This window comes from Pseudomonas sp. CBS (genome assembly GCF_024734645.1).
Lineage (GTDB): Bacteria > Pseudomonadota > Gammaproteobacteria > Pseudomonadales > Pseudomonadaceae > Aquipseudomonas.
In genome coordinates, this window is the sequence record NZ_CP102929.1 from 3,722,698 (window position 1) to 3,780,368 (window position 57,671).

Annotated in this window: 51 protein-coding genes and 1 tRNA gene (2 of these 52 only partly in view); 33 read left to right on the forward strand and 19 right to left on the reverse strand. The window is 60.6% G+C overall.

Annotated elements, in window-relative coordinates; genetic code table 11:
• From NVB75_RS17065 to NVB75_RS17110, 10 genes are all read left to right on the forward strand, one after another.
• Window positions 1-1,151 carry the 3' portion of a peptidylprolyl isomerase gene (locus NVB75_RS17065; protein WP_258342459.1) on the forward strand. The gene continues 187 nt to the left of window position 1, outside the view, so 1,151 of the gene's 1,338 nt are visible here — the last part of the coding sequence; the start codon falls outside the window, past its left edge; it ends in the stop codon at window positions 1,149-1,151.
• Complete coding sequence (gene pdxA / locus NVB75_RS17070) at window positions 1,148-2,137, forward strand: 4-hydroxythreonine-4-phosphate dehydrogenase PdxA (RefSeq protein WP_093204434.1); 990 nt, start codon at window positions 1,148-1,150, stop codon at window positions 2,135-2,137. The genes NVB75_RS17065 and pdxA overlap by 4 nt, the downstream gene beginning before the upstream one ends.
• A complete protein-coding gene (rsmA, locus tag NVB75_RS17075; protein WP_076017896.1) occupies window positions 2,134-2,946 on the forward strand; it encodes a 16S rRNA (adenine(1518)-N(6)/adenine(1519)-N(6))-dimethyltransferase RsmA in 813 nt (270 codons plus the stop codon). The genes pdxA and rsmA overlap by 4 nt, the downstream gene beginning before the upstream one ends.
• Before the next feature lie 107 nt (window positions 2,947-3,053).
• Entirely contained in the window at window positions 3,054-3,434 is a 381-nt protein-coding gene (gene apaG / locus NVB75_RS17080) for a Co2+/Mg2+ efflux protein ApaG (protein ID WP_003210996.1), read from the forward strand.
• Window positions 3,434-4,285 carry a symmetrical bis(5'-nucleosyl)-tetraphosphatase gene (locus NVB75_RS17085; protein WP_258342461.1) on the forward strand — a complete coding sequence of 284 codons (852 nt, stop codon included), beginning with the start codon at window positions 3,434-3,436 and terminating at the stop codon, window positions 4,283-4,285. Before apaG ends, NVB75_RS17085 begins: the two co-directional genes overlap by 1 nt.
• Window positions 4,286-4,318: 33 nt before the next feature.
• The gene (glpE, locus tag NVB75_RS17090) at window positions 4,319-4,648 is read left to right on the forward strand and encodes a thiosulfate sulfurtransferase GlpE (protein ID WP_008434417.1); all 330 of its coding nucleotides are present in this window, start codon (window positions 4,319-4,321) and stop codon (window positions 4,646-4,648) included.
• A gap of 285 nt (window positions 4,649-4,933) precedes the next feature.
• Window positions 4,934-6,856, forward strand: a complete 1,923-nt coding sequence (locus tag NVB75_RS17095) for a PrkA family serine protein kinase (protein WP_003210999.1) — start codon at window positions 4,934-4,936, stop codon at window positions 6,854-6,856.
• 126 nt (window positions 6,857-6,982) lie between these two features.
• The gene (locus NVB75_RS17100; RefSeq protein ID WP_003211000.1) at window positions 6,983-8,254 is read left to right on the forward strand and encodes a YeaH/YhbH family protein; all 1,272 of its coding nucleotides are present in this window, start codon (window positions 6,983-6,985) and stop codon (window positions 8,252-8,254) included.
• On the forward strand, window positions 8,251-9,813 hold the full coding sequence (locus NVB75_RS17105; RefSeq protein WP_258342462.1) for a SpoVR family protein: 1,563 nt from the start codon (window positions 8,251-8,253) through the stop codon (window positions 9,811-9,813). The genes NVB75_RS17100 and NVB75_RS17105 overlap by 4 nt, the downstream gene beginning before the upstream one ends.
• Before the next feature lie 63 nt (window positions 9,814-9,876).
• Window positions 9,877-11,112, forward strand: coding sequence for a multifunctional CCA addition/repair protein (locus tag NVB75_RS17110; RefSeq protein ID WP_258342463.1), 1,236 nt, complete (start codon window positions 9,877-9,879; stop codon window positions 11,110-11,112).
• Here the strand turns inward: NVB75_RS17110 and folK are convergent.
• Window positions 11,082-11,600, reverse strand: a complete 519-nt coding sequence (gene folK, locus NVB75_RS17115; RefSeq protein ID WP_258342464.1) for a 2-amino-4-hydroxy-6-hydroxymethyldihydropteridine diphosphokinase — start codon at window positions 11,598-11,600, stop codon at window positions 11,082-11,084. The genes NVB75_RS17110 and folK overlap by 31 nt on opposite strands.
• Window positions 11,591-11,944, reverse strand: a complete 354-nt coding sequence (gene folB, locus NVB75_RS17120) for a dihydroneopterin aldolase (protein WP_003211007.1) — start codon at window positions 11,942-11,944, stop codon at window positions 11,591-11,593. The genes folK and folB overlap by 10 nt, the downstream gene beginning before the upstream one ends.
• Window positions 11,945-12,018: 74 nt before the next feature.
• Between folB and plsY the strand changes: the two genes are divergently transcribed.
• Entirely contained in the window at window positions 12,019-12,588 is a 570-nt protein-coding gene (plsY, locus tag NVB75_RS17125; RefSeq protein ID WP_088423353.1) for a glycerol-3-phosphate 1-O-acyltransferase PlsY, read from the forward strand.
• Between the two features lie 33 nt (window positions 12,589-12,621).
• Here the strand turns inward: plsY and tsaD are convergent, their stop codons facing one another.
• A complete protein-coding gene (gene tsaD / locus NVB75_RS17130) occupies window positions 12,622-13,647 on the reverse strand; it encodes a tRNA (adenosine(37)-N6)-threonylcarbamoyltransferase complex transferase subunit TsaD (protein WP_258342466.1) in 1,026 nt (341 codons plus the stop codon).
• Window positions 13,648-13,850: 203 nt separating this feature from the next.
• Here tsaD and rpsU point away from each other — a divergent pair, with 203 nt between their 5' ends.
• The 6 genes from rpsU to NVB75_RS17160 all read left to right on the forward strand — a co-directional run bounded on the left by rpsU (window position 13,851) and on the right by NVB75_RS17160 (window position 22,996).
• Window positions 13,851-14,066, forward strand: a complete 216-nt coding sequence (rpsU, locus tag NVB75_RS17135; protein ID WP_002551877.1) for a 30S ribosomal protein S21 — start codon at window positions 13,851-13,853, stop codon at window positions 14,064-14,066.
• 445 nt (window positions 14,067-14,511) lie between these two features.
• Window positions 14,512-16,473: a DNA primase gene (dnaG, locus tag NVB75_RS17140; protein ID WP_003211012.1), complete on the forward strand. Its 1,962-nt coding sequence runs from the start codon at window positions 14,512-14,514 to the stop codon at window positions 16,471-16,473.
• 67 nt (window positions 16,474-16,540) lie between these two features.
• Window positions 16,541-18,391 carry an RNA polymerase sigma factor RpoD gene (gene rpoD / locus NVB75_RS17145; protein ID WP_258342468.1) on the forward strand — a complete coding sequence of 617 codons (1,851 nt, stop codon included), beginning with the start codon at window positions 16,541-16,543 and terminating at the stop codon, window positions 18,389-18,391.
• Between the two features lie 120 nt (window positions 18,392-18,511).
• Window positions 18,512-22,255, forward strand: coding sequence for a bifunctional diguanylate cyclase/phosphodiesterase (locus NVB75_RS17150; protein WP_258342469.1), 3,744 nt, complete (start codon window positions 18,512-18,514; stop codon window positions 22,253-22,255).
• Window positions 22,256-22,270: 15 nt separating this feature from the next.
• Window positions 22,271-22,347, forward strand: a tRNA-Ile gene (locus NVB75_RS17155).
• 136 nt (window positions 22,348-22,483) lie between these two features.
• The gene (locus NVB75_RS17160) at window positions 22,484-22,996 is read left to right on the forward strand and encodes a hypothetical protein (protein ID WP_258342470.1); all 513 of its coding nucleotides are present in this window, start codon (window positions 22,484-22,486) and stop codon (window positions 22,994-22,996) included.
• A gap of 48 nt (window positions 22,997-23,044) precedes the next feature.
• On the opposite strand, the gene NVB75_RS17165 is transcribed toward NVB75_RS17160, so the two are convergent.
• Entirely contained in the window at window positions 23,045-23,470 is a 426-nt protein-coding gene (locus tag NVB75_RS17165; protein WP_010167388.1) for a VOC family protein, read from the reverse strand.
• 113 nt (window positions 23,471-23,583) lie between these two features.
• On the opposite strand from NVB75_RS17165, the gene NVB75_RS17170 reads away from it, so the two are divergent.
• Window positions 23,584-24,450: a LysR substrate-binding domain-containing protein gene (locus NVB75_RS17170; protein WP_258342471.1), complete on the forward strand. Its 867-nt coding sequence runs from the start codon at window positions 23,584-23,586 to the stop codon at window positions 24,448-24,450.
• Between the two features lie 42 nt (window positions 24,451-24,492).
• Here the strand turns inward: NVB75_RS17170 and NVB75_RS17175 are convergent, their stop codons facing one another.
• Complete coding sequence (locus NVB75_RS17175) at window positions 24,493-26,853, reverse strand: glucose/quinate/shikimate family membrane-bound PQQ-dependent dehydrogenase (RefSeq protein WP_258342472.1); 2,361 nt, start codon at window positions 26,851-26,853, stop codon at window positions 24,493-24,495.
• A 193-nt stretch (window positions 26,854-27,046) separates the two neighbouring features.
• Between NVB75_RS17175 and NVB75_RS17180 the strand changes: the two genes are divergently transcribed.
• The 10 genes from NVB75_RS17180 (at window position 27,047) to pqqE (ending at window position 36,962) form a co-directional block, all read left to right on the forward strand.
• A complete protein-coding gene (locus tag NVB75_RS17180; protein WP_258342473.1) occupies window positions 27,047-27,958 on the forward strand; it encodes a sugar ABC transporter substrate-binding protein in 912 nt (303 codons plus the stop codon).
• Window positions 27,959-28,014: 56 nt separating this feature from the next.
• The gene (locus tag NVB75_RS17185; RefSeq protein ID WP_063026735.1) at window positions 28,015-28,497 is read left to right on the forward strand and encodes an Lrp/AsnC family transcriptional regulator; all 483 of its coding nucleotides are present in this window, start codon (window positions 28,015-28,017) and stop codon (window positions 28,495-28,497) included.
• Window positions 28,498-28,664: 167 nt separating this feature from the next.
• Window positions 28,665-30,347, forward strand: a complete 1,683-nt coding sequence (locus tag NVB75_RS17190; protein WP_087694768.1) for an NAD(P)/FAD-dependent oxidoreductase — start codon at window positions 28,665-28,667, stop codon at window positions 30,345-30,347.
• Between the two features lie 10 nt (window positions 30,348-30,357).
• A complete protein-coding gene (locus tag NVB75_RS17195; RefSeq protein WP_258342476.1) occupies window positions 30,358-31,152 on the forward strand; it encodes a carbon-nitrogen hydrolase family protein in 795 nt (264 codons plus the stop codon).
• 50 nt (window positions 31,153-31,202) lie between these two features.
• Window positions 31,203-33,575 (forward strand): pyrroloquinoline quinone biosynthesis protein PqqF, encoded by a 2,373-nt coding sequence (pqqF, locus tag NVB75_RS17200; protein WP_258342478.1) that lies wholly within the window; start codon window positions 31,203-31,205, stop codon window positions 33,573-33,575.
• Between the two features lie 155 nt (window positions 33,576-33,730).
• Window positions 33,731-33,805 carry a pyrroloquinoline quinone precursor peptide PqqA gene (gene pqqA / locus NVB75_RS17205; RefSeq protein WP_003194766.1) on the forward strand — a complete coding sequence of 25 codons (75 nt, stop codon included), beginning with the start codon at window positions 33,731-33,733 and terminating at the stop codon, window positions 33,803-33,805.
• 77 nt (window positions 33,806-33,882) lie between these two features.
• Window positions 33,883-34,794, forward strand: a complete 912-nt coding sequence (gene pqqB, locus NVB75_RS17210; RefSeq protein ID WP_258342479.1) for a pyrroloquinoline quinone biosynthesis protein PqqB — start codon at window positions 33,883-33,885, stop codon at window positions 34,792-34,794.
• A gap of 11 nt (window positions 34,795-34,805) precedes the next feature.
• Complete coding sequence (gene pqqC / locus NVB75_RS17215; protein ID WP_093204382.1) at window positions 34,806-35,558, forward strand: pyrroloquinoline-quinone synthase PqqC; 753 nt, start codon at window positions 34,806-34,808, stop codon at window positions 35,556-35,558.
• Window positions 35,555-35,830, forward strand: a complete 276-nt coding sequence (pqqD, locus tag NVB75_RS17220) for a pyrroloquinoline quinone biosynthesis peptide chaperone PqqD (protein WP_003211043.1) — start codon at window positions 35,555-35,557, stop codon at window positions 35,828-35,830. The genes pqqC and pqqD overlap by 4 nt, the downstream gene beginning before the upstream one ends.
• Window positions 35,823-36,962, forward strand: a complete 1,140-nt coding sequence (gene pqqE, locus NVB75_RS17225; protein WP_008434380.1) for a pyrroloquinoline quinone biosynthesis protein PqqE — start codon at window positions 35,823-35,825, stop codon at window positions 36,960-36,962. The genes pqqD and pqqE overlap by 8 nt, the downstream gene beginning before the upstream one ends.
• Before the next feature lie 6 nt (window positions 36,963-36,968).
• On the opposite strand, the gene NVB75_RS17230 is transcribed toward pqqE, so the two are convergent.
• The 4 genes from NVB75_RS17230 to NVB75_RS17245 form a co-directional block, all read right to left on the reverse strand.
• Window positions 36,969-37,127 (reverse strand): YqaE/Pmp3 family membrane protein, encoded by a 159-nt coding sequence (locus tag NVB75_RS17230; RefSeq protein ID WP_003211049.1) that lies wholly within the window; start codon window positions 37,125-37,127, stop codon window positions 36,969-36,971.
• Between the two features lie 96 nt (window positions 37,128-37,223).
• Entirely contained in the window at window positions 37,224-37,544 is a 321-nt protein-coding gene (locus tag NVB75_RS17235) for a DNA-binding transcriptional regulator (protein WP_063026725.1), read from the reverse strand.
• Window positions 37,528-37,893 (reverse strand): type II toxin-antitoxin system RelE/ParE family toxin, encoded by a 366-nt coding sequence (locus tag NVB75_RS17240; protein WP_258342482.1) that lies wholly within the window; start codon window positions 37,891-37,893, stop codon window positions 37,528-37,530. The genes NVB75_RS17235 and NVB75_RS17240 overlap by 17 nt, the downstream gene beginning before the upstream one ends.
• 233 nt (window positions 37,894-38,126) lie before the next feature.
• The gene (locus NVB75_RS17245; protein WP_258342483.1) at window positions 38,127-39,407 is read right to left on the reverse strand and encodes an aspartate aminotransferase family protein; all 1,281 of its coding nucleotides are present in this window, start codon (window positions 39,405-39,407) and stop codon (window positions 38,127-38,129) included.
• A 209-nt stretch (window positions 39,408-39,616) separates the two neighbouring features.
• On the opposite strand from NVB75_RS17245, the gene NVB75_RS17250 reads away from it, so the two are divergent.
• The gene (locus NVB75_RS17250; RefSeq protein ID WP_258342484.1) at window positions 39,617-40,507 is read left to right on the forward strand and encodes a LysR family transcriptional regulator; all 891 of its coding nucleotides are present in this window, start codon (window positions 39,617-39,619) and stop codon (window positions 40,505-40,507) included.
• 228 nt (window positions 40,508-40,735) lie between these two features.
• On the opposite strand, the gene NVB75_RS17255 is transcribed toward NVB75_RS17250, so the two are convergent.
• The 10 genes from NVB75_RS17255 to bioB all read right to left on the reverse strand — a co-directional run bounded on the left by NVB75_RS17255 (window position 40,736) and on the right by bioB (window position 53,187).
• Window positions 40,736-42,514: an acyl-CoA dehydrogenase C-terminal domain-containing protein gene (locus NVB75_RS17255; RefSeq protein WP_258342486.1), complete on the reverse strand. Its 1,779-nt coding sequence runs from the start codon at window positions 42,512-42,514 to the stop codon at window positions 40,736-40,738.
• A gap of 122 nt (window positions 42,515-42,636) precedes the next feature.
• Entirely contained in the window at window positions 42,637-44,421 is a 1,785-nt protein-coding gene (locus NVB75_RS17260) for an acyl-CoA dehydrogenase C-terminal domain-containing protein (RefSeq protein ID WP_258342488.1), read from the reverse strand.
• A gap of 90 nt (window positions 44,422-44,511) precedes the next feature.
• Entirely contained in the window at window positions 44,512-45,801 is a 1,290-nt protein-coding gene (locus tag NVB75_RS17265; protein WP_258342489.1) for a diguanylate cyclase, read from the reverse strand.
• Between the two features lie 264 nt (window positions 45,802-46,065).
• Window positions 46,066-47,871, reverse strand: coding sequence for a phenylacyl-CoA dehydrogenase (locus NVB75_RS17270; RefSeq protein WP_008434376.1), 1,806 nt, complete (start codon window positions 47,869-47,871; stop codon window positions 46,066-46,068).
• A gap of 336 nt (window positions 47,872-48,207) precedes the next feature.
• Entirely contained in the window at window positions 48,208-48,489 is a 282-nt protein-coding gene (locus tag NVB75_RS17275) for a hypothetical protein (RefSeq protein WP_017476386.1), read from the reverse strand.
• A 107-nt stretch (window positions 48,490-48,596) separates the two neighbouring features.
• Window positions 48,597-49,277, reverse strand: a complete 681-nt coding sequence (bioD, locus tag NVB75_RS17280) for a dethiobiotin synthase (protein WP_258342492.1) — start codon at window positions 49,275-49,277, stop codon at window positions 48,597-48,599.
• Window positions 49,274-50,083, reverse strand: coding sequence for a malonyl-ACP O-methyltransferase BioC (gene bioC, locus NVB75_RS17285; protein WP_258342494.1), 810 nt, complete (start codon window positions 50,081-50,083; stop codon window positions 49,274-49,276). The genes bioD and bioC overlap by 4 nt, the downstream gene beginning before the upstream one ends.
• Window positions 50,076-50,807 carry an alpha/beta fold hydrolase gene (locus NVB75_RS17290; protein ID WP_258342496.1) on the reverse strand — a complete coding sequence of 244 codons (732 nt, stop codon included), beginning with the start codon at window positions 50,805-50,807 and terminating at the stop codon, window positions 50,076-50,078. Before NVB75_RS17290 ends, bioC begins: the two co-directional genes overlap by 8 nt.
• Complete coding sequence (gene bioF / locus NVB75_RS17295) at window positions 50,800-51,978, reverse strand: 8-amino-7-oxononanoate synthase (RefSeq protein WP_258342497.1); 1,179 nt, start codon at window positions 51,976-51,978, stop codon at window positions 50,800-50,802. Before bioF ends, NVB75_RS17290 begins: the two co-directional genes overlap by 8 nt.
• A 153-nt stretch (window positions 51,979-52,131) precedes the next feature.
• The gene (gene bioB, locus NVB75_RS17300) at window positions 52,132-53,187 is read right to left on the reverse strand and encodes a biotin synthase BioB (protein ID WP_003211072.1); all 1,056 of its coding nucleotides are present in this window, start codon (window positions 53,185-53,187) and stop codon (window positions 52,132-52,134) included.
• A gap of 90 nt (window positions 53,188-53,277) precedes the next feature.
• Here bioB and NVB75_RS17305 point away from each other — a divergent pair, with 90 nt between their 5' ends.
• The 4 genes from NVB75_RS17305 to NVB75_RS17320 all read left to right on the forward strand — a co-directional run.
• Window positions 53,278-54,015 carry a ComF family protein gene (locus tag NVB75_RS17305; protein WP_258342500.1) on the forward strand — a complete coding sequence of 246 codons (738 nt, stop codon included), beginning with the start codon at window positions 53,278-53,280 and terminating at the stop codon, window positions 54,013-54,015.
• A gap of 57 nt (window positions 54,016-54,072) precedes the next feature.
• Window positions 54,073-54,837: a TOBE domain-containing protein gene (locus NVB75_RS17310; RefSeq protein ID WP_258342502.1), complete on the forward strand. Its 765-nt coding sequence runs from the start codon at window positions 54,073-54,075 to the stop codon at window positions 54,835-54,837.
• A gap of 71 nt (window positions 54,838-54,908) precedes the next feature.
• Window positions 54,909-56,807, forward strand: coding sequence for a PhoX family phosphatase (locus tag NVB75_RS17315; protein ID WP_258342504.1), 1,899 nt, complete (start codon window positions 54,909-54,911; stop codon window positions 56,805-56,807).
• Window positions 56,808-57,000: 193 nt separating this feature from the next.
• Window positions 57,001-57,671, forward strand: the 5' portion of a protein-coding gene (locus tag NVB75_RS17320; RefSeq protein ID WP_017476395.1) for a serine/threonine protein kinase. Its footprint extends 304 nt past the window's final position; 671 of the gene's 975 nt are visible here — the first part of the coding sequence; it begins with the start codon at window positions 57,001-57,003; the stop codon falls past the right edge of the window.

Genomic DNA, 57,671 nt, shown 5'->3' on the forward strand with positions numbered 1-57,671 from the left:
GTGGCGGCGTACCGCCGACCAGCGTGCTGGACCAGCAGGTGCTTGAGCGCCTGATCGTTGAAAACCTGCAATTGCAGATCGGCGATCGCTCCGGCATCCGTATCAGCGACGAAGAATTGAACCAGGCTGTCGGCACCATCGCTCAGCGCAACAACATGAGCATTGATCAGTTCCGCGCCGCCCTGGCTCACGACGGTCTGTCCTATGAGGACGCCCGTGACCAGATTCGCCGTGAAATGATCATCAGCCGTGTGCGTCAGCGCCGTGTGGCCGAGCGGGTTCAGGTGTCCGAGCAGGAGGTGAAGAACTTCCTGGCCTCTGACCTTGGCAAGATGCAGCTTTCCGAAGAACTGCACCTGGCCAACATCCTGGTTCCTACCCCAGACAGCGCCAACGCTGAACAGCTCAACGCTGCCGCGGCGAAAACCCAAGCGATTTATGACCGGCTCAAGCAAGGCGCTGACTTTGCTCAGATGGCCATTGCCCAGTCCGGCAGCGACAACGCCCTCGAAGGCGGTGACATGGGCTGGCGTAAAGCTGCTCAACTGCCACCACCGTTCGACCGCGAGCTGAGCACCATGGAAGTGGGTGGCATCACCCAGCCTGCGCGCACGCCAGGCGGTTTCATCATCCTCAAGTTGCTCGACAAGCGCGGCGGCGAAGAAGCTCAGATGAAGGACGAAGTTCATGTTCGTCACATCCTGGTCAAGCCAAGCGAAATCCGTACCGAAGCCCAAACCAAGGAACTGGCCCAGAAGATCTATGACCGCATCGAAAGCGGCGAAGACTTTGCCACCCTGGCCAAAAGCTTCTCGGAAGACCCAGGCTCAGCCCTCAACGGCGGCGATCTGAACTGGATCGATCCGAAAGCACTGGTTCCCGAGTTCCAGGACGTCATGGCCAAGACTCCGCAAGGCGTACTGTCCAAACCGTTCAAGACCCAATACGGCTGGCATGTGCTGGAAGTCCTTGGCCGTCGCGCCACTGACAACACCGCCCAGGCCCGCGAGCAACAAGCCCTGACCGTACTGCGTAATCGCAAATACGACGAAGAGCTGCAAACCTGGTTGCGTCAGATCCGTGACGAAGCCTACGTAGAGAACAAGCTTCCTGGCGCCGACCAAACAGGCACCGACCAGGCAGCCCAGTGAAACCCAAGCGTTTCGCATTGACACCCGGCGAGCCGGCCGGCATTGGTCCTGACCTGTGCCTGCTGCTCGCCTCGCACACCCAGCCACACCCCCTGATTGCCATTACCAGCCGCGACTTGCTCCTTGAGCGGGCCGCGCAGCTGGGCGTGGCCGTCGATCTGCTCTCGGTAGGCCCAGGTAACTGGCCTGACCTTCCGGCACCGGCCAACAGCCTGTACGTGTGGGATACCCCCCTGGCGGCCAAGGTCGTCGCCGGGCAACTGGACAAGGCCAACGCTGCCTTCGTCCTCGAAACTCTGACCCGGGCCGGCCAAGGCTGCATCGACGGGGATTTCGCCGGGATGATCACCGCGCCCGTGCACAAGGGCGTGATCAATGAATCGGGGATCGCCTTTTCCGGCCATACCGAATTCCTCGCTGAACTGACCCACACCGAACAAGTGGTGATGATGCTGGCAACGGGCGACCTGCGGGTGGCCCTGGTGACCACTCACCTTCCCCTGCGGGAGATTGCCGACGCCATTACCCCCGAGCGCCTGGAGCGTGTCACACGCATCCTGCACGCCGACCTGCAACAGAAATTCGGCATCGCCCAACCACGCATCCTGGTCTGCGGGCTCAACCCCCACGCCGGTGAAGGTGGCCACCTGGGCCATGAAGAAATCGACATCATCGAACCAACCCTGGAGCGTCTGCGCCTTGAGGGCATGGACCTGCGCGGCCCATTGCCTGCCGACACTCTCTTTACCCCCAAATATCTGGAGCACTGCGACGCAGTGCTGGCGATGTACCATGACCAGGGGCTGCCCGTGCTGAAGTACAAAGGCTTCGGCGCCGCCGTCAACGTGACACTGGGCCTGCCGATCATCCGCACCTCCGTCGACCATGGCACCGCCCTGGACCTCGCCGGCAGCGGCAAGATCGATACCGGCAGCCTGCACGTGGCCCTGGAAACCGCCTATCAGATGGCCGAGACCCGTATATGACCGAGCATTACCAACACCGGGCGCGCAAGCGCTTCGGGCAAAACTTCCTGCACGACGCTGGCGTGATTGACCGAATCCTGCGCTCCATCCATGCCAAGCCCGAAGACCGCCTGCTGGAAATCGGCCCGGGCCAGGGCGCCCTGACCCAAGGCCTGCTGAAAAGTGGCGGCCAGCTGGACGTGGTTGAGTTGGACAAGGACCTGATCCCAATCCTCAACCAGCAGTTCGCCGGCATGCCCAACTTCAACCTGCATCAGGGCGATGCGCTGAAGTTCGACTTCACCAGCCTCAATGCAGCGCCCAACAGCCTGCGGGTGGTCGGCAACCTGCCATACAACATCTCCACCCCGCTGATTTTTCACCTGCTGAACAACGCCGGCATCATCCGCGACATGCACTTCATGCTGCAAAAGGAAGTGGTCGAGCGTCTGGCGGCGGGCCCTGGCGGTGGTGATTGGGGTCGCCTGTCGATCATGGTTCAGTACCATTGCCGCGTAGAGCACCTGTTCAACGTCGGCCCGGGCGCGTTCAACCCGCCGCCGAAGGTCGACTCCGCCATCGTGCGCCTGGTGCCTCACGCGGTGCTGCCGCACCCGGCTAAAGACCACAAATTGCTGGAGCGCGTGGTACGCGAAGCGTTTAACCAACGCCGCAAGACCTTGCGCAATACGCTGAAGGCTTTGCTCAGCAACGCTGAAATCGAAGCCGCCGGCGTCGACGGCAGCCTGCGCCCCGAGCAGTTGGACCTGGCCGCCTTCGTGCGACTGGCTGACCAGCTCGCCATTCAGCCTGCGCCAGCGGCTGAATAAAGTAGCGTCGGGCACGGCCAGACAGCATGTCTGGCCTAGTGCCCACCACTTGGCCTAGACTGATCGGCATCCGCTGTTCCCCCGCTTTTGCTTTTAAGGCCTCTTGCATGTCCGATCCTCGTTATCAGATCGACGTCAGCGTCGTCACCCGCTTTCTGGCGGAACAATCGCAACCCGAGCAGAACCGTTTTGCGTTCGCCTACACCATTACCGTGCAAAACAACGGCGAGCTGCCTGCCAAACTGCTGTCGCGCCACTGGGTCATCACCGACGGTGACGGCCAGGTCGAGGAAGTCCGCGGCGCCGGCGTGGTCGGCCAACAACCGCTGATCGCCCCCGGCAAGAGCCACACCTATAGCAGCGGCACCGTCATGACCTCCCGCGTCGGCAACATGCAAGGCAGCTACCAGATGCTCGCCGACGACGGTAAACACTTCGACGCCATCATCGCCCCATTCCGCCTCGCGGTACCTGGAGCCCTGCACTGATGGCGACGTATGCAGTCGGTGACCTGCAAGGCTGCCTGGAACCGCTCAAGTGCCTGCTCGACCGTGTGGCCTTCGATCCAGCCAAGGATCGCCTGTGGCTGGTAGGCGACTTGGTCAACCGTGGCCCGCAATCCCTGGAAACCCTGCGCTTCCTTTATGGCATGCGCGACTCCCTGGTGTGTGTGCTGGGCAACCATGACCTGCACCTGCTGGCCGCAGGCAATAACATCGAGCGCCTGAAAAAAGGCGACACCCTGCGGGAAATCCTCGAAGCGCCAGACCGCGCCCAGTTGCTTGACTGGCTGCGCCGGCAAAAGATCATGCACTACGACGAGAGTCGTGACATGGCCTTGGTGCATGCGGGCATTCCACCGCAGTGGACGCTGAAGAAAGCCCTCAAGTGTGCAGGCGAAGTCGAAGCCGCCCTGGCCGACGACAACCTGTACACGGCTTACCTGGATGGCATGTACGGCAACGATCCCGTGAAGTGGGACAACGATCTGACCGGCGTCGCCCGCCTGCGGGTGATCACCAACTACTTCACCCGCATGCGTTTCTGCACCGCCGAAGGCAAGCTGGACCTCAAGAGCAAGGAAGGCGCCGACACCGCCCTCCCCGGCTACAAGCCCTGGTTCGCCCACAAGGAGCGCAAGACCCGTGAAACGAAGATCATCTTCGGCCACTGGGCAGCCCTGGAAGGCAAATGCGGTGAACCCGGTGTATTCGCCCTCGACACCGGCTGCGTGTGGGGCGGCGCCATGACCCTGATGAATGTCGACACCGGCGAGCGCTCGAGCTGCCAGTGCGACTCGCCCATTCCCGAACAACTGCAGGCCACGGCAAAGCGCTGAGCCGCGCTTTCACACAGGCCAAAGGAGCCCGCCATGACTGAATTCAAACGTATCCCTCCCGAGCAAGCCCAGGCCCTGCGCGAGCAAGGCGCGGTGGTTGTCGACATCCGCGACCAGCCGACCTACAACGCCGCCCACATCAGTGGTGCCCAGCACCTGGACAACCACAACATTGCCGACTTCATTCGCGCCGCCGACCTCGACGCGCCGGTAATTGTGGCGTGCTACCACGGCAACTCCAGCCAAAGCGCGGCCGCCTACCTCGTGAGCCAGGGTTTCTCCGACGTCTATAGCCTCGACGGTGGCTTTGAGCTATGGCGTGCGACCTATCCTGCAGAAATTGCTGCAGGCGACGCGCAATAATTTTTTTCAAACCCCGCTACCCCGCGTGACGCTTGGCCTCGCGCCGTTTCTGACGAACGGCGCGGCCAAACTAATTTCGTATCGCGCCTTGACCTCCCTGATTCCGAACTATCCTTAAGCGCAGGCCATCCAAAACAGGGGAGAGCCGGTACACCGGCGTGCGGGTCATCGGTAGCGTTTCAGGGTGTTCTGGGGGGAAAACGGCCATTGGTGTCCACCAATGACTGCCAGCATCGACTGATTGATCCGGCGTCGGCTCCACGTATCGAGCGAGGTGACGACGTCATGAGTATTTTTAGCCACTTCCAACAACGCTTCGAGTCCACCCGCCAGGAAGAGCTCTCGCTTCAGGAGTATCTCGAACTGTGCAAAAAGGACCGCAGCGCCTACGCGTCTGCCGCTGAACGCCTGCTACTGGCGATCGGCGAGCCGGAGCTGGTGGACACCGCAGCCAATTCGCGACTGTCGCGAATTTTCTCGAACAAGGTGATCCGTCGCTATCCGGCCTTTGAAGACTTCCATGGCATGGAAGAATGCATTGACCAGATCGTCTCGTATTTCCGCCATGCCGCCCAAGGCCTGGAAGAGAAGAAACAGATCCTCTACCTGCTCGGCCCCGTCGGCGGCGGTAAGTCGTCCCTGGCCGAGAAGCTCAAACAACTGATCGAGAAGGTGCCGTTCTACGCCATCAAGGGCTCGCCGGTGTTCGAGTCGCCCCTGGGGCTGTTCAACGCCACGGAAGATGGCGCGATCCTCGAAGAAGACTTCGGTATTCCAAGGCGCTACCTCAATACCATCATGTCGCCGTGGGCGACCAAGCGCCTGGCCGAATTCGGCGGCGACATCAGCCAGTTCCGAGTGGTGAAGCTCTATCCATCGATCCTCAACCAGATCGCCGTGGCCAAGACCGAACCCGGTGACGAGAACAACCAGGACATCTCGGCGCTGGTGGGTAAGGTCGATATCCGCAAACTCGAAGAATTCCCGCAGAACGACGCCGATGCCTACAGCTACTCGGGCGCACTGTGCCGGGCCAACCAGGGTCTGATGGAGTTCGTGGAGATGTTCAAGGCACCGATCAAGGTGCTGCACCCACTGCTCACCGCGACACAGGAAGGTAACTACAACAGTACCGAAGGCCTGGGGGCGATTCCGTTTACCGGGATCCTGCTGGCCCACTCCAACGAATCGGAATGGCACACCTTCCGCAACAACAAGAACAACGAGGCCTTCATCGACCGGATCTACATCGTCAAGGTGCCGTACTGCCTGCGGGTCAGCGATGAAATCAAGATTTACGACAAGCTGCTGTTCAACAGCTCCCTGGCCAAGGCCCATTGCGCGCCTGACACCCTCAAGATGCTGGCCCAGTTCACCGTGCTGTCGCGCCTCAAGGAGCCGGAAAACTCCAACATCTACTCGAAGATGCGGGTGTATGACGGCGAAAACCTCAAGGACACCGATCCGAAGGCCAAGTCGATCCAGGAGTACCGCGACACCGCAGGTGTGGACGAGGGCATGAACGGCCTGTCGACACGCTTTGCATTCAAGATCCTGTCCAAGGTCTTCAACTTCGACCCGCACGAAATCGCCGCCAACCCGGTGCACCTGCTCTACGTGCTGGAACAGCAGATCGAACAGGAACAGTTCCAGGCCGAAACCCGCGAGCGCTACCTGCGCTTCCTCAAGGAATACCTGGCACCGCGCTACATCGAGTTCATCGGCAAGGAAATCCAGACCGCGTACCTGGAGTCCTACAGCGAATACGGCCAGAACATCTTCGACCGCTACGTGCTGTACGCAGACTTCTGGATCCAGGACCAGGAATACCGTGACCCGGAAACCGGCGAGATTCTCAACCGCGTAGCCCTTAACGAGGAACTGGAAAAGATCGAAAAACCCGCCGGCATCAGCAATCCGAAGGATTTCCGCAACGAAATCGTCAACTTCGTGCTGCGCGCCCGGGCCAACAACAACGGCAAGAACCCTACCTGGCTCAGCTACGAGAAGCTGCGGGTGGTCATCGAGAAGAAAATGTTCTCCAACACCGAGGATCTGCTGCCGGTCATCAGCTTCAACGCCAAGGCCAGCAAGGAGGATCAGCAAAAACACAACGACTTCGTCACTCGAATGGTCGAGCGTGGCTACACCGACAAACAGGTACGACTGCTCTCCGAGTGGTACTTGCGGGTCCGCAAATCGCAGTAAGGCAGCGACAAGCGTGCAATGCCAGGCTCCCGGTACGCCGGACAGCCTGGCAATCGACCGCTTGTCTTTAAGCTTCCAGCTTGCCGCTTGAAGCTTGTAACTTGAAGCTGCCCGGAGGGCTCCTACATGAGCTATGTGATCGACCGACGTCTCAATGGCAAGAACAAGAGCACGGTAAACCGCCAGCGGTTCCTGCGGCGTTACCGTGACCACATCAAAAAGGCCGTCGAAGAGGCCGTCAGCCGCCGCTCCATCACCGACATGGAGCATGGCGAACAGATCAGCATCCCCGGACGCGACATCGATGAACCGGTGCTGCACCACGGCCGGGGCGGCAAACAGACTGTCGTGCATCCCGGCAACAAGGAATTCACCAGCGGCGAACATATCCAGCGGCCTCAAGGCGGTGCGGGCGGCAAAGGGCCGGGCAAGGCCGGCAACTCCGGCGAAGGCATGGATGAGTTCGTGTTCCAGATCACCCAGGAAGAATTCCTGGAATTCATGTTCGAAGACCTGGAACTGCCCAACCTGGTCAAACGCAACCTGACCGGTACCGACACTTTCAAGACCGTGCGCGCCGGGATCAGCAACGAAGGCAATCCGTCTCGGATCAACATCATCCGCACCCTGCGTTCAGCCCATGCGCGGCGTATCGCCTTGTCTGGCAGCAGCCGCGCGAAGCTGCGGGATGCCAAGGCGGAACTGGAGCGCCTGAAACGCGAAGAGCCGGACAACTTCGGCGATATCCAGGAAATCGAAGCCGAAATCGCCAAACTCAGTGCGCGAATTCACCGCGTTCCGTTTCTCGACACCTTCGACTTGAAGTACAACCTGCTGGTCAAGCAACCCAATCCCAGTTCCAAGGCGGTGATGTTCTGCCTGATGGACGTATCCGGCTCCATGACCCAGGCGACCAAGGACATCGCCAAGCGCTTCTTCATCCTGCTGTACCTGTTCCTCAAGCGTAACTACGACAAGATCGATGTGGTGTTCATCCGCCATCACACCAGCGCCCGGGAAGTCGACGAAGAAGAGTTCTTCTACTCGCGGGAAACCGGCGGCACCATTGTTTCCAGCGCCTTGAAGCTGATGCAGGAAATCATGGCTGAACGCTATCCAGCCAACGAGTGGAACATCTACGCCGCCCAGGCCTCCGACGGCGACAACTGGAACGACGACTCGCCGATCTGCCGCGATATCCTGATCAACCAGATCATGCCGTTCGTGCAGTACTACACCTACGTCGAAATCACCCCGCGCGAGCATCAGGCGCTGTGGTTCGAATACGAGCGCATCAGCGAAGCCTTCGCTGACACCTTCGCCCAGCAACAATTGGTCTCGGCCGGTGATATCTATCCGGTCTTCCGTGAACTCTTCCAGCGCAGGTTAGTGACATGACCGCCAAAGAGCATAAGCGCCAACCCATATCCACGGGGTCCGAATGGACCTTCGAGCTGATCCAGGCCTATGACAAGGAAATCAGCCGCATCGCGGCGGGTTATGCCCTGGACACCTACCCCAACCAGATCGAAGTGATCACCGCCGAACAGATGATGGACGCCTACGCGTCCGTGGGCATGCCCCTGGGTTATCACCACTGGTCCTACGGCAAACACTTCCTCAGCACCGAAAAGTCCTACACCCGCGGCCAGATGGGCCTGGCCTACGAAATCGTCATCAACTCCGACCCGTGCATCGCCTACCTGATGGAAGAAAACACCATCTGCATGCAGGCACTGGTGGTAGCTCATGCGTGCTACGGGCATAACAGCTTTTTCAAGGGCAACTACCTGTTCCGCACCTGGACCGATGCCAGCTCGATCATTGATTACCTGGTGTTCGCCAAGCAGTACATCATGCAGTGCGAGGAGCGCCACGGCATCGATGCAGTGGAAGACTTGCTCGATTCTTGCCATGCGCTGATGAACTACGGTGTCGATCGTTACAAACGCCCGTACCCGATCTCCGCCGAAGAAGAACGGCTGCGCCAGAAGGACCGTGAAGAGCATCTGCAAAAGCAGATCAACGACCTGTGGCGCACCATTCCCAAACGCGCCGGCAAGAACAGCGACAAGGACAATGCACGCTTCCCCGCCGAACCTCAGGAAAACATCCTGTACTTCATCGAAAAGCACGCGCCGTTGCTGGAGCCCTGGCAGCGGGAAATTGTGCGCATCGTGCGCAAAATTGCCCAGTACTTCTACCCACAACGCCAGACCCAGGTGATGAACGAGGGCTGGGCCACGTTCTGGCACTACACCCTGATGAACGACCTGTACGACGAAGGCCTGGTGACCGACGGCTTCATGATGGAGTTCCTGACGTCCCATACCAGCGTGGTCTATCAACCGGGCTTCGACAGTCCCTACTACAGCGGCATCAACCCGTATGCATTGGGCTTTGCCATGTACCGCGACATCCGGCGCATGTGCGAACACCCCACCGAAGAAGACCGCCGCTGGTTCCCGGAGATTGCCGGCAGCGATTGGCTGTCCACCATCAAGTTCGCCATGAGCAGCTTCAAGGATGAAAGCTTCATCCTGCAGTACCTGTCACCTCAGGTGATTCGTGACCTCAAGCTGTTCAGCATCATGGATGACGACCTCAAGGACGACCTGCTGGTGCCCGCCATTCATGACGAGCCGGGTTATCGCACCATCCGCGAAACCCTGGCAGCACAGTACAACCTGGGCAACCGTGAACCCAACGTGCAGATCTACAGCATCGACGTACGCGGCGATCGCTCGTTGACCCTGCGCCATCAGCAGCACGACCGTAAACCGCTGGGAGAATCCACTGAGGAGGTCCTCAAGCACCTGCACCGGCTGTGGGGATTCGATATCCATCTGGAAACGCTGCAAGGCGACCAAGTGATGAAAACCCACCATGTTCCGCCCCGCAACGAACACGGCGATAACGATTACGGCCGCTTGGACCTGGCCGTCGTACACCTGTGAAACGGCAAAGCCTCCATTGGCGGGTCGCAGGCGTTATCCTGTGCCGCTAATGGAGGCTTTTTCATGCAAATCTACAAAGTCGGCGGTGCGGTGCGTGATCGCCTGCTGGGCATCCCGGTTACCGATGTCGACCGTGTCGTAGTCGGCGCAACCACTGAAGAAATGCTCGCCCTGGGCTACAAGCCCGTGGGCTCGGATTTCCCCGTCTTTCTTGACCCGAAAAACGGCGACGAGTACGCCCTCGCCCGCACGGAGCGCAAGAGCGGCCGGGGTTATGGCGGGTTTGTGTTTCACGCGAGCCCCGAAGTTACCCTGGAAGAAGACCTGATCCGCCGCGACCTGACCATCAATGCAATGGCAGAAGATGACGACGGCAACCTGACTGATCCGTACCACGGTCAGCGTGATCTGAAAGAGCGCATTCTTCGCCACGTTTCCCCCGCATTCGCCGAAGATCCTCTCCGAGTGCTACGCGTTGCCCGCTTTGCCGCTCGCTATGCCGGCCTCGGCTTTACTGTAGCGCCCGAAACCCTGGAACTGATGCGCGAACTCAGCGAGTCGGGCGAACTGGAAGCCTTGACGCCCGAACGCAGTTGGAAGGAGATTTCCCGCGCACTGATGGAAAACCAGCCACAGGTGTTCATCCAGGTGCTGCGCGATTGCGGCGCCCTGAAAACCCTGATGCCTGAAATCGACGCGCTGTTCGGCGTGCCACAACCCGAAGCCCATCACCCCGAGATCGATACCGGCATCCACACGCTGAGCGTGCTGGAGCAGGCGGCCATCCACGCCCAACCACTGACCGTGCGCTGGGCCTGCCTGCTGCATGACCTGGGCAAGGGCCTCACGCCTGTGGATAAGTTGCCGCAGCACATTGCTCATGAGCATCGCGGCCTGGAGTTGATCAAGGCGGTGAACGAGCGCTTCAAGGTACCAAGGGATTGCCAGGAACTGGCACTGCTGGTGGGCGAATATCACACCCACGGCCATCGCGCGCTGGAGCTGAGGCCTTCAACTTTGCTGGAGTTGCTGCAAAGCTTTGACGTTTACCGTCGCCCGCAGCGCTTTGAGGAATTTGTGGTGGCGTGCGAGATGGACGCCCGCGGCCGCAAAGGCCTTGAGCAGAGAAGTTATCCACAAGCGGATTATTTGCGCGGCGCGGCGCTCGCCGCACGGGGTGTCGCGGTCGCACCGCTACTGGAGCAAGGATTCAAGGGCCCCGAGCTGGGTGAAGCGCTGAAACGCGAACGGCTCAAGGCGCTGAAAGCCTACAAGAGCGCATCCGGCGTTAACGGCTGATTCCGCCACTCGAAAGCGACCGGCGCCAGTACCTGATCGATCTGCGCATCCTGCCAAAGCGCGGCAAATGTCTTGCCCGCCTCAGGGTGCACACGCTCCGGCGCCATCAGCGACAGCGGCCACAGCACAAACGCGTTCTTCAGGATTTCGGCCCGGGGAAGAATCAGGCCATCGAAATTACCGACCAGCTCGCCGTACAGCAGCACGTCGATATCCAGCGGCAAGCCCTTGCGATCCGGGGCATAGCGGCCATTGTCGGCCTCGATAAACTTCAATCGACGGTCCAATTCCATCAGCGGCAGGTCGGTATACGCCGACACCACCAGATTGAAGAACGGCCCGCTCTTGATGCCCACCGGCTGGCTTTCAAACACCGCCGAACAGCGCAGATCCGTCAGGAAACCCGCCAGCGCATCGAGGCCAGCGCGTAAATGGGCCTCACGCTCGATATTGCTGCCAAGACCAAGGTAAACCTGAGTTAGCGACATCCGCGCTCGATCTCCACGCCCACGCCCTTGGCTGCCGGAACGGCGCCGGGCTTGGTCAGTTTGAGGTGCAGCCAGGGAATCTGGAATTCACTCATCAAGACTTCGGCCAGGCGCTCGGCAAAGGTTTCCACCAGTTGGAACTGCGCCTGCTCGGCAAAGGCCTGGATCCGTGCGGACACGCTGGCATAGTCCAGTGCCAGGGTCAGGTCATCACCGGCAGCGGCCGGGCGGTTATCCCAGGCGAAGCTCAGGTCCAGACGCAGGCATTGCCGGATACCGCGCTCCCAGTCGTAGGCCCCGATCACGGTGTCAACTTCCAGGCCTTCGATAAACACTCTGTCCAAGCACTCTTCTCCGCTGCACGACAAGGGCGCGATGCCCCGTTAGAATCAGGGCGTCCTCGCCCGGAATAGTTAGCATGTTTTGGTTACTGGCGACTCTCGCCTACCTGCTCGGCTCGCTGTCCTTCGCCATTTTGCTCAGCCGCCTGACGGGAAATCCCGACCCGCGAATGAGTGGCTCAGGCAATGCCGGCGCCACCAATATGTTGCGCCTGGCCGGCAAGAAACTCGCCGTATTGACGCTGTTCGGCGACGTCTGCAAGGGCCTGTTGCCCGTGTTGATCGCCGATCTCGCCGGGCTGTCGCTGCAACAGCAAGCCTGGATCGGCGTCTGCGCGGTGCTCGGCCACCTGTTCCCGCTGTACTTCCGCTTTCGCGGCGGCAAGGGCGTCGCTACGGCGGCCGGCATGCTGCTGGGCATCTACCCACCGGCGGCGCTGCTGGCCATCCTGGCCTGGCTGCTGACGTTCTACCTGACCCGTACCAGCTCGCTGGCCGCACTGATCGCCACACCGCTGACGCTGCCGTTGCTGGCTTGGCAGGAACCGGCGGCGTTGGTGCCGATGAGCGTGCTCACGCTGCTGATCGTCTGGCGCCACCGGGGCAATTTACGCGACCTGTTTGCCGGGCGCGAACGGCATTTTTAAATACGCCCGGTGAACCCGGTTCACGTTCGCCGGTTACAGCGGCGGCAGTTGCTCCATCGGCCAGCGTGCCTGCACGCTGATTGCCAGGCTTTCATGCTGACCGGCCTGCAAACGCTGGCAACCGGCATAAGCGATCATCGCGCCGTTATCGGTACAGAATTCGGGGCGAGCGTAAAACACGTCGCCCTTCATGTCGCCGAGCATTTTCTCCAGGGAGCTGCGCAACGCCTTGTTCGCGCTGACGCCGCCCGCGATCACCAGGCGCTTCATGCCCGCCTGCTTCAGGGCCCGCTTGCACTTGATGGTCAAAGTCTCCACCACGGCCTGCTGGAACGCCAGCGAGATGTCGCAACGGGCTTGTTCACTGTCGTCTCCGGCGCTGACGCTCTGTTGCCAGGTGTTCAGGGCAGAGGTTTTCAAGCCGCTGAAGCTGAACATCAGGCCGGGGCGATCGCACATCGGACGCGGGAAGGTGTAGCGCCCTGCCACGCCTTTTTCCGCCAGCCGCGCAATTTCCGGACCGCCGGGATAATTGAGGCCCATCATCTTCGCGGTCTTGTCGAACGCTTCACCGGCAGCGTCGTCCAGGCTTTCCCCCAGAAGCGTGTATTGACCGATTGCGTCGACCTGAACCAGCTGCGTATGGCCACCTGAAACCAACAAAGCGACGAACGGGAACTCTGGCGGGTTTTCTTCCAGCATCGGTGCCAGTAAATGGCCTTCCATGTGGTGCACACCGAGGGCCGGAATGCCCCAGGCAAATGCCAGCGCCTGGGCGCAAGAGGCCCCAACCAGCAGGGCTCCGACCAATCCCGGGCCTGCGGTATAGGCAATGGCGTCGATCTCGGTCGGCACGCAGCCGGCCTCGTCCAATACCTGGCGAATCAATGGCAGCATGCGTTTCACATGATCACGGCTGGCCAGCTCCGGCACCACGCCACCATAGGCGCGATGCAGGTCGATCTGACTGAACAGTGCGTCGGCCAAAAGCCCGCGTTCACTGTCGTAAAGTGCGACACCGGTTTCGTCGCACGAGGTTTCTAATCCCAGAACTAGCATGGGTTTGCGCCTTGTAGAGGCTGAATTCGAAGGCGCGCATAATAGTCGCCGCTCCCCCTCCCGACTAGCGGTTTTCGATCAGAGGCTTTGCATTCCGGGCAATGAGGGGTTAACATCCGCAACCCTTAAAAACCGACGACCTCAGCCGCGAATTTTTTGCGACGAGAACGTTGATTCCCGGTAATGAAAGAAGGTAGCTCTGGATGCCAGCCGTCAAAGTAAAAGAGAACGAACCCTTCGACGTAGCTCTGCGTCGTTTCAAGCGCTCCTGCGAAAAAGCCGGTGTTCTGGCTGAAGTTCGTAGCCGCGAATTTTACGAGAAGCCAACTTCTGAGCGTAAGCGTAAAGCAGCAGCCGCTGTTAAGCGTCACGCCAAGAAAGTTCAGCGCGAGCAGCGCCGCGCCGTTCGTCTGTACTAATACACAGACGTTCGTAGCAAGCTTCTGCCAAGCCCGGCCCTCAGCCGGGCTGTTGGCATTTGCGGATATCGCTTGATGCTTCAACGTTGACGCCGCACACGCGACTGAAACGAACTGCTTCACACGTCAGGACTGGCTCTTTTGCCAGCGGTGCACGTCTCTTCTGACGAGCCTAACAAGGCTACTGACGAGCACACTTATTTTTTAACAGGCGATCAACAGGTCGGCTGCGCCCACCGATGAGCTTCCGAGGCCCGCACATGGCCAAGACCGGACTCCCGGGCAACATTTCTACGCCGGGCACTGATCGGAACTAACGTCAGTGAATGTTCGGCAGATACACTTCCTGACAGACCAAGCAGACGACAGTTGATCGAGCCGCACAATACGCGCGCCTTGAGCACTTTGCGGACCCTCTTTTACACGCAGTGATGACGAGAACGCCATGGCCGGGCTAATTCCCCAGAGCTTTATTGACGACCTTCTGAACCGCACCGACATCGTCGATGTTGTCAGCTCGCGCCTGCAAATGAAAAAGGCCGGCAAGAACTACACCGCCTGCTGCCCGTTCCACAAAGAAAAGACTCCGTCGTTCAGCGTCAGCCCCGACAAGCAGTTCTACTACTGCTTCGGCTGCGGCGCTGGCGGCAACGCCCTCGGCTTCATCATGGACCACGACAACCTGGACTTCCCCCAGGCCGTCGAGGAACTGGCGAAAGCCGCCGGCATGGAAATCCCCCGCGAAGAAAGTGGCCGCCCGCACAAACCGCGGCAACCCACCGATTCGCCGCTGTACCCGCTGCTCACCGCTGCTGCCGACTTTTACCGCCAGGCACTGAAAAGCCACCCGCAGCGCAAAGCCGCCGTCGATTACCTCAAAGGCCGCGGCCTGACCGGTGAAATCGCCCGCGACTTCGGCCTCGGCTTCGCCCCGCCCGGCTGGGACAACCTGTACAAGCACCTGAGCAGCGACACCCTGCAGCAAAAAGCCATGATCGACGCCGGCCTGTTGGTGGAAAACGCCGAGACCGGCAAGCGCTATGACCGTTTCCGCGATCGCGTGATGTTCCCGATCCGCGACAGTCGCGGCCGCATCATTGCGTTCGGCGGCCGGGTGCTGGGGGACGACAAGCCCAAATACCTTAACTCACCGGAAACCCCGGTGTTTCACAAAGGCCAGGAACTCTACGGCCTGTTTGAAGCGCGCAAGAACAATCGCAACCTCGATGAAATCATCGTGGTTGAAGGCTATATGGACGTAATCGCCCTCGCCCAGCAAGGCTTGCGCAATGCCGTGGCCACCTTGGGCACCGCGACCAGCGAAGAGCACTTGAAGCGACTGTTTCGCGTAGTGCCCAACGTACTGTTCTGCTTTGACGGCGACCAGGCCGGCCGCAATGCCGCGTGGCGCGCCCTTGAATCAACCCTGTCGAGCCTGCAGGACGGACGCCGCGCACGCTTCCTGTTCCTGCCCGAAGGCGAAGACCCGGACACCCTGGTCCGCTCCGAAGGCACCGACGCGTTCCGTGCGCGCATCAACCAGCACGCACAACCGCTGGCCGATTATTTTTTCCAGCAACTGACCGAAGAGTCCGACCCGCGCTCCCTCGAAGGCAAGGCCCATATGGTCACCCTCGCGGCACCGCTGATCGACAAGGTTCCGGGCGCCAACCTGCGGACCCTGATGCGCCAGCGACTGCTGGAAATTACCGGATTGAGTGGCGAGGCCGTTAGCCAGCTGGCGCGCAGCGCGCCGCAAGAGGCGCCGCCCGCCTACGACCCGGGCATGGATTACGACGCCATGCCGGACTACTCCGACTTCCACCAACCGCAGGAGGCCTACACGCCCCAGCAGGAGTGGACACCGAAGAAACCCGGTGCCGGCGGCAAGAAATGGGACAAGAAACCCTGGGACAAAAACGGCAAACGTGGCGGTGACCGTGACGAACCGCGCGGCCCGCGCGTCCCAGCAGCAGTAGAGCCGCCCACCATGGCAGCCCTGCGCACGCTTTTGCATCACCCGCAACTGGCACAAAAAGTCGAAGACGCGGGGCACTTTGCGGCCGAAGACCACACCAATACACAACTGTTGGTGGCCCTGCTCGAGGCCGTACAGAAGAATCCTAAGCTAAACTCATTCCAGCTGATTGCACGCTGGCACGGCACTGAACAGGGCCGCTTGCTGAAGGCATTGGCAGAAAAGGAATGGCTGATTGATGGCGATAACCTTGAACAACAGTTTTTCGACACCATTACTAGCTTGGTAGCTCGTCAACGCGAGCGAAACCTGGAACAACTTCTTCGAAAAGCGCGTCAGAGTGAATTGACCGCCGAAGAGAAAAATCAACTGCGCGACCTTTTAAGTCGCAATGTTTCCGCATCAAACCCGACCTCAGCTGGCGTGTGAGGTCATAGCTCGGGTATAATCCTCGGCTTGTTTTTTGCCCGCCAAGACCTTCAGTGGATAGGGTGTTATGTCCGGAAAAGCGCAACAGCAGTCTCGTATCAAAGAGTTGATCACCCTTGGTCGTGAGCAGAAGTATCTGACTTACGCAGAGGTCAACGACCACCTGCCTGAGGATATTTCAGATCCAGAGCAGGTGGAAGACATCATCCGCATGATTAATGACATGGGGATCCCCGTACACGAGAGTGCTCCGGATGCGGACGCCCTTATGTTGGCCGACGCCGATACCGACGAGGCAGCCGCTGAAGAAGCAGCCGCCGCGTTGGCAGCGGTCGAGACCGACATCGGTCGCACGACTGACCCAGTGCGCATGTATATGCGCGAAATGGGTACGGTAGAGCTGCTGACACGTGAAGGCGAAATCGAAATCGCCAAGCGTATCGAAGAGGGCATCCGTGAAGTGATGGGCGCAATCGCGCACTTCCCAGGCACGGTTGACCACATTCTCTCCGAGTACACTCGCGTCACCACCGAAGGTGGCCGCCTGTCCGACGTCCTGAGCGGTTATATCGACCCGGACGACGGCATTGCGCCACCTGCGGCTGAAGTTCCTCCGCCGATCGATGCCAAGGCTGCCAAAGCAGACGACGACACCGACGATGAAGAAGCTGAAGCCGCCACCGATGACGAAGAAGAAGTCGAAAGCGGTCCGGATCCGATCATCGCAGCCCAGCGCTTTGGCGCGGTCTCCGATCAGATGGAACTGGCTCGCAAGGCCCTGAAGAAGCACGGTCGCGGCAGCAAGCAGGCAACTGCTGAATTGCTGGCCCTGGCTGAACTCTTCATGCCGATCAAACTGGTACCGAAGCAATTCGAAGGCCTTGTTGAGCGGGTTCGTAGCGCCCTTGAGCGTCTGCGTGCACAAGAGCGTGCGATCATGCAGCTCTGTGTCCGTGATGCGCGCATGCCGCGTGCAGACTTCCTGCGCCAGTTCCCGGGCAACGAAGTTGACGAAAGCTGGACCGACGCACTGGCCAAAGGCAAAAGCAAATACGCTGAAGCCATTGGTCGCTTCCAGGCCGACATCGTTCGTTGCCAGCAGAAGCTGACTGCATTGCAGACCGAAACCGGTCTGACGATTGCCGAGATCAAGGACATCAACCGTCGCATGTCGATCGGTGAGGCCAAGGCCCGCCGCGCGAAGAAAGAGATGGTTGAAGCGAACTTGCGTCTGGTGATCTCCATCGCCAAGAAGTACACCAACCGTGGCCTGCAATTCCTCGATCTGATCCAGGAAGGCAACATCGGCTTGATGAAGGCTGTGGACAAGTTCGAATACCGTCGCGGCTACAAGTTCTCGACTTATGCCACCTGGTGGATCCGTCAGGCGATCACTCGCTCGATCGCCGACCAGGCCCGCACCATCCGTATTCCGGTGCACATGATCGAGACGATCAACAAGCTCAACCGTATTTCCCGGCAGATGTTGCAGGAAATGGGTCGCGAACCGACCCCGGAAGAGCTGGGCGAACGCATGGAAATGCCTGAGGATAAAATCCGCAAGGTATTGAAGATCGCTAAAGAGCCGATCTCCATGGAAACCCCGATCGGTGATGACGAAGACTCCCACCTGGGTGACTTCATCGAAGACTCGACCATGCAGTCGCCAATCGATGTTGCCACCGTTGAGAGCCTGAAAGAAGCGACTCGCGACGTACTGTCCGGCCTCACTGCCCGTGAAGCCAAGGTACTGCGCATGCGCTTCGGCATCGACATGAATACCGACCACACCCTTGAGGAAGTCGGTAAGCAGTTCGACGTTACCCGTGAGCGGATTCGTCAGATCGAAGCCAAGGCGCTGCGCAAGCTGCGCCACCCGACGAGAAGCGAGCATTTGCGCTCCTTCCTCGACGAGTGATCACAAAAACCCCGGCCCAGGCCGGGGTTTTTGCTTCTACAGATTAAATCTTCGCTGCCTCCCCTCCCCCGCAATGCCCGTCTACACTCGAAACATTCCCCGTGCCATAACGAGACCGTTATGCCCAGATTGCCGACCGTGTTACTGCTGTCGCTGCTGACCTGGACCGCAACGGCTGGCGCGTTGACTCTCACCGATGAAGAGCGTGGCTGGCTGGCGGACCACCAAGAGTTGCGCCTGGGCGTCGATGCCTCTTGGCCCCCCTTTGAATACCGCGATGAAGACGGTCGCTACCAGGGCCTGGCCGCCGATTACGTGCGGCTGATGCAGGATCGCCTTGGGGTCCGGATAAAGCTGATCGAGCCGGTAAACTGGAATGCGGTGCTGGAGCAGGCTCGCAACAACCAACTCGACCTGCTGCCGGGCATCATGTCGACCCCGGAACGCCAAGGCTTCCTGTCGTTCACCCGACCGTATCTCGACTTCCCCATCGTCATCCTCGCCCATGAAGGCGGTCCGCAACCGCGCAATCTCAAGGACCTCTATGGGCTAAAGATCGCCGTGGTGGAGAACTATGCCCCTCATGAACTGCTACGCACTCACCATCCCGACCTCAACCTGGTGGCCATGCCCAACGTCAGCTCGGCGTTGCAGGCCCTGGCCACCGACAAGGTTGATGCCGTGGTCGGCGATCTGGCGTCCAGCGTGTGGAGCCTGCGCCAACTGAAACTGGAAGGCCTGTACGTCAGTGGCGAAACGCCCTATCGCTATCAATTGGCCATGGCCGTACCCAGCGACGACAAGATGCTGGTGGGCATCCTCGACAAGGTCCTGGCGGATATCAGTCCGGCTGAAACCGAGGCCATCCAGCAACGCTGGGTCGGCAATGTCATCGACCACCGCACCCTCTGGACGGATGTACTGCTCTACGGGCTACCGGCCGTATTGTTATTGAGCATCGTGCTGGCGGTGGTTATCCGGATCAATCGCCGGCTCAGTTCGGAGATTTCCCGCCGCGTCGCCCTCGAACAGGAACTGCGCAGCAGCGAATACCACTATCGCGGCCTGGTGGAGAGCCTCTCCGCGATTGCCTGGGAAGCCAGCATCAGCGATTTCACCTACAGCTACGTGTCGCCCCATGCCGAGGAGCTGCTCGGCTACCCCCGCGCCCACTGGCTGATCCCGGGCTTCTGGCGCAACATCATCCACCCCGCTGACCTGACCCGCACCGAATCCTATTGCTACGCCGAAACCCGGGCCAACCGCGACCACAGTGTCGACTACCGCGTAATCACCGCCGATGGCCGCTGCCTGTGGGTACGAGACATCGTCAGCCTGATCGAGCACGGCCACAAGCCAGTGCTGCGCGGCTTGATGATCGACATCAGCGAAGCCAAGCGCACCGAAGAAGCGTTGCAGCTTTCGGAGCAGAAGTTTGCTTCGGTGTTCCAGCAATGCCCCGACATCCTGGTGATCGCTCGTCTGTCCGACGGCTGCCTGATGGAGGTCAATAAGGCATTCGAAGACCAGATCGGGCTAAACGCCGAAGACGTCGTGGGAAAAACCGCCACCGAACTGAATATCTGGGGCATTCAGGGCGTAGGCCCCGGCCTGCTGCAACGGGTACAGACCACCAGCATCCGCAACCTGGAAATGCCCTTCCGGCGCAATAACGGCCAGGCCTTCACCGGGCTGATCTCCGCCGAACCCTTTCAACTCGATACCACCGAAGCCTTGGTGGTCGTGGTGCGTGACATCACTCAACTGAAAGAAACCCAGCAGCGCCTGCAAACCTCCGAAGAGAAATTCGCCAAGGCCTTTCACGCGTCTCCCGACGGCCTGCTGCTGTCACGCCAAAGCGACGGTTTGCTGATTGAGGTCAACGAAGGATTCAGCCACATCACCGGCTTCAACAGCGCCATGTCACTGGACCAGTCCACCCTGGACCTCGGCATCTGGGTCGACTTGAACGAACGCAAGCACATGTTGGAGCTGCTGCAACGGGACGGATTTGTCCGCGACTTTGTCTGCCACATCCGCCGCAACGACGGCGAGGTTCGCCTGTGTGAAGTCTCCAGCCGCCCGCTGCCCATCGGCGACGACGACTGCATGCTGACCATCGCCCGGGACATCACCGAACGCCAACTGATGCAGGAAAAACTGCAACAGGCCGCCACCGTCTTCGAGAGCACGGCCGAAGGCGTACTGATCACCGACACCCGGCAAAATATCAGCGCCGTTAACCGCGCCTTCAGCGAGATCACCGGCTACAGCGAAGCCGAGGCCCTTGGCCAAACCCCGCGCCTGCTCGCCTCCGGTCTGCACGACAGCGCCTTCTACGCGGCCATGTGGCACCAACTGACGGCCAACGGCCACTGGCAAGGCGAGATCTCCAACCGGCGCAAGAACGGCGAGCTGTACCCCAGCTGGCTGACCATCAGCGCGGTGCGCAACCGCGAGGAGTCGATCACTCACTTCGTCGCCGTGTTTGCCGACATCTCCAGCCTCAAGCACGCCCAGGCGCGCCTCGATTACCAGGCCCACCACGACCCGCTGACCGGCCTGCCCAACCGCACCCTGTTCGAAAGCCGCCTGCAGGCCGCCCTCAACAATCAACAGGAAAACGGCGGCCAGGGCGCCGTGCTGTTCCTCGACCTCGACCGCTTCAAACACATCAACGACAGCCTCGGCCACCCGATTGGCGACCTGCTGCTTAAAGACATAGCCGTGCGCCTCAAGGACCAACTGCGGGACGTCGACACCGTCGCCCGCCTGGGCGGCGACGAATTCATCATCCTGCTGCCCGGCCTGCAGCAAGCCAGCGACGCCGAGCACCTGGCCAATAAACTGCTGGCCTGCTTCACCCCACCGTTCCAGGCGGGCGAGCATGAGTTCTTTATCAGCGCCAGCATCGGCACCAGCCTGTATCCACGGGACGGAGATGATGTCGCCACCCTGGTGAAAAACGCCGACGCCGCCATGTACCGCTCCAAGGCCAAAGGCCGCAACCGCGTCGAAAGCTACACCCAGGACCTCACCGCCCAGGCCAACGAGCGCGTGGCGCTGGAACACGAACTGCGCCGGGCGATCGAACGCGACGAATTTTCTCTCTATTACCAGCCGAAGCTGAGCCTCGACACCCAACAACTGATCGGCGCCGAAGCGCTGATTCGCTGGCGCCACCCCACCTTCGGCGAAGTGCCGCCCGAGCACTTCATCGCCCTGGCTGAAGAGAACGGCATGATCCTGCAGATTGGCGACTGGGTACTGGAACAGGCCTGCCGGCAGATGCACCACTGGAGAAAAGCCTTTGATGACTTTGGCCCGCTGTCCGTCAACCTCGCCGGCGCGCAACTGCGCCACCCCAACCTGCTGGCGCGCATCGAACAATTGCTGCGGGACAACCGCCTGGAGCCTGGCTGCCTGCAACTGGAGATCACCGAAAACTTCATCATGAGCCAGGCCGAAGAAGCGCTGGAGGTGCTGCACCAGCTCAAGCATCTGGGCGTGCAACTGGCCATTGATGACTTCGGCACCGGCTATTCGTCCCTCAGCTATTTGAAGCGCCTGCCGCTGGACTTCCTGAAGATCGACCAATCCTTCGTGCGCGGCCTGCCCGATGACCCACACGATGCGGCAATCGTACGCGCCATTATTGCCCTGGGGCACAGCATGCAATTCACCATCATTGCCGAAGGTGTGGAAACGCCTGCGCAGCAAGCGTTTCTGGCGGCGGAAGGTTGTGAGCAGATGCAGGGCTACATCGTCAGCCTGCCGCTGCCGCCGGACCTTTTTGCCACTAGTTTCCTTCGTATGAGCGTTTCGGACTTTTCGGATGGCACAGCGAAGAAACCATCGCTATAATCCGCGACCTACTGAGGGCCTATAGCTCAGTTGGTTAGAGCAGGGGACTCATAATCCCTTGGTCGTAGGTTCGAGTCCTACTGGGCCCACCATACTCAAAGCCGCGCATTGCGCGGCTTTGTCGTTTCTGGCGTGCAGCAATGAAAGATTAGTTAGTTGTCCCGAACGGCGACGGCGAAGACCATGATTCCCAGTCAACGCCACTCCAGCACGAGGGAAACTTGTTCCATGCCTCAGAAGAAACGTTCACCGCACAACTCTATCCACCGCCTGGGCATGCGTGCCGCAGCCGCCGTCGCAATCACCCTCGCCACCTTGAGCGGCGCACAAGCCGCCCCCGCCGCCACTGACACCATCAAGGCTTTCAAGCTGTGCACCGGCGCCGACAACAACTCCCACGTACTGGAAGGCACCATCGATCAGAGCATGCGCAATGACGTGACCGCCATTCACTTCAAGCAAACGGCGGCGCATTCCTCGTATAGCTGGCATAACGACCCGGAGCCACAGTACGTGATGACGCTTTCCGGCACGCTGGCGTTCGTGACTCGCGGCGGTGAGAAGTTCACGCTGCATCCGGGTGAAGTACTGGTCGCCGAAGACAATACCGGCACAGGCCATCGCTGGAATCTGGTGGACGATCAACCATGGCGGCGTGGGTATGTGGTGCTGAAGCCGGGCGCGCCGGATTCGTTTATCCCGAATGATCCTGCAGCTGCGAAGGTGTGCAAGGCACCCTAGCCTTCCAGATCACAGGGGCATCTGCTCGGCGATGCCCGTCGCGCGCCCTCACTTGGCAAACAACTGCCCAATATCCTTGAACGCCTTGAACTCCAACGCATTGCCGCACGGATCAAACAGGAACAACGTCGCCTGCTCACCCACCTGACCTTTGAAACGAATGTGAGGCTCCAGCACAAATCGGGTATTGCGCGCCTGCAAACGCTCCGCCAGCGCATGCCAATCATCCCAACTCAGCACCACACCAAAATGTGGCACCGGCACATCGTGGCCGTCTACCGCATTCGTGTGCGCCGCCTCTTGAGAAGCGGTTTTCGGATGCTCATGAATCACCAATTGATGCCCGAAGAAGTCAAAGTCGACCCAGTGATCACTGGCGCGCCCCTCCTCCAACCCAAACACTTCACCGTAAAACTGCCGCGCAGCTGCCAAGTCAAATACCGGAATCGCCAGGTGAAAAGGAGCCAGTGCCATCAGGTCTAACCTCTGTGGGTATTAAGTCCTTCCGAGTCTAGCCTTGCCGTCATCGATGGAAAGACGATAGTTTTCGCAGCGAGCTCAAATTATTTTGATCAATCGAGACGTCCATGCTGCGGGAACTGAAAACCTTTATCGCCGTTACCCGCCATGGCACGTTCGCCGCGGCGGGCATGCATATCGGGCTGACGCAGTCGGCGGTGAGTGCGCAGATCCGCCAGTTGGAACAGGTGCTCGGTGTGCAGCTGTTCGACCGCACCGGGCGCCAGGCCACGCTGAATGCGGCGGGCATCCGCGCGCTGCCGCTGGCCAGGGAGATTCTCGAGACGTTCAACCGCATGGCCGTGCCGGTGGATGCCAACGAATTCCGTGGCGAGCTGAAAGTCGGCGCCATCACCACCGCCCAGACCGGCCTGCTGCCCCAAGCCCTGGTGCGCCTGCGACAGGCGGCGCCGACGGTGGAGTGCAAGTTGGTGCCCGGGGTTTCTCTGGAGTTGCTCAGCCAGGTGGACGCCGGCGAGCTGGATTCGGCGATCATCATTCGCCCGCCCTTTGATTTGCCCAAGGAGTTGCACGTACAGGTGCTGCGCAAGGAGCCGTTTGTGTTGATCGTGCCGCACACGGTCAAGGGCGATGACCCGCTGCAACTGCTCGAAGCTCATCCCCACGTGCGCTACGACCGCGCTTCGTTTGGCGGGCGGCTGGTCAGCCGTTTTCTGCGGGAGCAGCGGCTGGATGTGCAAGTGGCGCTGGAACTGGACGAGATCGAGGCGCTGGTCAAAATGGTCGAATGCGGCCTGGGGGTGTCACTGGTTCCCCATGCCGGGCTATGGCTGGATCGCACGCCACAGGTGCGCGTCATCCCGCTGGGCGAACTGACCTTTCACCGGGAAATCATCCTGCTGAGCCGCTATAGCCAGCGCAACCTTCCCGTGCCGCAACTCTTTGCCCGATGCCTGCTGGCTGACGCGATCTGAGACGCAAAAAAAAGCCGCACATCCGTGCGGCTTTTTCAGGCCCTACTTCTTGGGCAACGCGTAGGCAATTACATAGTCCCCACGGTCCGGCGACTGTCGCGCGCCGCCGGCGGTTAGCACGATGTACTGCGTGCCAGTCTTGGGCGACACATAGGTCATCGGCCCCGATTGGCTACCCACAGGCAGGCGGGATTTCCAGATCTCATTGCCGTTGCCGGTATCGAAGGCGCGCAGGTAGAAGTCCTGGGTGCCGGCGAAGAACAACAAACCAGACTGGGTCGCCAGCGATGCGCCAAGGGTCGGCATGCCAATCGGAATCGGCATGTGCATGCGGATACCCAGCGGCCCGGTGTCTTCAACCGTGCCCACCGGCACTTGCCACATCAGCTTGTGGGTTTTCAGATCGATGGCCGACATAGTGCCAAACGGCGGTTTCTGACACGGAATGCCCGCCGCCGAGAGGAAGCGCTCGCGCATCGCACCGAACGGCGTACCGTCTTGCGGCACCACGCCCATTTCGATGCCACTGGCACCGGCGGCGATCTTGTCGCGCGGAATCATGTAGTTGGCCAAACCCAGGCGCATGTCGTTGACGAACATGTAGTGGGTGTTCGGGTCCACCGACACGCTGCCCCAGTTCATACCCCCAAGCGAACCCGGGAATTGCAGCGCCCGGTCCAGGCCTGGCGGCGTATAGACGCCCTGGTGACGCATGCCCTTGAACTGGATGCGGCACATCAGTTGGTCAAACGGCGTGGCGCCCCACATGTCGGATTCGGTCAGCTGCTGATTGCCGATGGAAGGCATGTCCACCGAGAACGGCTGAGTCGGCGAATAACGCTCGCCGGGCACGTTGCCCTGGGGCACCGGGCGCTCTTCAACCCGGGCGATGGGCACGCCGGTTTCGCGGTTGAGCAGGAAGATCTCGCCTTGCTTGGTGACTTGAGCCAGTGCTGGCTGTACGCCGCCGTTGCCGTCCGGAATGTCGTAGAGCAGCGGTTGCGCCGGCAGGTCAAAGTCCCAGAGGTCGTGGTGAGTGGTCTGGAAGTGCCAGCGCACCTGGCCGGTCTTCACGTCGAGGGCGACGATGGAGGAACTCCACTTGTCGTCATAGGCGGTGCGTTCACCGGCGAAGAAATCCGGGGTGGCGTTACCGGTAGGCAGGTAGACCAGGCCGAGCTTGGCGTCGTAGGACATGGCCGACCACACGTTCGGCGTGCCACGGGTGTAGGTCTCGCCCGCAGGCGGGCGTTTGGTGGTGTTCGGGTTACCCGGGTCCCAGGCCCACACCAGTTCGCCGCTGTGCACGTCGAAGGCGCGCACCACGCCTGGCGGTTCGCCGGTGGAGAAGTTATCCGCCACGCGTCCGCCAACGATCACCACATTGCCCGCCACCAGTGGCGTCGAGGTTTGCTGGTAATAACCGGGCTTCACTTCGCCCATGTCGGTCTTCAGGTCGACGGTGCCGTGGTCGCCGAAGTCGTCGCAGGGCGCGCCGGTTTCAGCATTGAGCGCAATCAGTCGGGCATCGCCGGTCGGCAGAAACAGACGTTTCACACAGGCTTTGGCGCTGGCAGGTTGCTCGCTGGCGCTGCTGTCGAAATACCCCAGGCCACGGCAGCGCTGCCAGTTGGGGCCGCTGCCCTGGGGGTCGAATTTCCAGCGTTGGGCACCGGTGTCGGCGTCCAGGGAGAAGACTTTGCCGTAGGCGGTGCACACGTAAACGCTGTCACCGATCTGCAGCGGGGTGTTCTGGTCTTCGGCGCCGGCGCCATTGCTCTCGGGGATGTCGCCGGTGTGGAAGGTCCACGCCACCTGCAACTTGTCGATGTTGCCTTTGTTGATCTGGTCCAGCGCGGCAAAACGATTGCCGGCGGTGGTGTTGCCCCAGTGAGCCCAGTCTTTTTGCTCGGTGCCCGGCGTTACCGGCGTCACCGCCGGCTCGCTGCTGGCCTTGACCACGTGGGTCGGCACAAACATGTACGCCAGGGTGGCGACCACGCCCAGGCCCAGCAGCCCCGCAACGCCATAGGCGCCGCGCCCGGGTGTCGATCCCGAGGCGCGGGCGAGCTGTGGATAAATCAGCGCGACCACCAGGCCGATGACGGCAAAGGTCAATACTCGTGAAACAAGCGGCCAGTATTCCAGCCCGGTGTCCCACACCGCCCAGACCGCGGTCAGCACCAACGCCACGGCGTACAGCCAGGCGCCCTGAGGCCTGCGCTTGGCGATCAGTACGCCGGAGACCAGCATCGCCAGGCCCATCAGCAGGAAATACCAACTGCCGCCCAGCGCTACGAGGTAACCGCCACCGCCTGCCAAACCCAGGCCGATCAAGGCGATCACCAGGCCCAGCCCAACCAGCAACACTCTGCTGCCGGTGGCAGCCCCAAAGTTATTCATCGCGCAAACGTCCTTCCTGTATACCCAACTGGAAATAATGTACCAAACAGTTACTTTTAACAATCTGGCACAAATTAATGTGTTCGATCATCGGCGAAAATAAATTCCGAGGTTTACTTGAAGTGGAATTTTATTTCCAATAGTGTCCACTTCAGAATCTTTGTCGCACCAGAACAATAAAAAGGAACCTCCCATGAAGCGCCTGCTTGGCTGTGCCTGTGCCCTGCTGTTGTCCACCGCCGCCCACGCTGAACTGCGCATCGGGGTATCCGTCGGACAATTCGATAACTACGTTTCCTACCTGGTGCAGGCCATGCAGGACCGCGCCAAGGCCTCGCCTGATGGAGTCAAGTTGCAGGTGGAAGAGTCCGCCAGCGACGTGGTCCGCCAGTTGAACCAGGTGGAAAGCTTCATCAGCCAGAAAGTCGACGCGATCATCGTCAACCCGGCCGACACCGCGGCTACCCGCAAGATCACCGAGAAAGCCAACGCCGCCGGTATCCCGTTGGTGTACATGAACAGCCGTCCCGAGGTCGAAACCTTCCCGCCGGGCGTGGTCTTCGTCGGCACCGACGAGCGCGCCATCGGCCGGATGCAGATGGAATACCTGGCCGAGAAGATGGGCGGCAAAGGTAACCTGGCGATCATCCTCGGCCGTCTCGCCCACAGTGATACCGGCAATCGCACCAATGGGGTCAAGGATGTGCTGGCCAAGTACCCCGGGATCAAAGTCGTCGAAGAACAGTCCGGCGACTGGCAGCGGGAAAAAGGCATGGACCTGATGAATGATTGGCTGACCAAGGGCCAGACCATCAACGCCGTGGCTTCCAACAATGACGAGATGGGCATCGGCGCCGCCATGGCCCTGCGCCAGACCGGTCGCCAGGACATACTGGTGGGCGGCATCGACGGTACGCCGGATGGCTTGCAGGCGCTGAAAAAGGGCCAACTGGCAGTGACCGTTTTCCGCGACCCGGTGGCCATCGGCGCTGGCTCGGTGGACGCCGCGCTGATGCTGATCAAGCATGCCGCCCTGCAAGGCGATGTATGGATTCCTACGCAACTGGTCACCCCGGAAAACTACCAGCAGTTCCTGCGCAACTGAGCCAAACGCCGCCGCGAGCATCAAGGGGACCGAGCCTGTAACATGCTCGCCCATTGATGCCCGCGCCGGAGAACACCTTGCCCGCCTCTCACCCTCCCGTCCTCGATGAAATCGATCGCCAGTTGATCGCCGCGTTGCAGATCAACGCCCGCGAAAGCGTGGCCATGCTCGCCCGGCAGTTGGGCATCGCCCGCACCACCGTCACCTCGCGCCTGGCGCGCCTGGAAAAAACCCAAGTGATTACCGGCTACGGCGTGCGTCTGAGCCAGCGCGTGGTAAATGGCGGCTTGCAGGCCTATGTGGGGATTACCGTGCAACCGCGTTCCGGCAAGGAAGTGCTGCGCCGGATCAGCGCCATGGCGCAGGTTCAGCAACTGTGTGCGGTCAGCGGTGAGTTCGATTACGTGGCCTGGCTGCGTACCGATTCGCCGGAACAGCTGGATCAACTGCTGGACCAGATCGGCAGCGTCGACGGTGTAGAGAAGACCACCACCTCGATCATCCTCAGTAACAAACTGGATCGTGGCCAACCAATCTGACCACCTTCGTCGTCACTCTGACTAAAAACAATTCATTTCGACGACACATTGCGTCTTATTAACGAACGCTACGCTCCCTAGAATGGCTGCCATCTTTTCCTATACTCAGCGGGTCGCGCCCCGCCGAGTCGCCAGCAAGGTCAGCCATGAGCATTCCTTCCAGCACCATCAGCAAGCCCAACCGCCACCCCGCCACCGGTAAAAAGCCGATCACTATCTTTGGCCCGGACTTCCCATTCGCCTTTGATGACTGGATCGAGCACCCGGCGGGCCTTGGCAGCATTCCGGCGGCCAACCACGGCGCCGAAGTGGCGATCGTCGGCGCCGGGATTGCCGGGCTGGTGGCCGCCTATGAGCTGATGAAGCTCGGCCTGAAACCCGTGGTGTATGAAGCCTCGAAAATGGGCGGCCGCCTGCGCTCTCAGGCGTTTGAAGGCGCCGAAGGCATCATCGCGGAACTGGGCGGCATGCGCTTCCCGGTGTCCTCCACTGCGTTCTACCACTATGTGGACAAGCTCGGGCTTGAGACCAAACCCTTCCCCAACCCACTGACTCCAGCCTCCGGCAGCACGGTCATCGACCTCGAAGGCCAGACGCATTACGCACAGAAGCTCGCCGACCTTCCTGCACTGTTCCAGGAAGTGGCTGACGCCTGGGCCGACGCCCTGGAAGCCGGCTCGCAGTTCGCCGATATCCAGCAAGCGATACGTGACCGTGACGTACCGCGTCTGAAAGAGTTGTGGAATACGCTGGTTCCGTTGTGGGACGACCGCACCTTCTACGACTTCGTCGCCACTTCCAAAGCGTTCGCCAAGTTGTCCTTCCATCACCGTGAAGTGTTCGGCCAGGTTGGCTTTGGCACCGGTGGCTGGGACTCGGACTTCCCCAACTCGATGCTGGAAATCTTCCGCGTGGTGATGACCAACTGCGACGATCACCAGCACCTGGTAGTCGGCGGCGTTGCCCAAGTGCCCATGGGTATCTGGCGCCATGTGCCGGAGCGTTGCGCCCACTGGCCGGAAGGCACCAGCCTCAGTTCGCTGCACAACGGCGCGCCACGGGCCGGGGTCAAGCGCATTGCCCACGCGCCGGACGGCCGTTTCGCGGTCACCGACAACTATGGCGACACCCGCGAATACGCCGCCGTGCTGACCACCTGCCAAAGCTGGCTGCTGACCACCCAGATCGAGTGCGACGAAACCCTGTTCTCGCAAAAGATGTGGATGGCCCTCGACCGCACCCGCTATATGCAGTCGTCGAAAACCTTCGTGATGGTCGATCGGCCATTCTGGAAGGACAAGGATCCGGAAACCGGCCGTGACTTGATGAGCATGACGCTAACGGATCGCCTGACCCGTGGCACCTACCTGTTCGACAACGGCGACGATAAGCCAGGGGTGATTTGCCTGTCCTATTCCTGGATGAGCGACGCCCTGAAAATGCTCCCGCAGCCCATCGAGAAGCGCGTGAAACTGGCCCTCGACGCGTTGAAAAAGATCTACCCGAAAGTCGACATCGCCGCGCGGATCATCGGCGATCCGATCACCGTATCGTGGGAAGCCGACCCGCATTTCCTCGGGGCTTTCAAGGGTGCACTGCCGGGCCACTATCGCTACAACCAACGGATGTACGCGCACTTCATGCAGAAAGACATGCCGGCGGAGCAACGCGGTATTTTCATCGCCGGTGACGACGTATCGTGGACACCGGCGTGGGTTGAAGGCGCCGTGCAAACCTCGCTGAATGCGGTGTGGGGCATCATGACTCACTTCGGTGGCAGCACTCACCCGCAGAACCCGGGCCCGGGCGATGTGTTCGACGAGATCGGGCCCATCGCTCTGCCCGAATAAGGAGTTGCCCATGCGTGTCGCCCTGTATCAATGCCCGCCTTTGCCGCTGGACGTGGCCGGCAATCTCAAGCGCCTGCATCAGTTGGCGCAAGAGGCCACCGACGCGGACCTGCTGGTACTGCCGGAGATGTTTCTCACCGGCTATAACATCGGCGTGGAAGCGGTCGGCGCCTTGGCTGAAACCCAGGACGGTCCCGCTGCCCAGTCCATCGCCGCGCTGGCGAAAAACTCGGGCGTGGCGATCCTCTATGGCTATCCGGAACGCGGTGCAGACGGGCAGATCTACAACGCCGTGCAGTTGATCGACGCCAACGGCCAACGCCTGTGCAACTACCGAAAGACGCACCTGTTTGGCGATCTCGACAACTCGATGTTCAGCGCCGGCGACGATAATTTCCCGCTGGTGGAATTGAACGGGTGGAAGCTGGGTTTCCTGATTTGCTATGACCTGGAGTTCCCGGAGAACACCCGTCGCCTGGCGCTGGCCGGGGCGGAGTTGATCCTGGTACCGACGGCCAATATGGTGCCCTTCGATTTCGTCGCCGATGTGACGGTGCGGGCGCGGGCGTTTGAAAACCAGTGTTATGTGGCCTACGCCAATTACTGCGGACAGGAAGGCGAGATCCAGTATTGCGGGCAAAGCAGCATCGCCGCACCGGATGGCCAGCGGATAGCCCAGGCGGGGCTCGATGAGGCGTTGATTGTCGGCACTCTGGATCGGCAGTTGATGGTCGACTCACGCGCGGCCAATCGCTACCTGCTGGACCGGCGTCCCGAGCTTTATGGTGCTTTGCACAAGCACTGATCCGGCAGGTTTGCGCTAGCATAGGCACTTCCTACGTTTCGGAAGTGCCCATGCCTGCGCCGGCCCACACTCATCACCTTCAATTGACCCTGGCCAACGGCCTGCGGGTTTCCTTGCGTCATGCGCCGCGTTTGAAGCGCTGCGCGGCGGCCTTGCGCGTTGCGGCGGGCAGTCACGATGTGCCCTTGGCCTGGCCGGGACTGGCGCATTTTCTTGAGCATTTGCTGTTCCTGGGCACCGTGCGTTTTCCTGCAAATGAAGGGCTGATGGCCTACGTGCAGCGTCAGGGCGGGCAGGTCAATGCCAGCACTCGCGAACGCACTACCGACTTTTTCTTTGAGGTGCCTGTTTCGGCATTTGAAGCAGCGTTGGAGCGCTTGGGGGATATGCTCGGCCATCCGCGCCTGGCCATCGAAGACCAGTTGCGCGAGCGTGAAGTGCTACACGCGGAATTTATCGCCTGGTCGCAAGATGCCACGGCGCAACATCAACAAGCGTTGCTGGAAGGTGTTGCGGCGGATCATCCGTTGCGGGCATTTCATGCGGGCAATCGGGATAGCTTGCCGGTAGAGCGTGAGGATTTTCAGCAGGCGTTGCGGGACTTTTATGAAGGCTTCTATCAGACCGGGCAGATGACCTTGAGCCTTGCGGGCCCTCAGTCGCTGGCGGAGTTAGAGGCATTGGCGCAACAGTTTGGCGCTGCACTGAAGACTGCACCGCTGCTGCCACAGAAGCCTGCGCCCGCGTTGCTGGCCGGCAATCAACGTAGTTATCAACACACCGATGAGCATCACTGGCATCAGGTCGTGGTGAGCGAGGCATCCGCTGACGCGTTGGACTTCCTCTGTCTGTGGCTGAACGCTTCGGCGTCGAGCGGATTGCTCGCCGAATTGCAGTCGCGGCAGTGGGTCAGTGCCATCGACGCAACAGTGCTGTATCAGTTCGCCGGCCAGGCTGTATTGGATATCAAGTTCACTCTGGACACTCATGGTGCCCCGCAGACGACGCTGATCGAAGAACTGCTGCACGACTGGCTGAGCTTTTTCGCCCACAGTGACTGGACCCTGCTGCGGGAAGAGTACGCGCTGCTGCTCGCTCGCAAACTACAGGTCAGCGGTGCCCTGGCCTTGGTCCGACAGAATCACGAACCCGCCCTCTCAGAACATGGCGCCGCGTCCCTTAAAGTCCTGTTGGACTCGCTGCAATTGCCGCCGTCCCGGCACGCCTGGCAACTGCCGCCCCCCAATCCGTTCCTGCGCCCGACCGTCAAAGAAGAGCGCCCGGGACTGATTCGCGGCCAGACCAGCGCCCATCGCGGTTTGCGCACGTTCGCCCAGGATCGCTCCCGTGGCCGAAAGGATCTCTCGGCGTTGACCTTCAGCCAGGCGCTACCAGGCGACACAGATAAAGGCGCGCTTTACCTGCGCTGGCATCTGGATTCGCCGCTGCATGAAGAGCTTTTCCCACGGTTGCGTGAGAACGCCAGCCAGGCCGGCGTCCAGCTGTCTTTCGAGACAATTGGCGGTTACTGGCAGTTGAAGATGGTCGGGCTGCACGAACCCATGCCCGCGATATTGGAGGAAGTGGCACGCGGTCTGACCCAGCTGGATGAAACGACCGTGACGCACCCCGCCGCTGCACAGACTATGGCGATCCGGCAGTTGCTCAAGGCATTGCCCGGCTATTGCGCTGGCATCCCATCTGCAGAACAGACGGCCGGCCAAGATCGGTGGTCGACCGCCCGCTGGCAAGGGCTTGCCGTCGGACTGCCAGCCGCCTGCGAGGTGGCGATAAAAAGCGCAGCAGGGAAACTGCCGGGGCAACCGGAAGCGGCTATCAGCAAGCTTCCATCAATCAGCGGCCAGCAGGTGTGGCATGAAGTGAGCACCGATTCCAGCGACAGCGCGCTGCTGCTCTTCTGTCCTACACCGACCCAGTCCCTGGCCGACGAGGCATGCTGGCGTTTACTCGCGCATCTGGTGCAAGCACCGTTCTACCAACGCCTGCGGGTCGAACTGCAACTGGGCTACGCGGTATTCAGCGGGATCCGACAATTCAACGGACAAACCGGCCTGCTGTTCGGAGTGCAATCCCCGAACGCTTCCGTCGCGCAAATCCTCGATCACCTGCACGCGCTCCTGAAACAGTTGCCCACGCTGATCAACGCCAGCGAACTGCCAAACGATCTGGCCCGGCAATTTTCCCTCGACGCCCTACCCACCGCCCAAGCCGCCGAACTGCTCTGGCACGCGCACTTGGCAGGTCACCCGTCGGATTACATCCAGCAGCTGCAAGATTTCATCCAGACCCGCACCCGCCAGGATTTAATGCACGCGGCACAGCGTCTCAATATTGCTGCAGGCGGCTGGCGCTGCGTGGCTAACAGCGAGTGCCTGCCGGCTCCCTGGCAGTTATCTGGCTGATCATTGCCGCTTCGGTAAAAGGCTTTTTCCCACAGGACAGCGCTATCTTCACAAGAAGTACGTAACATTCACATGCACACCTCTGAACATCTCCGCTTGGAGGTGGACTATATGTATTGGTAGTAAATGTCCCATCCATCCGTAGGAGTAAGAACATGACCTGGTCCAAACCTGCTTACACTGATCTGCGTATCGGCTTTGAAGTCACCATGTACTTTGCCAGCCGCTGATTGGCTTTGTATCGCAATGCAACGCCTCGGCCCGTCCGGGGCGTTTTTATTTTTGAGTTATGTGTAGTGGAGCGGCCATGTTTGTCCAGATTCTAGGTTCCGCCGCGGGCGGTGGTTTCCCGCAATGGAACTGCAACTGCGTGAACTGCGCAGGTTTTCGCGACGGTAGCCTGCGGGCCAAGGCGCGTACCCAGTCGTCCATCGCGATTTCCGATGACGGCGTGAACTGGGTGCTGTGCAACGCTTCGCCAGACATCCGCGCCCAGCTTCAAGGGTTCGCCCCGATGCAACCCGGTCGCGCCCTGCGGGACACCGGCATCAGCGCGATCATCCTGATGGACAGCCAGATCGACCACACCACCGGCCTGCTCAGCCTGCGCGAAGGCTGCCCGCACCAGGTGTGGTGCACCGACATGGTCCATGAGGACCTGAGCACCGGCTTCCCGCTGTTCACCATGCTGACCCACTGGAATGGCGGCCTGGCCTGGAACCGCATCGAGCTGGACGCCAGCTTCACCATTCCGGCCTGCCCTAACCTGCGCTTTACGCCATTGCCCCTGCGCAGCGCGGCGCCGCCCTACTCGCCTCACCGATTCGACCCACACCCGGGCGACAACATCGGCCTGATCGTCGAAGACCTGCGCACCGGCGGCAAGCTGTTCTATGCGCCAGGCCTGGGTAAGGTCGACGGGCGGTTGCTGGAGATCATGGCCGGCAGCGATTGCCTGCTGGTGGACGGCACGATGTGGGATGACGACGAAATGCAGCGCCGTGGCGTTGGCACCCGCACCGGTCGCGAGATGGGGCACCTGGCACAAAACGGCCCCGGCGGCATGCTGGAAGTGCTGGAGCAGTTGCCCAAGCAGCGCAAGGTGCTTATCCACATCAACAACACCAACCCGATCCTGGATGAGGACTCGCCCGAGCGAGCCGAGCTGCTACGACGCAATGTGGAAGTGGCGTACGACGGCATGAGCATTGAATTGTAGGAGCGAGCCAAATGACTGACACACCGCTGACCACCGCCGAGTTTGAACAGGCCCTGCGGGCCAAGGGCGCCTTTTACCATATTCATCACCCGTATCACGTGGCGATGTATGAAGGCCGCGCCACCCGCGAGCAGATCCAGGGTTGGGTCGCCAACCGGTTTTATTATCAGGTGAACATTCCCCTCAAGGACGCCGCGATCCTGGCCAACTGCCCGGACCGGGAGGTTCGTCGTGAGTGGATCCAGCGCCTGCTGGATCACGACGGCGCCCCCGGCGAAGACGGCGGCATTGAAGCCTGGCTGCGCCTGGGCCAGGCAGTCGGCCTGGACCCGGATCAACTGCGCTCCCAGGAATTGGTACTGCCCGGCGTACGATTTGCGGTAGACGCCTACGTCAACTTCGCCCGTCGCGCCAGCTGGCAAGAAGCCGCCAGCAGCTCCCTGACCGAATTGTTCGCCCCGCAGATCCACCAGTCGCGCCTCGACAGCTGGCCCCAGCATTACCCGTGGATCGACCCGGCCGGCTACGAGTATTTCCGTACCCGCCTGGGCCAGGCTCGCCGGGATGTGGAGCACGGCTTGGCGATTACCTTGCAGCACTACACCACCCGCGAAGGCCAGGAGCGCATGCTGGAAATTCTCCAGTTCAAACTGGACATTCTCTGGAGCATGCTTGATGCCATGAGCATGGCTTATGAACTGAAACGCCCGCCGTATCACAGCGTGACTGATCAGCGTGTGTGGCATAAGGGGATCACCCTATGAGCTTCGATCGCAGCAAAAAACCGACCTGGCGCCAGGGCTATCGCTTCCAGTACGAACCGGCGCAGAAAGGCCATGTGTTGCTGTACCCGGAAGGCATGATCAAGCTCAATGACAGCGCCGCGCTGATCGGCGGCCTGATCGATGGCGAGCGCGATGTAAGCGCGATCATTGCCGAGCTGGACAAGCAATTCCCTGGCGTGCCCGAGCTCGGTGAAGACATCGAGCAATTCATGGAGGTTGCCCGTGCTCAGCACTGGATCGAACTTGCCTGACCTGCCACCCAAACCGGAGATCGGCCTGCCACTCTGGTTGCTGGCCGAGCTGACCTACCGCTGCCCACTGCAATGCCCGTACTGCTCCAATCCGCTGGATTTCGCCGAGCAGGGCAAGGAGCTGAGCACCGAACAGTGGATCAAGGTATTTCGCGAAGCCCGGGAAATGGGCGCCGCGCAACTGGGTTTTTCCGGTGGTGAACCGTTGGTGCGCCAGGACCTCGCCGAACTGATCGCCGAGGCGCGCAAGTTGGGTTTCTACACCAACCTGATCACCTCCGGCATCGGCCTCACCGAGCAGAAAATCAGCGACTTCAAGAAGGCGGGCCTGGACCATATCCAGATCAGCTTCCAGGCCAGCGACGAGCAAGTGAACAACCTGCTGGCCGGCTCGAAAAAAGCCTTCGCGCAAAAACTCGAAATGGCCCGGGCAGTAAAAGCCCACGGCTACCCGATGGTGCTGAACTTCGTCACCCATCGGCACAATATCGACAAGATCGACCGCATCATTGAGCTGTGCATTGCCCTGGAAGCGGACTTTGTCGAGCTTGCCACCTGCCAGTTCTACGGCTGGGCCCAGCTCAATCGGGTCGGCCTGTTGCCGACCCAGGAACAGCTGGTGCGCGCCGAACGCATCACCAACGAATACCGCGCCAAGCTCGAAGCCGAAGGCCACCCGTGCAAGCTGATATTCGTCACGCCTGATTACTACGAGGAACGCCCGAAAGCCTGCATGAATGGCTGGGGCAGCATCTTTCTGACGGTAACGCCGGACGGTACTGCCCTGCCGTGCCACGGAGCCCGACAGATGCCGGTGCAATTTCCCAACGTGCGCGACCACAGCATGCAACACATCTGGTACGACTCGTTCGGCTTCAACCGCTTTCGCGGCTACGACTGGATGCCCGAGCCGTGCCGTTCATGCGATGAAAAGGAAAAGGACTTCGGCGGCTGCCGCTGCCAGGCGTTCATGCTGACCGGAGATGCCAGCAATGCTGACCCGGTGTGCAGCAAATCTGAGCATCACGGGATGATCCTCCAGGCCCGCGAAGAAGCGGAGCACGCCACCCAGACCATCGAGCAACTGGCCTTTCGCAATGAGCGCAATTCACGGCTGATCGCGAAAGGCTGAGGCCCGTTAACGTTTGGCGATGATATACACCGCGTGCACGATGCCCGGAATGTAACCGCACAAGGTCAACAGGATGTTCAGCCAGAACGCGCCGGCGAAACCCACTTGCAGGAACACACCCAGTGGCGGCAGCAGAATGGCGATGATGATGCGAATGATATCCATGGGTTCAGCTCCAGAAAATCGGCTCGTGTGAGCCGTACAAGCTAATCGACCTTGGCCGTTGGTAAGGGTTCAGTGGGATCTGGCACGGGGCCATCCTCAGGCCAGGATTTCCAAACCATGCTTCTGCACGATGCTCAACAGCTTGAGCGCCATGCCGCTGGGCCGCTTCTCACCAGACTCCCATTGCTTCACCGTGGAGGCGCTGGTGTTCAAGTAACGGGCAAATACAGGTTGGCTGACGTGACTGCGCTCGCGTAGTTGTTTGATTTGCTCGGCCGGGATTTGCGCCGGAATATCCGCAAGGCATGCCTCGTCGAACTCACGAAGGGTGGTTTTGTTAATAGCGCCAATTGCATAAAGCGCTTCGGCGGATTGATGAATCGACTCAAACGCCTCACTTTTATATTTCTTGGTCATGATGTATCTCCACAAACTCCCTGAGATCCAGCATCTGCTGAATCTGTGCTTCGCTGAAACCTTCATAGGTCTTAGCCAGCGACCGAAACCAAACCAGCTCGCTTTGAGTGATATTGCTTTGGTTCTGCTTGGCGTATAGCAATTGATATACCCAGTAATGCCTGCCCTTGGCCAAGACAATTGAACGATGTCGGTTCTGATTCAGACGTTTCTTCCAAACACCACCGCCCAAATTGTCGGCTTGGCCGCCAAGCATCTCGCTGAATGCTTCCCTCAATTGCGAATCACATATCCAAGCCTTGCTGGCTGCGTTGGCAAAATTCCGCGTTTTGAACAGCCTGAGCCTCATAGGCATCCCTTCCCAAAAACATACCACTCAGTGGTATAGATTAGAAATAGGGCATAAAAAACTTCACGCCCTATCGGCAGTCCTTGCCGACGCCCGCTAAAAGGCCATTTTTCCCAATGATGCTCAAGCACCCTTTTCAATCCAAAAATTACGCGGACAAAAAAACGCCCCAGCCAAAAAAATCAGGCTGGAGGCGCCGCGTATACCGCGAGACGGTTCAGGAAATAAGGGAGTTAAACGGCAATGCCCTTGCGGCATTGCAGCTGTGCGGTGTGCACCCGGGAGAACGCTCGCGCCAGGCGCAGGAGCATTTCGTCGACGTTGCTTTTGCTCAATGTGAGCGCCGGAGTGAAGCGCAGGCAGTCGGGTTGCGGCGCGCTCAGGATCAGTCCTTCGCTCAGCGCTGCTTTTACCACCGCATCTGCCGAATCTTCCGACAGGGTCAGTCCCCACAGCAGACCCTGGCCACGCAGTTCGCCCTGGCCATAACGATGAGCCAAGCGGGCAAGCCCTTCGCCCAGATAAGCGCCAACTTCGCAAACGTGCTCCAGAAATACGTGGTTGAGTACGGTATCGAGCACCGCTAAACCAGCGGAAGCCATCAGCGCGTTGCCGTGGTGGGTGCCTTCCAGCTCACCGATTTCAAAACAACACGCCTTGCCCCGCGCAAGCAACGCCGCCAGCGGCACACCTCCACCCAAGCCCTTGCCCAGGCAGACAATGTCGGCGCGTACGCCGTAGTGCTGTTCGGCGAGCAAGGTGCCACAGCGGCCAGTGCCGGTTTGCACTTCGTCGAGGATCAACAGGATGCCCAGCTCGCGGCACAGGCGTTCGACGCCCTTGAGGTAGTGCTCGGTCGCAGGGATGACACCGGCATCGTTCTGGATCGGTTCCAGCATGATTGCCACGGTCTGCGCGTCGACGGCTGCATGTAATGCAGGCAGGTCATTGAACGGTACGTGACTGAAGCCCGGCAATTGCGGCTCAAAACGGTTTTCACTGGCAGCGGCCGATGCCGACATCGCGGCAAAGCTGCGGCCATGGCAACCGTTGCTGGCGGTGATGATGCGATAGGCGCCACCGCGGTGCAGCTGGCCCCATTTACGCGCCAGCTTGATCGCCGCTTCGCAGGCTTCGGCGCCGCTGTTGAGCAGGTAGGCCTGGTCGCTGCCGGTGCGGTGGCACAGGCGATCGGCGAGGTTCAGTTGAGCGCGGTTGTGCAGGCCGTTGCCGGGGTTGATCAGCGATTGGGCCTGATCGGCCAACGCCTGGGTCAGTACCTGCGGGCTATGGCCCAAGCTGTTGGCGCCGCCACCCTGGCTGAAGTCGAGATAGGCGCGGTCTTCGCTGTCCCATAGCCAGGAACCCTGACCGCGTACAAACACCTGAGGCGGACGCGTCACGCTGGGCATCAGGCAGTCGCTGGAAAGGTCGTCTCGCAGTGTCGGAGTTTTCGCATCGAGGATCAGATCATCCAGACTGGGAACCGGGCGACGCAGGTTGAACAGGTTCATGGATAAATCCCGCTGGCAATCGCACCTTGGTCGGTATCACCGACCAGCCCATGGCTGAGGTTTTTTGCCCTGCCTATGCAAACACCGTCAACATAAACACTACTCATCGCACTTTCCGGCCCTGTAAGCCCTGTGAATAGGCGCTAGACTAGGCGTCTCGGGGGCACTCGGCCATTTCGATTTTCCAGCATTTTCGATAAGCGTTACTTATGGATTTCAAGCAACTGCGTTATTTCGTCGCGGTGTATGAAGAAGGCCACGTGGGCCGGGCTGCAGAGCGCCTGTCGATCTCCCAGCCCGCCTTGTCGCAGCAGATTCGTCAGCTCGAACAGAACCTCGATGTGAGCCTGTTCGAACGCAGCAGCAAGCGCCTGCTGCCAACCCTCGCCGCCCACACCTTGTACAACCACGCCCTGCCCTTGCTCGACGGGATGCAGCAAGCCGTGGAAGCCCTGCGCAACTTCAAGGGCCAGGCGTTGCGTACCCTGGCGATCGGCGTGCTGCAAACCGTGCACACCAGCCTGGTGCCGCAGATGCTCGAACGGGTGCGCAAGGCCCAGCCGCACTTGGTGATACAGATCTACGAACTGACCGGTATGGAAATCGAACGCCGGCTGCTCAACGGCTCGCTCGACATCGGCATCAGCTACCTGCCGCCGCGCCAGCCGGGGCTGCACGGTGTGCTGCTGTATGAAGATGAACTCAAGGTGGTCATCCCGTCTGACCACCCGCTGCGGGAATTCAAGAAAGTCTCCTTGAAGCAAGCCGCCGAGCTACCGATGTTGCTGCTGGGGGAAGAGTTTCAGGTACGGCAGATCTGGCAGGGTCAGCTGGCCAACCTGGGCCGTCGTCCGCAAGTGCAGGCAGAGTTGAATACGATGGTGGGGATTCTCGACAGCCTGCCCTACACCAAGCTGGCGACAGTACTGCCTGGACGCTCCCAGGACGAACACAACAGCAAGGCGTTGCTGTGGAAACCCCTGAGCGAACCACGGGTGCCGCTGAAAGTAGGATTGGTGTGCCGGGATGTGCAGCGTCAGCAAGCAACGTTGGAATTGTTGCGCACGCTGCTGGAAGACGTGATGAACGCGCCTGTCTGACTTTTTCGCAGGCAAAAGAAAAAACCCCGCCGAAGCGGGGCTTTGCAGACTGTTTCCCTGACATCCATTTCACTCCGCCTTCCTGGCAGAATCCTACGTGTCCGTGTTGTTGCTTTGCGCTTCCTGCGCGACGTCCATGTGAAGTAGATTATCCGTGGATCCAATGTGGCGATAGAGGACGAATAGCAGCACGTCATGTAAGAGAATGCTTACACGCCCTCCAAGCCCTTAGAACAGTGCTTCATCCAGCAAAAACAGCGATTCGCTACCGGCTTTTACCGAGGCGCTGAGGGACGCGATCCTCGGCAGCAAGCGGGCAAAGTAGAAACGCGCAGTCCCCAGTTTGCTGGCGTAGAAATCTTCCTGAGCCTCTTTGCCCAAGGCCGCCTTGGCCATCAGGGCCCACATGTAGGCATAAGCCATGTAGCCGAACGCGTGCAGGTATTCCACCGACGCCGCACCGATTTCATTCGGGTTGGACTTGGCGCGATCCAGCAGCCAGGCGGTCAGCTCATCCAGATCATCCACCGCCGCGTTCAGGGGCTTGGTGAACTCGGCCAGTTCGGCGCTCGCAGTAGCGGTGAAATGGCGGATCTCGTCGGCGAACAGCTTGTAGAACGCCCCGCCACTGCCGACGATCTTGCGTCCCACCAGGTCCAGGGCCTGAATGCCGTTGGTGCCTTCGTAGATCTGGGTGATGCGTACATCACGCACCAGTTGCTCCTGGCCCCATTCGCGAATGTAGCCGTGGCCGCCGAAAATCTGCTGGCCATGCACGGTGGTTTCCAGGCCCAGGTCAGTCAGGAATGCCTTGGCAACCGGGGTCAACAGGGCAACCAAGTCGTCCGCACGCTTGCGGGTGGTGGCGTCTTCGCTGAACTTGGCGGTGTCCAGCTGCATTGCCACGTAGGTGGAGAATGCGCGGCCACCTTCGTTGGAGGCTTTCATGGTCAGCAGCATGCGCCGCACGTCCGGGTGGACGATGATCGGGTCGGCAACCTTGTCCTTGGCTTTCGGACCGGTTGGCGAACGGCTTTGCAGGCGGTCGCGGGCGTATTCGATAGCGTTCTGATAAGAGCGCTCACCAGAGGCCAGGCCCTGAATACCGACGCCCAGGCGCTCGTAATTCATCATGGTGAACATCGCCGCCAGGCCACGGTTCGGCTCGCCCACTAGGTAACCCACGGCCTCGTCGAAGTTCATCACGCAGGTCGCGGAAGCCTGGATGCCCATCTTGTGTTCGATGGAGCCACAGGTCACCGGGTTGCGCGCGCCCAGGCTGCCGTCGGCATTGACCATGAACTTGGGCACCAGGAACAGCGAGATGCCCTTGGGACCCGCCGGTGCGTCCGGGAGCTTGGCCAGCACCAGGTGGATGATGTTTTCGGTGAGGTCATGCTCGCCACCGGTGATGAAGATCTTGGTACCACTGACCTTGTAGGAACCGTCTGCCTGAGGCTCGGCCTTGGTCCGAATAATCCCCAGGTCGGTGCCCGCATGAGGCTCGGTCAGGCACATGGAACCGGCCCATACGCCCGAGTACATATTCGGCAGGTAGGTGGCTTTGAGTTCTTCACTGGCGTGAGTATTGATCGACACGCAGGCGCCGGACGTCAGCATCGGGTACAGGCCGAAGGCCAGGCCCGAGGAGTTGATCATCTCTTCAACCTGGGCCGACACCGCTTTGGGCATGCCCATGCCGCCGTAGGTCGGATCGCCACCGACACCGACCCAACCGCCTTCGGCGTATGTCTTGTAGGCGTCTTTGAAACCGGCTGGGGTGAAGACCGCGCCATTCTCCCAGCGGCAACCTTCTTCGTCGCCGCCACGGCTGAGCGGGGCGACGGTCTTGGAGGTGACTTTGCCGGCTTCTTCGAGGATTGCCTCAACGGTCTCGGCGTCGACGGTCTCCGCCAGCGCAGGCAGTTGGGCCCAGAGTTTGGCGACCTCGAAAACTTCGTTGAGGACGAAGCGCATATCGCGCAGCGGCGCTTTGTAGTCAGCCATGGCAAACCTCGTGAGAACTATAACGTTATTCGGGTGGGGTCAGTTTTACAGACCCCGAGTGTAACCGAACAACTTTTGTGACACATAGGGTCTGATCATGACCAACAAGTATTTTACGGTCACTAAAGCGCAAACAGCTCCGCGGGCAGACTCATCAGGCATTCGCTACCCGCCTCCACTGCCGCCCGATGGGCCGCCGTGCGCGGTAGCAGGCGCTTGAAGTAGAACTCGCATGTCGCCAGCTTGCCTCGAGCGTAATCGGCATCACCGCTGCCGCTGTCCAACTGCTCCTGCGCCACCAGCGCCATGCGCAGCCACAGATAGGCGAGGATGATGTAGCCGCTGTACATCAAGTAATCCAGAGCTGCAGCACCCACTTCATCCGGGTTCTTCATGGCGGCCATGCCGACCTTGACGGTCAACTCGCCCCATTGCTGATTCAACTCGTTGAGCTGCGCCACATGACCCTTGAGTTGCGGATGCTCGGCGTTTGCAGCGCAGAACTTGTGGACGATCTTTGTAAAACCACGCAGCAGCTTGCCTTGGCTGCCGAGCACCTTGCGCCCGAGCAAATCCAGCGCCTGGATGCCATTGGTCCCTTCATAAATCGGCGCAATCCGGCAATCCCGCACCAACTGCTCCATGCCCCACTCACGAATGAAGCCATGGCCGCCGAACACTTGCATGCCGTGGTTCGTCACCTCCAGCCCGGTTTCGGTCATGAAGGCTTTGCAGATCGGCGTAAGGAAGGCCAACAGGTCTTCAGCTTCCTGGCGCTGACTTTCGTCGCCGCTCAAGTGCGCGGTATCGAGCAACTGCGCGGAGAAGTAGGTCAACGCCCGGTTGCCCTCGTTGAAAGCTTTCATGGTCAACAACATGCGCCGCACATCCGGGTGGACGATGATCGGGTCGGCGGCTTTTTCCGGAGCCTTGGCACCGGTCAGCGAGCGCATCTGCAAGCGGTCGTTGGCGTACTTGATCGCGCCCTGGAAGCTCGCTTCACCCAGGCAAAGGCCCTGCATGCCGGTGCCCAGGCGCGCATGGTTCATCATGGTGAACATGCAGTTCAGGCCCTTGTTCGCTTCACCGATCAGGAAGCCCCGGGCGCCATCGAAGTTGAGCACACAGGTGGCCGAAGCCTTGATGCCCATCTTGTGTTCGATCGAGCCGCAAGCCATCGCATTGCGTTCACCCGAGTCGGCGTGGAACTTAGGCACGATAAACAGCGAAATGCCCTTGGTCCCGGCCGGCGCATCCGGCAGCTTGGCCAGTACCAGGTGGATGATGTTTTCACTCATGTCGTGCTCACCGGCCGAGATGAAAATCTTGCTGCCGGTGATCGCGTAGCTGCCGTCTGCCTGAGGCACGGCGCGGGTCTTGATCAGCCCCAGGTCGGTGCCGCAATGAGCTTCGGTCAGGCACATGGTGCCCGTCCACTGGCCAGCGGTGAGTTTGCTCAGGTAGGTGTTTTTCTGTTCTTCAGTGCCATGGGCACGGATCGCCGACATCGCACCGTGGGTCAGGCCCGGGTACATGCCCCAGGACGTATTGCTGGAGGAGATCATCTCCGCGAGCACCAGGCCCAGGGACATTGGCAAGCCCTGCCCGCCGTAGGCCGGGTCTGCCGCCAAACCGTGCCAGCCGCCTTCCACGTACTGGGCGAAGGCCTCCTTGAAGCCCTTTGGCGTGGTCACCACGCCGTTGTCGAAATGGCAGCCTTCTTCATCGCCGGAGCGGTTCAACGGCGAGAGGACGTTTTCACAGAACTTGGCGCCTTCTTCGAGGATCGCGCCGACCATGTCCGGGCTGGCATCGGTCGCACCCAGCGCCGCGTAGTGGCCGTGGAAGTCGAAAACGTGATCGATCAGAAAGCGCATGTCGCGCAGGGGAGCTTTATAGTCAGGCATGGCGATGTCTCCGGCAGCAGATGCCTTCAACCTACTGCCCCACGGCCCACCGGACAATCACTGTAGGGCCGCTGAATACACCACCATCACTCAACCGGCAGCGCTGTCCATGCGCACCGCGCCCCGGCGGGTCTGCCCCGAAGCGACCACGCAGTTACGCCCCGCGCCCTTGGCGTTGTACAGCGCCTGGTCGGCGGATTTGAGCACTTCTTCAGGGCTACGCTGCTCGGCCTGGCGCTCGGCGACGCCGATACTGACGGTCACCGAAACGCTTGACGCACCACTGCCTGCGCGACGTTGTCGGCCCTGTTGGTCATCATTGGGGCGATCGGGGTTACGCAGCTTGATGTCGTAGTTGGCGATGATTTCGCGGATTTCTTCAAGGTGAGGCAGGCATTCATCCAGGGTCTTGCCGGCGAACACCACGGCAAACTCTTCACCGCCATACCGATAAGCCCGGCCGCCGCCGTTGACCTTGGACAGCTTGCTGGCCACCAGGCGCAGTACCTGGTCGCCTACATCGTGGCCATGGGTGTCGTTGAAGCGCTTGAAGTGATCAACGTCGCCCATGGCCAGCACATAGTTGCGCCCCAGGCGCTGCATGCGTTCGTTGAGTGCGCGGCGGCCCGGTAGCCCGGTCAGCTCGTCACGGAAGGCCATTTGATAAGCCTCGTGGGCCACACCGGCGGCAATCATCAGCATCACCTGGCTGCACATGATGTTGAGGGTGAACGGCAGGATGAAGGTCTGCGGCAACATCCAGAACAACCCCAGCAAGCCCACCAGTTGTGCGGCGTGCAGCGGTCTTGGCTGGTACCAGTACTGCGCGGCAAGGGTGACAAAGCCAATCAGGAACATCGGGTACGACAACTGGATCAGGCTCATCCAGCGGCCATGCAAGGCGGGCCAGCGAATCTCGGCCAACCAGTTCAACAGCGCCTGGGGGAAACTTTGCTCAAGGGCCAGCGCCACGCTGCCGACCGCAAACAGCACCGCGCACCGCGCGACGAAGTCGCGAAACAGATGGGTTTTTTCCTGCCAGACCGCATAGATGCCGAACAGCAGCGGCAACAACAGGCAGCACAGATGGAAGACCACGGCCGCGTCTTCCCGAACACTGCCGTGGTCGCGGTAGTAATCGGTCTGGGTGTCCAGCAGGAAATAGACCACGTACACCGTGAGCATCAGGAACAGTTCGCGCTGGCGACGGTAGACCGCGCAGTACGAACCGCCCAGCAGCAACACCAGAGTCGGCAGCACATTGAACAGTGAGGTGAAGAACACATTGAGGTCCTTCACGTACGCAGCCGAGAGCCCCGCCAACAGCAACAGCAGTGAAGGTAAAAAATGACTGAAACGTAAAGCAGACACGCGTGGCAAGGGTAAAGCTCCGACCCACTAAAAAGATGGCACAGTGCCTTCACTGATCACAGTTAAGCACATTCGATGTGATGCGTATCACATTGCCATCACTTTAACGGCCGAGCGGCGCAATCCCTGAGTGCTGCGCTGTGGTTTTTTATTGAGTGGCCTGGAGCGGGACACAGAGCATTTCAGGCTGCATGCCCACGCGGAGCATGGGCGCGATAAAAGAAGCCGCCGCTCCCGAAGGAGCGGCGGCTTTTGAAATGAACCCGTCGAGGCTTAGTAGCCCAGGTCGAAGTTCTCTTCTTTCATGTCCATCAGGTTATTGGCGCCCGACAGCATGGTTGCAACGTGGGTGCGGGTACGCGGCAGGATACGCTGGAAGTAGAAGCGCGCAGTCTGCAGCTTGGCGGTGTAGAAACCTTCTTCGGTGGTGCCGGCAGCCAGTTTCTCGGCGGCCAGGCGGGCCATGTCGGCCCAGAAGTAGGCCAGGCAGGCGTAGCCGGAGTACATCAGGTAATCCACCGAAGCGGCGCCGACTTCTTCACGGTCCTTCATGGCTGCCATGCCGACCTTCATGGTCAACTCGCCCCACTCTTTGTTCAGTGCCGCCAGCGGTGCAACGAATTCTTGTACCGCTTCGTTGCCTTCGTTGGCCTGGCAGAACTTGTGGACGATCTTGGTGAAGCCCTTCAGCGCTTCGCCTTGGGTCATCAGCACTTTACGGCCCAGCAGGTCGAGGGCCTGGATGCCGGTGGTGCCTTCGTACAGCATCGAAATGCGGCTGTCGCGAACGTTCTGCTCCATGCCCCACTCGGCGATGAAGCCGTGACCGCCGTAGATTTGCACGCCGTGGTTGGCGGCTTCAAAACCGACTTCGGTCATGAACGCCTTGGCAATCGGGGTCATGAACGCCAGCAGTGCGTCAGCCTGTTTCTTGGCTTCGTCGTCGGTGCCGTACTTGACCACGTCAACCTGCTTGGCGGTGAAGTACACCATCGCGCGGTTACCTTCGGCGAAGGCTTTCATGGTCAGCAGCATGCGGCGCACGTCAGGGTGCACGATGATCGGGTCGGCTGCCTTGTCCGGCGCTTTCGGGCCAGTCAGGGAGCGCATTTGCAGACGGTCACGAGCGTATTTCAGGCCGCCCTGGAAGCCGATTTCAGCGTGGGACAGACCTTGCAGCGCGGTACCCAAACGGGCGGTGTTCATAAAGGTGAACATGCAGTTCAGGCCTTTGTTCGCCGGGCCGATCAGGAAACCAGTGGCCGCGTCGAAGTTCATCACACAGGTAGCGTTGCCGTGGATGCCCATCTTGTGTTCCAGGGAACCACAGGACACGGCATTGCGCTCGCCAATCGAACCGTCGGCGTTCGGTACGAACTTGGGAACGATGAACAGCGAAATGCCTTTGGTGCCAGCCGGTGCGTCCGGCAGGCGGGCCAGCACGATGTGGACGATGTTGTCGGCCATGTCGTGTTCACCGGCCGAGATGAAGATCTTGGTGCCGGAAACCTTGTAGGAGCCATCAGCCTGAGGCTCTGCCTTGGTGCGCAGCATACCGAGGTCGGTGCCGCAGTGCGGCTCGGTCAGGCACATGGTGCCGGTCCACTCACCCGACACCAGCTTGGTCAGGTAAGCCTCTTGCTGCTCGGGGGTGCCGTGCTCGGAAATGGTGTTCATCGCGCCGTGCGACAGGCCCGGGTACATGCCCCACGACCAGTTGGCTTCGCCGACCATTTCGCTGACTGCCAGGCCCAGGGACTCCGGCAGGCCTTGGCCACCGTGCGCCACGTCGTGGGCCAGGCTTGGCCAGCCGCCTTCGACGAATTGTTTGTAAGCTTCTTTGAAACCGGTAGGGGTCTTAACGCCTGACTCGCTCCAGGTGCAACCTTCGATGTCACCCACTCGGTTCAGCGGTGCCAGTACCTGCTCACAGAACTTGGCGCCTTCTTCGAGAATGGCGTCAACCATGTCCGGGGTAGCGTCCTGGCAAGCCGGCAGGCTCTGATAGTGCGCTTCATAGCCGAGCAGTTCGTCACGAACGAAGCGAATATCACGCAAGGGGGCCTTGTAGTCAGGCATAGCGATAAACCTCTGCTGATGTATCTGGGATGAACAACCGCGTGGATTGTTGTAGCGGTCAAACAGTTGTTTGAAACATACGTTTACGACCTATCCTTGTCAAGCGTCGTGCAAACGCCGTTTGTCATGACGCAGGTCAACGTCAGGCACGGCAAGGCCTGCAGCGAAATGCCGCATGACGATTCAGGGGGTAAAAGATTATTGAGCGGTGAAGATCAATGTGGGAGCTGGCTTGCCTGCGATGCGGGCGCCGCGGTGTATCAGGAGGATCGAGGTGACGCTATCGCAGGCAAGCCAGCTCCCACAGAAAAGCCAGCTCGCGCGATAAGAGGGGCGTTATGCGTAGGTGTCGATCAACGTGCCGAGCATTTCGTCGGAAGCCTTGGCCACTTTGGCGCCCAGTTCTACCTGGAACTTGCCTTGGGCCATCTCGACCATATTGCTTGCCGAGTTGCTTGCCTGATTGGCCTCTACCGAACGCAAACGATCATTTTGCGCGTCCGAAGGCTGGGTCGTGGCGGCGCTGGCGATCTTGCCGGCGGCCTGGTCGACACGGTTCTGCCCGGTCTGAATGGCGCTCAGTCCCGAGTAAAACGCACTGCTACCAGAGATTTCCATGGCTTGAACCTGCCTGAAAGAGAATCGTGAAATCTTATTGAAGCAGACATACCGGCAAAAGGCCCGTTAAAAACACTAATGGCATAATGCCTTATTGATAGGCAAAACTAGTCAAGCAGGTCCAGTTGCAAGTACTCGGCGACCGCTTCGGCGCTGGGATGCTTGAGCTTGGGCACCCTTCCCAGGCATGGCGCGGGGAGTCGTTCAGCCAGGGTCGCGAGGTTTTCTTCCAGACGAGAGGTCTTCGGATCGATGATATTGGCCACCCAACCCGCCAGCGGCAAACCGTCCCGGGCGATGGCTTCTGCCGTCAGCAACGCGTGACTGATACAACCCAGTCGTACCCCCACCACCAGGATCACCGGCAGCTTCAGCGCCTGGGCCAGGTCCGACAGATTGTCCTGATCCGCCAAGGGCACACGCCAACCGCCCGCGCCTTCAATCAAGCTGAAGTCTGCCTGCTTGGCCAGAATATGCTGCATGGGTTTCAACAACGACTGCACCGTCAGTGCCACACCGGCTTCGCGGGCTGCCAGATGCGGCGCAATGGCCGGCTCGAACGCCACCGGGTTGACCTCGGCATAGGTCAAGGGCAGTGAACATTCCGCCAGCAACGCCAGGGCATCCGCATTGCGCAGTCCCTTGGGTGTCAGTTGGCACCCCGAGGCTACCGGTTTGCCCGCCGCCGTGCTTTTGCCCGCTTGCCGCGCGGCATGCAGCAGGCCGGCGGCGATGGTGGTCTTGCCGACATCAGTGTCGGTGCCGGTGATGAAGTAAGCGGCATTCATAGAGGTTTCTCCAGGACGGCGTACACCACTTGATAAGTCGCCGGCAGGCCCTGAGCCTGGCGGAACTGCTCGTAGGCTTGCACCAGTGCAACAATCCGCGCCCGGCCCGTCAAGCCTCCGGGGCGCCCCGGGTTCAGATTGTGCGCACCCAACGCTTTCAATTCGTGAGTCAGGCTGCGCACGTCGGGGTAATGCAACACGTGGGGACACTGCTCCAGGCTACGCACCCGCAAGCCACTTGCCGCGCATAGCTGTTGATAAGTACTGAATGGCCGGAAGCGGTTCACGTGAACCATGCCATCCGCCGCGCGCCAGCTTTCGCGCAACTCATCCAGCGTACCCACGCAGAGACTGGCAAACGCCAGCACACCGCCGGGCTGCAACACACGACGCGCTTCGCTGAGCACTGCTGCAAAATCCGAGCACCACTGCACCGCCAAACTGGAGTAGATCAGCCCGCAACTGGCGTCCTGCAAGGGCAAGCGCTCGGCATCGCCAGCGATAAAGTGCTGCGCGCCGCCCAAGGGCCTGGCGTGGTTGAGCATGCCTTCGGCAATGTCCAGGGCCACGCCTTGGCTATCCGGAAATGACTGGCCCAGCACACGACTGAAATAACCCGTACCGCAGCCCAGGTCCAACCAGCGTTGTGGAGAAAGACCCTCGGGCAAACGCCGCAACAGCTCGCTGCCCACCGCACGCTGCAACTCGGCAACGCTGTCGTAACTGGCGGCTGCGCGGGAAAAGGAGGCCGCTACCTGGCGCTTGTCTGGCAAGCCGCCGGGCAACACATGGGACAAATCAGTCATCACCGCACTCATGCAAAAAAGCCTGGATGGCCCCCGCCACACCGTGGGGGTCCTCCAGTAGAAAAGCGTGACCGGCCTGTTCAATCAGGCCGATTTCAACGTCAGGCAACAAGGTGAACAACTCACTGGCCACTTCAGCCGGAACCAGCCCGTCCAGCCCGGCAAACAGATGCAACTGCGGCCCTTGAAAGTCGACCAACGCCTGGCGGGTGTCCAATCGGCCCAACAGCTCCAGACCACTGAGCAAGGTCTGCGCGGAGGTTTTAGGGGCTCCCGCCAGCAATAGCCGAGCAAGTGATCGGGGATCGCTGGAACCCCGGGCGCAAAGCAGACTGAAGCGTTTTAACGTCGCAACCGGATCAAGGCGGCAACCGTTAAGAAACGCCATAAAATCCTCTTCGTGCATACCATGGCCCCAGCGGGACCAGGCCACGAAGCTTGCGTTGCTGGCAAAGGTTAGCAAGCCGCAACAATGATCACCGCGCCGGGCGGCCAACTCGGCAGCAAGCATGCCGCCGAGGGACCAACCACCCAGCCAGACGTCTTGGGGCAAGGTCGAATCCAGCTCATCGAGCCACTCTTGAAGGTCGTCCGACGCCACGTCCGGCAACGGTTCGATCTGCACCTGCAAGTGTTCATCCAGCCCCTGCAACGCCGCCGCCAACGGTTCCAGCGGCGAAACGCCGAGGCCCCAGCCAGGCAGCAATATCAGTCGATCACGCATGGTCGGGCTCCTGGCCTAACAAGCGGAAACACTCTTCCAATGCGCTTAACAATAGCTGCACCTGGGCTTCGCTGTGAGCCGCCGTCAGGGTCACCCGCAGGCGAGCGCTACCGGCAGGCACGGTCGGTGGCCGGATCGCCGTCACCATCAACCCGCGCTCGCGCAGCATCTGCGACAAACGCACCGCGCGGGCACTGTCGCCAATCATGATCGGCTGGATCGGCGTGAAACTGTCCATCAGCTCCAGGCCGATCTGCTCGGCGCCCTGGCGGAACTGGCGAATCAGCCCATTGAGATGCTCACGGCGCCAATGCTCGGTGCGCAGCAATTCCAGGCTTTTCAGCGTGGCGCAGGCCAATGCCGGCGGTTGGCTGGTGGTGTAGATATACGGGCGGGCGAACTGGATCAGGCTTTCGATCAGCTCTTCGCTGCCCGCGACAAACGCGCCGGCGGTACCGAAAGCCTTGCCGAGGGTGCCCACCAGCACCGGCACATCTTCCTGGCTCAAGCCAAAATGCTCGACGATCCCACCACCGTTGGCGCCCAAAGGCCCGAAGCCATGGGCGTCGTCCACCATCAGCCACGCGCCCTTGGCCTGGGTTTCACGGGCCAGGGCCGGCAGGTCAGCCAGGTCGCCGTCCATGCTGAACACGCCATCGGTGACCACCAGCGTATTGCCGGTGGCTTTTTCCAGGCGCTTGGCCAGGCTTTCAGCATCGTTGTGCAAGTAACGATTGAAGCGCGCGCCGGAGAGCAAACCGGCATCCAGTAACGAGGCATGGTTGAGACGGTCTTCCAGCACCGTATCGCCCTGCCCCACCAGCGCCGTGACGGCGCCGAGGTTGGCCATGTAACCGGTGGTGAACAACAGCGCTCGCGGGCGACCGGTCAGGTCGGCCAGGGCTTCTTCCAGTTCATGGTGCGGCGTGCTGTGGCCGATCACCAGATGCGAAGCACCGCCACCGACACCCCAACGCACTGCGCCCGCACGCCAGGCTTCAATCACTTGCGGGTGATTGGCCAGGCCCAGGTAATCGTTGTTGCAGAACGCCAGCAACGGCTGGCCATCGACCACCACGTCAGGGCCTTGCGGGCTCTGCAGCAGTGGACGTTGGCGATACAGGTGTTCGGCACGACGAGCCGCAAGACGCGCGGCGAGATCGAAAGACATGAGACCTCGGTAGATAAGGGTGAACGCGGTCAAAAATGTGGGAGCGGGCTTGCTCGCGAAAGCAGTGGATCAGTCAGCTTATGTCTTGGCTGACACACCGCCTTCGCGAGCAAGCCCGCTCCCACATTTGGATGGCGTTCCAAAGTGGACGTATCAAACAGCCGCGTTATAGAACTGCTCGCTGCTCTTCTGCTCCACCAGCGCCTGCTCGATCGCCGCCTGGTGCACTTCATCGGCATGCTCTTCGCGGGCTTCCGGCAGGATGCCCAGGCGCGAGAACAGTTGCATGTCCTTGTCCGCCTGCGGGTTGGCGGTGGTCAGCAGTTTGTCGCCGTAGAAAATCGAGTTGGCGCCGGCAAAAAACGCCAGGGCCTGCATCTGCTCGTTCATCGCCTCACGCCCGGCCGACAGCCGCACATGGGACTGCGGCATCAGGATGCGCGCCACCGCCAGCATGCGGATGAAGTCGAACGGGTCGATGTCGTCGGCGTTTTCCAGCGGCGTACCGGCGACTTTCACCAGCATGTTGATCGGCACCGATTCCGGATGCTCCGGCAGGTTGGCCAGCTGGATCAGCAGGTTGGCGCGGTCGTCCAGGGACTCGCCCATGCCGAGGATGCCGCCGGAGCAGATCTTCATCCCCGAATCACGCACATACGCCAGGGTTTGCAGGCGCTCACCGTAGGTGCGGGTGGTGATGATCGAACCGTAGAACTCCGGCGACGTGTCGAGGTTGTGGTTGTAGTAATCGAGGCCGGCCTGGGCCAGGGCTTCGGTCTGGTCCTGGTCGAGGCGGCCGAGGGTCATGCAGGTTTCCAGGCCCATGGCTTTCACGCCTTTGACCATCTCCAGCACGTAGGGCATGTCTTTGGCCGACGGGTGTTTCCAGGCGGCGCCCATGCAGAAGCGGGTCGAACCGATGGCCTTGGCGCGTGCGGCCTCTTCGAGGACCTTCTGCACTTCCATCAGCTTTTCTTTTTCCAGGCCCGTGTTGTAGTGGCCCGACTGCGGACAATATTTGCAATCTTCCGGGCAGGCGCCGGTCTTGATCGACAGCAGCGTGGATACCTGGACGCGGTTGGCGTCGAAATGCGCGCGGTGCACGGTCTGCGCCTGGAACAACAGGTCGTTGAAAGGCTGCACAAACAGCGCTTTGACTTCGGCTAAAGACCAATCGTGACGCAGGTTGGCAGTGATGCTGGCGCTCATGGGCGATTCCTTGATTATGCTTTGGCAAGCCCTGCGGGAAGTAATACCCACAGGCACGACACGGATGCTCGGCATATTTAAGGAAGATTCATGCACTGTCAACTTGAGAAGAAACACGAGGTTTACATCTGGCTAAAAAACAACCAACCCTGTTTAGTCTGTGATGAAAGCAGCGAAACAGCCCACCCCATCTGCAACGCCTGCGAAACCGAGCTGCCCTGGTTGATGGATCATTGCGGGGTGTGCGCGCTGCCGTTGCCCATGGCGGGCCTGGTGTGCGGGCAATGCCTGAAGCGACCACCGGCGTTTAAACAAGTGATTGCCCCCTGGACCTACAGCTTTCCCATCGACAGCCTGATCAGCCGCTTCAAGCATCAGGCTCGATGGCCGCTGGGCCATTTGCTCGCGCACTTGCTGGGGCAGTTTCTGCAACACCGTTATGACGATGCCGAACTGACGCGCCCCGACTGCCTGCTACCCGTGCCCTTGGCTCGCAAACGCCTGCGGGAACGGGGTTACAACCAGTCAGCCATGCTCGCGCGCTGGCTGAGCAAGGACCTGAATATCCCCTACGATGAGCACCTGCTGTTACGGCCTCATGAAACGCTGGCGCAACAGGACCTGGACGCCAAGACCCGCCAGCGCAACCTGCTCCAGGCCTTTGCCTTGGCGGACGGTGCGCAAATCAAAGGCCGGCACCTGGCGCTGATCGATGACGTACTGACTACCGGCGCCACCGCCAACAGCCTGGCCCGCCTATTGATGGACGCCGGCGCCCGACAGGTCGATGTGTATTGCCTGGCCCGCACGCCCAAGCCGGGTACATGACTTGACTCTCAGACGCCCTGCCCGCAACGTCTGCCCATTCCATCGAAGCGTGTCCCCATGTCCCTGCCAACCCTCTTGAGCCAACACATCGTCCGCCGCCCCCAGCGCATAGCGCTGCTGCAACACATTGCCGAACAAGGCTCCATCACTCGCGCGGCAAAGAGTGCGGGCTTAAGCTACAAGGCAGCGTGGGACGCCATTGATGAGCTGAACAACCTGGCGCAAAAGCCCCTGGTGGAACGCAGCGTCGGCGGCAAAGGCGGTGGCGGCGCCAAGCTGACGGCAGAGGGCGAACGGGTGTTGCGCCTCTACCAACGCCTGCAAGTGCTGCAAGCCCAGGTGCTGGATTCCGCCGAAGACGCCAGCGACTTCAACCTGTTGGGCCGCCTGATGCTGCGCACCAGCGCGCGCAACCAGTTGCACGGCAAGGTCATGGCCATCGACAGCCATGGTCGCAACGACCTGATTCGCCTGGAACTGGCCGGCGGGCTGAGCCTGGATGCACAGATCACCCACGACAGCACCTTGCATCTGGAACTGGAGACCGGCACCGAGGTGGTGGCCCTGATCAAGGCTGGCTGGCTGGAAGTGCTGGCCGTCTCGCAACCAGCAACACCTGGACACAATTGCCTGGAAGGGAAAATCGAGGCCATTCTCGACGCCGAAGACGGCCCCAGCGAGGTCCGTATCACTTTGCCCAATGGCCAGGTTTTGTGTGCCCTGGCCCGGCCCGATGCACTTGCGCAGATCAATGCCACCGAAGGCATGCAGGTGAAGGTGCAGTTCTCCCCCAGCAACGTGCTGCTGGGCACCCCGGTGTAACGCTTCAAACTGCAACAATTTCGTCACGACCGCTCCCTAAGGTGTCTGCAAAAACCCGCAGGGAGCCTGAAATGAGCCTATTAGAAGAAAACCAAGCCACCGACCTGGAACAGATGGTCGGCCTCACCCGCCGGCGTTTTATCGGCGCCGGCGCCCTGTGCGGTGCCGCGATGTTCCTCGGCGGCAACCTGCTGACCCGCAGCGCCCTGGCGGTCAACGCCGCGTCGAACAGCCCATTGCTGGGTTTCACCAGCATCGCCGCAGCCACCAGCGACACCATCACCCTGCCGCCCGGCTACAGCGCCTCGGTACTGATCAGTTGGGGCCAGCCACTGCACAAAAACGCGCCGGCCTTCGACCCCAGCGGCAACGGCACCGCCAAGGCCCAGGAACAACAGTTCGGCGACAACAACGACGGCATGAGCCTGTTTGCTTTCCCCGGTGACGACAACCGCGCGCTGATGGCGATCAACAACGAATACACCAACTACCGCTACCTCTACGCCCACGGCGGCGCGCCGCAATCGGCGGAAGACGTGCGCAAGGCGCTGGCCAGCGAAGGGGTGTCGGTGATCGAAGTGCGGCGCAAAGGCGACACCTGGCAGTTCGTCCAGGACTCGCGCTACAACCGGCGCATCCACGGCAACTCGCCGATCCGCTTCGGTGGCCCTGCGGCGGGCCATGCCTGGCTGAAAACCAGCGCCGACAAAACCGGCAAGAAAGTCCTCGGTACCTTCCAGAACTGCGCCAACGGCAAAACCCCGTGGGGCACCTACCTGACCTGCGAAGAAAACTTCACCGACTGCTTCGGCAGCAGCAACCCGCAACAAACCTTCGACGCCGGGCAGAAACGCTATGGCGTGGTGGCCGCGAGCAAAGACATCAACTGGCACCCCCACGACCCGCGCTTCGACATGGCCAAGAACCCCAACGAGCTCAACCGCCATGGTTGGGTGGTGGAAATCGACCCGTTCGACCCGCAATCCACGCCGGTCAAACGCACCGCCCTGGGCCGCTTCAAGCACGAAAACGCTGCGCTGGCGGAAACCCGCGACGGCCGCGCCGTGGTGTACATGGGCGACGACGAGCGCGGCGAGTTCATCTACAAGTTCATCAGCCGCGACAAGATCAATCACAAGAACCCCAAGGCCAACAAGGACCTGCTGGACCATGGCACCTTGTACGTGGCGATCTTCGACGCGGGCGACGGCAATGCCGACCATCCCAAGGGCCAGGGCCAATGGGTCGAACTGACCTACGGCAAGAACGGCATCGACGCCAACAGCGGTTTCGCCAGCCAGGCCGAAGTGCTGATCCACGCACGCCTGGCCGCCAGCGTGGTGAAAGCCACCCGCATGGACCGCCCGGAATGGATCGTGGTCAGCCCCACCGACGGCCAGGTGTATTGCACCCTGACCAACAACGCCAAGCGCGGCGAAGACGGCCAGCCGGTCGGCGGCCCGAACCCGCGGGAGAAAAACGTCTACGGGCAGATCCTGCGTTGGAAGGCCAACGCCAATGACCATGGCGCGCCGGACTTCAGCTGGGACCTGTTTGTGGTGGCCGGCAACCCGGCGGTGCATGCCGGCACGCCAAAGGGCGGCTCGTCCAACATCAACCCGCAGAACATGTTCAACAGCCCGGATGGGCTGGGTTTCGACAAGGCCGGGCGGTTGTGGATCCTGACCGATGGCGACTACAGCAACGGCGGCGACTTTGCCGGGATGGGTAACAACCAGATGCTGTGTGCCGACCCGTCGACCGGTGAGATTCGCCGGTTCATGGTGGGGCCGGTGGCGTGTGAAGTGACCGGGATCAGCTTCTCGCCGGACCAGAAAACCCTGTTTGTGGGGATTCAGCATCCGGGGGAAACCGGTGGTTCGACCTGGCCGGAGCACCTGCCGAATGGCAAGCCACGGTCGTCGGTGATGGCGATTCGTCGAGACGATGGCGGGATCGTCGGCGCCTGATAAGGCCTCTTCGCGAGCAAGTCGAATCGTCGCACCGCCGCTCCCACATTAAACCGAGTCCCGGCTTTGGAATGCGGTCAAATGTGGGAGCGGGCTTGCTCGCGAAGGCGTCAGAACAGTCACCACCTATCCAACCCTGGGTGCGTTACCATACCCGGCCGGACGCGGCGCCCTGCTGCGCGCAGGAGTTCGCATGGCACACCCGTTTGAAACACTGACCCCTGACCTGGTGCTCGACGCTGTCGAAAGCATCGGTTTCCTCAGCGACGCCCGCATCCTCGCGCTCAACAGCTACGAAAACCGTGTGTACCAGGTCGGCATCGAAGACTCCGAGCCCTTGATCGCCAAGTTCTACCGGCCACAGCGCTGGACCAACGAGGCGATCCTCGAAGAACACAGTTTCACCTTCGAACTGGCCGAGTGCGACGTGCCGGTGGTTGCGCCGATGATTCACAACGGTGAAAGCCTGTTCGAACACGCCGGTTTCCGCTTCACCCTGTTCCCGCGCCGGGGTGGCCGCGCGCCAGAACCGGGCAACCTCGACCAGCTGTATCGCCTCGGCCAACTGCTCGGGCGCCTGCACGCGGTCGGTTCCACCCGCCCCTTCGAACACCGCGAAGCCCTGGGCGTGAAGAATTTCGGTCACGATTCTCTGAACACCCTGCTGGAAGGCAACTTCATTCCTCGCAGCCTGCTGCCGGCCTACGAGTCCGTGGCCCGCGACCTGCTCAAGCGTGTGGAGGAGGTCTACAAGGCCACGCCCCACAAGAACATCCGCATGCACGGTGATTGCCACCCCGGCAACATGATGTGCCGCGACGAGATGTTCCACATCGTCGACCTTGATGACTGCCGCATGGGCCC

What these genes read in the sequence shown, in the direction of transcription:
- bioC (WP_258342494.1), bottom strand. Translation starts at nt 50,083, where the DNA reads ATGACTGATTTGTCCCATGTGTTGCCCGGCGGCTTGCCAGACAAGCGC.
- NVB75_RS17095 (WP_003210999.1), top strand. Translation starts at nt 4,934, where the DNA reads ATGAGTATTTTTAGCCACTTCCAACAACGCTTCGAGTCCACCCGCCAG.
- rpoD (WP_258342468.1), top strand. Translation starts at nt 16,541, where the DNA reads ATGTCCGGAAAAGCGCAACAGCAGTCTCGTATCAAAGAGTTGATCACC.
- NVB75_RS17305 (WP_258342500.1), top strand. Translation starts at nt 53,278, where the DNA reads ATGCACTGTCAACTTGAGAAGAAACACGAGGTTTACATCTGGCTAAAA.
- NVB75_RS17260 (WP_258342488.1), bottom strand. Translation starts at nt 44,421, where the DNA reads ATGCCTGACTATAAAGCTCCCCTGCGCGACATGCGCTTTCTGATCGAT.
- NVB75_RS17275 (WP_017476386.1), bottom strand. Translation starts at nt 48,489, where the DNA reads ATGGAAATCTCTGGTAGCAGTGCGTTTTACTCGGGACTGAGCGCCATT.
- pqqB (WP_258342479.1), top strand. Translation starts at nt 33,883, where the DNA reads ATGTTTGTCCAGATTCTAGGTTCCGCCGCGGGCGGTGGTTTCCCGCAA.
- apaG (WP_003210996.1), top strand. Translation starts at nt 3,054, where the DNA reads ATGTCCGATCCTCGTTATCAGATCGACGTCAGCGTCGTCACCCGCTTT.
- NVB75_RS17175 (WP_258342472.1), bottom strand. Translation starts at nt 26,853, where the DNA reads ATGAATAACTTTGGGGCTGCCACCGGCAGCAGAGTGTTGCTGGTTGGG.
- NVB75_RS17110 (WP_258342463.1), top strand. Translation starts at nt 9,877, where the DNA reads ATGCAAATCTACAAAGTCGGCGGTGCGGTGCGTGATCGCCTGCTGGGC.
- tsaD (WP_258342466.1), bottom strand. Translation starts at nt 13,647, where the DNA reads ATGCTAGTTCTGGGATTAGAAACCTCGTGCGACGAAACCGGTGTCGCA.
- pqqD (WP_003211043.1), top strand. Translation starts at nt 35,555, where the DNA reads ATGAGCTTCGATCGCAGCAAAAAACCGACCTGGCGCCAGGGCTATCGC.
- rsmA (WP_076017896.1), top strand. Translation starts at nt 2,134, where the DNA reads ATGACCGAGCATTACCAACACCGGGCGCGCAAGCGCTTCGGGCAAAAC.
- NVB75_RS17245 (WP_258342483.1), bottom strand. Translation starts at nt 39,407, where the DNA reads ATGAACCTGTTCAACCTGCGTCGCCCGGTTCCCAGTCTGGATGATCTG.
- NVB75_RS17185 (WP_063026735.1), top strand. Translation starts at nt 28,015, where the DNA reads ATGCCCGCGCCGGAGAACACCTTGCCCGCCTCTCACCCTCCCGTCCTC.
- NVB75_RS17270 (WP_008434376.1), bottom strand. Translation starts at nt 47,871, where the DNA reads ATGCCTGACTACAAGGCCCCCTTGCGTGATATTCGCTTCGTTCGTGAC.
- rpsU (WP_002551877.1), top strand. Translation starts at nt 13,851, where the DNA reads ATGCCAGCCGTCAAAGTAAAAGAGAACGAACCCTTCGACGTAGCTCTG.
- bioF (WP_258342497.1), bottom strand. Translation starts at nt 51,978, where the DNA reads ATGTCTTTCGATCTCGCCGCGCGTCTTGCGGCTCGTCGTGCCGAACAC.
- bioB (WP_003211072.1), bottom strand. Translation starts at nt 53,187, where the DNA reads ATGAGCGCCAGCATCACTGCCAACCTGCGTCACGATTGGTCTTTAGCC.
- pqqC (WP_093204382.1), top strand. Translation starts at nt 34,806, where the DNA reads ATGACTGACACACCGCTGACCACCGCCGAGTTTGAACAGGCCCTGCGG.
- NVB75_RS17100 (WP_003211000.1), top strand. Translation starts at nt 6,983, where the DNA reads ATGAGCTATGTGATCGACCGACGTCTCAATGGCAAGAACAAGAGCACG.
- NVB75_RS17250 (WP_258342484.1), top strand. Translation starts at nt 39,617, where the DNA reads ATGGATTTCAAGCAACTGCGTTATTTCGTCGCGGTGTATGAAGAAGGC.
- NVB75_RS17150 (WP_258342469.1), top strand. Translation starts at nt 18,512, where the DNA reads ATGCCCAGATTGCCGACCGTGTTACTGCTGTCGCTGCTGACCTGGACC.
- dnaG (WP_003211012.1), top strand. Translation starts at nt 14,512, where the DNA reads ATGGCCGGGCTAATTCCCCAGAGCTTTATTGACGACCTTCTGAACCGC.
- folK (WP_258342464.1), bottom strand. Translation starts at nt 11,600, where the DNA reads ATGTCGCTAACTCAGGTTTACCTTGGTCTTGGCAGCAATATCGAGCGT.
- NVB75_RS17310 (WP_258342502.1), top strand. Translation starts at nt 54,073, where the DNA reads ATGTCCCTGCCAACCCTCTTGAGCCAACACATCGTCCGCCGCCCCCAG.
- glpE (WP_008434417.1), top strand. Translation starts at nt 4,319, where the DNA reads ATGACTGAATTCAAACGTATCCCTCCCGAGCAAGCCCAGGCCCTGCGC.
- NVB75_RS17085 (WP_258342461.1), top strand. Translation starts at nt 3,434, where the DNA reads ATGGCGACGTATGCAGTCGGTGACCTGCAAGGCTGCCTGGAACCGCTC.
- NVB75_RS17165 (WP_010167388.1), bottom strand. Translation starts at nt 23,470, where the DNA reads ATGGCACTGGCTCCTTTTCACCTGGCGATTCCGGTATTTGACTTGGCA.
- pqqF (WP_258342478.1), top strand. Translation starts at nt 31,203, where the DNA reads ATGCCTGCGCCGGCCCACACTCATCACCTTCAATTGACCCTGGCCAAC.
- plsY (WP_088423353.1), top strand. Translation starts at nt 12,019, where the DNA reads ATGTTTTGGTTACTGGCGACTCTCGCCTACCTGCTCGGCTCGCTGTCC.
- NVB75_RS17240 (WP_258342482.1), bottom strand. Translation starts at nt 37,893, where the DNA reads ATGAGGCTCAGGCTGTTCAAAACGCGGAATTTTGCCAACGCAGCCAGC.
- bioD (WP_258342492.1), bottom strand. Translation starts at nt 49,277, where the DNA reads ATGAATGCCGCTTACTTCATCACCGGCACCGACACTGATGTCGGCAAG.
- NVB75_RS17105 (WP_258342462.1), top strand. Translation starts at nt 8,251, where the DNA reads ATGACCGCCAAAGAGCATAAGCGCCAACCCATATCCACGGGGTCCGAA.
- NVB75_RS17195 (WP_258342476.1), top strand. Translation starts at nt 30,358, where the DNA reads ATGCGTGTCGCCCTGTATCAATGCCCGCCTTTGCCGCTGGACGTGGCC.
- NVB75_RS17170 (WP_258342471.1), top strand. Translation starts at nt 23,584, where the DNA reads ATGCTGCGGGAACTGAAAACCTTTATCGCCGTTACCCGCCATGGCACG.
- NVB75_RS17235 (WP_063026725.1), bottom strand. Translation starts at nt 37,544, where the DNA reads ATGACCAAGAAATATAAAAGTGAGGCGTTTGAGTCGATTCATCAATCC.
- NVB75_RS17230 (WP_003211049.1), bottom strand. Translation starts at nt 37,127, where the DNA reads ATGGATATCATTCGCATCATCATCGCCATTCTGCTGCCGCCACTGGGT.
- NVB75_RS17290 (WP_258342496.1), bottom strand. Translation starts at nt 50,807, where the DNA reads ATGCGTGATCGACTGATATTGCTGCCTGGCTGGGGCCTCGGCGTTTCG.
- NVB75_RS17160 (WP_258342470.1), top strand. Translation starts at nt 22,484, where the DNA reads ATGCCTCAGAAGAAACGTTCACCGCACAACTCTATCCACCGCCTGGGC.
- NVB75_RS17315 (WP_258342504.1), top strand. Translation starts at nt 54,909, where the DNA reads ATGAGCCTATTAGAAGAAAACCAAGCCACCGACCTGGAACAGATGGTC.
- NVB75_RS17255 (WP_258342486.1), bottom strand. Translation starts at nt 42,514, where the DNA reads ATGGCTGACTACAAAGCGCCGCTGCGCGATATGCGCTTCGTCCTCAAC.
- NVB75_RS17180 (WP_258342473.1), top strand. Translation starts at nt 27,047, where the DNA reads ATGAAGCGCCTGCTTGGCTGTGCCTGTGCCCTGCTGTTGTCCACCGCC.